This is a genomic window from Psychrobacter okhotskensis (assembly GCF_013248965.1).
Taxonomy (GTDB): Bacteria; Pseudomonadota; Gammaproteobacteria; order Pseudomonadales; family Moraxellaceae; genus Psychrobacter; species Psychrobacter okhotskensis.
The window spans coordinates 57672-115342 of record NZ_JABRVQ010000004.1 but is presented as its reverse complement, the minus strand read 5'-3'; the positions used below and the strand labels follow the sequence as shown (position 1 = coordinate 115342).

Below are 57671 nucleotides of genomic sequence, written 5' to 3'. Positions count from 1 at the left end.
AATCATTAGCCAGAGTTGCTGACCGTCAAAATCCCCAAGCATACTGCCATAGGCGTTACCGATAGGTGTTGGCTTTTGCGATAAAAACTTGCCGGTCGTTTCGATCATAGGCCACACTTCTTCAACGCCATAACCTACCGTTGCGAGTACTTGATTGTCCTGATTAATAATAGCAATACGCTGGACATGCTGCTCAGACTGTATACGCCCAAGCCTCTCTTGGATACCACCGAGCGTAGTGGCAGCTCTTTGCGATGCTTGATCTGCATTGCCAGCATTGACCTTACTGGCTGCTTGTTGGCGCTGCTCCAATAATTCAGGAATACGCTCAGCAATCGTGGGTGTATAGCGGATGAGCACCGCCTCTGCCAATGCTTCTTGCTCTGAGTTGCTGGCACGCATCGTCTCATAAAATACCAGAGTACCGCCAACCGCTGCTAATAAACAGATCGGTAAAAACACCAATATAATCAGCTGGCCATAGGCGCTACTGGTATCAAAACGTTTTTTGTATGCCATGCTGGGTTGACTCTCCACTGATATTTTTACAATAAATACGTATGCTGTTTTCACTTATTACGCCGCAGCCTATCACTGACGCTCGAGATTATCTTAACAGGATTTTATGAATGGCTGTTAAACATTCATAGCGCTTATCTTAACCTTTATAACGCTTATAAGAGAAACATCGCTCATTGATAACACTGACGTCTGCAAGGTTTAAACGATTCATTTTGTTAGCAAGACATTTACCAATAATATCTGATGTCATCAGCGCGGCTGAAAACAAAATGATATAATGACGCAACTTTTTATCTGTCACCATCAATACCTTGTCATAGGACAAGATTTATCATGACGGTTTCAGAATTTACGCTGATGGTCTCAAGCTTTTATTAAATGATAAAAATAGTGTATTAATTAGGGCCTGTCTTCAATTAACTCGATAGTCATCTAAATGGGCTAAAAAGCACATATTATTAAATAAATTGTCCTCTAAAAAACCAATAAGGATACCTTATGTCCACTACGGCCATGGCAAACGCCAACTTTATCACTCAAGTAACAGATCTTGCCGACTGCGTAGGTCAGACGCCTTTAGTCAAATTGCATCGTCTGCCTGAGCAAGAACATATTACTAACGGTGCCGTACTGCTCGCCAAACTTGAGGGCAATAACCCTGCTGGTTCTGTCAAAGACCGTCCGGCCTTTAATATGATTTATCAGGCAGAACAGCGCGGTGATATCAAGCCTGGTGATATGCTGATTGAAGCAACCAGCGGCAATACTGGCATTGCCTTGGCTATGGTCGCAGCGATGCGTGGTTATCCAATGACGCTATTGATGCCAACCAACTCGACCCAAGAGCGCAAAGACGCCATGATGGCTTATGGCGCGACGTTGATCGAAGTGGACGAAGGTATGGAAGCGGCACGTGATTTGGCATTGCAGATGCAAGCCGATGGCAAAGGTATCGTCTTAGATCAGTTTAATAATCCTGATAACAGACAAGCGCATTATCTAACGACTGGGCCTGAGCTATGGGCGCAAACTGACGGTAAAATTACCCACTTTATTAGCTCGATGGGTACGACTGGTACTATTACCGGTGTCTCACAATACTTAAAAGAGCAAAACCCAGCGATTAAAATTATCGGATTGCAGCCTGACGAGGAAGCTTCTATTGCGGGTATCCGCCGTTGGCCTGCCGCTTATATGCCGGGTATTTTTGATGCAAATTTGGTCGATGAAGTGATGGATATTGACCAACATATCGCTGAAGTATATATGCGCAAACTGGCCAAAACCGAAGGTATTTTCGCGGGCGTATCTTCAGGTGCCGCTGCATGGGCTGCCGTACAAGTGGCTAAAGAAAACCCTGATGCCGTTATCGCCTTTATTGTCTGCGATCGTGGTGATCGCTATCTATCGACAGGCTTATATAACGTTGATGACAGCATAGACCATGCAGCACCATAATTTCAAAATTAATTAGGTTTATCTATGTCACATGCCCTACCCTCTGACCCTATATTGGTCTTTGATATTGAAACCGTTGCGGATACAGCGGCGGCTCGCCGTATTTATCCACAATTGGCGGATCTCAATGATGCGGATGCCCTGAGCGCATTGACGGCGTTACGTATACAAGAAGCTGGGCATGATTTTATGCGCTTACCGTTGCAACGTATTGTTTGTATTTCGGCGTTATATATTAAAGATGGTAAGTTATCGTTGTTTTCGTTGACCGCAGATAAGTTTAGCGAAAAAGACATTCTCGTTAAATTCTTTCGAGCCTTTAGTGACATTGAAAAATTACCACAGCTCATCAGCTGGAATGGCTCAGGTTTCGATATTCCGGTATTGATTTACCGCGCCATGCAATATGATCTGTCAGCGCCTTGGCTGTTTGAAGAAGGCGCACGCATCAAAAACATGCGCTTCGATAATTATGTCAATCGTTTTCATACTCGTCACCTTGATTTGATGGACAGATTTAGCCAATACGGTGCCAGTCGCCGTGAAGCGATGGATATCGTCGCCAGCCTCTACGGACTGCCGGGCAAAACCAGTGTCGACGGCAGTATGGTTGGCGATCTCGTGAGCAATGATGACTGGCAGACACTGTCTATTTACTGCGAGTCTGATGTGATGAATACCTGGCTAATCTATCTACGCTGGCTGCGTTTGACTGGTCAATTGTCTTCACAAGATTTTGATACTTGGCAGCAGCAAAGCCATGATTATCTAACCAATTACACGCAAGCCGATGGTAGTGCCCGTCATCAAGAATTCATCGCTGATTGGTCATTTACGCCGCCCGTATAAAAATTATTCTTTGTACTAATATCTGTACTCACCTTTTAGTTATTTATTATTTATTTAAGGCAGGTTTATGCAACCCACCGATTCAAAAACATCTACCGCAGCTGATGCGACGCCGCAAGTGAACGACACCAAGACCATTACTATTCCACCAAACAAGAAAAAATCCAAACCGTCGTCAAAGACTCGTCGCCGTCTGAAAGAGGCTGAACCCTTACCGTTTACTATTGACGGGCTGTCGCATGATGGTCGCGGAGTGGCAGTATATGGCAATGGCTTCAGTGAAGAAGACGGTCATGCCGTAGACAAACATGGCAAAAAAGTCTTTGTTAGCTTTGCTTTACCGGGTGAAAGCGCTGTGGTCAAACTCACTAATAGTCGAACCAGCTTTGAAGAAGGTGACGCGATCAGCATCACTGCCAACCCAAATCCTGAGCGCGTGGTACCGCCCTGCCCGCACTTCGGTGTCTGCGGTGGTTGTAACTTACAGCATTGGCAGCCAGATGCTCAGATTAACTTTAAACAATCTGTCCTTGCTGAAATGCTGATGCACCAAGCCAATGCTGAGCCTGAGCATTGGCTTGCCCCTGTGGTCGGCGATCGCCTTGGTTATCGTACCAAAGCACGAATGGGTGTGCGTTATGTGGTCAAAAAAGAAACGGCTTTGGTGGGCTTTCGTGAGCGCTCAAGTAACTTTTTGGCTGAGCTAAATGAGTGTCATATCCTAGATCCCCGTATTGGCTTTGAGATCGAGAACTTAAAAACCCTTATAAGTACTTTAGAGAGCCGTGACAAGATTGCCCAGCTTGAGTTGGCGATGGGTGAAGCGATGCCAGAGCTACCAGATGGTAATCAACCAGTTGCTCTTATTGTGCGCAACTTAGCGCCGTTATCAGACGCTGATGTAGAGAAGCTAAAGGTGTTTTTTGCCGCGCGCAATTGGCAATTGTACTTACAGTCGAAAGGTGTTGACAGCATTCAGCGTATTGCTTTGACAGAGGCTGATGACCTGAGTGAGCAGTTTGGTCGTTTATATTACCAACTTCCAGAATATGACCTTACTTTTGAATTTATCCCAACAGATTTTACCCAAGTCAATCTGTCGGTGAACCGTCAGATGACCAAGCTTGCTTGTGATTTATTAGACCTAAAAGCGGGTGAACGGGTACTCGATTTGTTCAGTGGTTTAGGTAACTTTAGCTTGCCACTAGCACGCTTAGTTGGTGAAACGGGTTCTGTCGTCGGGGTTGAAGGTAGTGAGGCAATGACCGCACGCGCCGCCGATAATGCACGTCGTAATGGTATCAATAACACCGAATTCTATAGCCAAGACTTGACTCAAGATTGCACTGACAAGCCTTGGGCCAATCAGGGCTTTGATGCATTACTTATCGACCCACCTCGCTCTGGTGCGTGGGAGATTATGCAGTATTTGCCGAAATTTAATGCCGAGCGTATTGTATATGTCTCTTGCAATCCGGCAACGCTAGCCCGTGATACAAAGGCATTATTGGAACAAGGCTATCGCCTGACTCATGCTGGCGTGATGGATATGTTTTGTCATACTGGGCACGTCGAGTCCATTGCGCGCTTTGAAAAGACACCTGCTTAGCAATGATTTTGCTTATGTATTTCCATATATAATGGCGTTAGCTTTACTATTGACACTTAACACCTATTTATAAATGAGAGTAGATTCATCCTATTGAAATGACCGCTATGTTAACCTGACTGAAATCAGCATTACAGAGCCTCTCTTGATTTGTCATATTAAAGTGAGATAATAACGGGTGATCTTCTTATGCCTGTTTAATCGGCATATAGCGGATATTAGTACTCATAATCTTAGACATTTTTTGTACAACTCTATGGCTGCTAAAAATGGACTTTTAGCAGCTGTATTGATTTTGAGCTACCTACTTATGCGTTGTATAAGTTTGAGTTCCGTACGCAGTCAATAAGATTATAATCAATTCAAAATAGCTAAGAGGAGTCGGCTATGGTAAAAATTCGTGAAGGGTTACCGTTGGTAGATGGACAGACCACACAAGCCGATAGTGCGACATTAGCGGCACAACTGGTAGCGAGCCAACGCTCTCACCAGTCTGCCAACAGCTATGCTCAAATTCCACTCGATATCAAATACCAACTGGCCACCCATAAGCTGCACACGACTTTTGATCGCTCTGCACAACACGCTTACCACAGTCATGACCCAAATCTCAAAAACGAATATTTGGACAATCAGCTTTTAGACGATGCTCATATTCTCTCAGAAGAGGAGCTTGAAGAGATTGATCTAAATAATGCCAATATTGATGTGCCGGCATGGTTAGATAATGTGGCCAAGCGTATCGGGCAAGAGTCTGTCCCCAACCTTAGCGCTGCCTGTAATTTTATCCGTAGTCATATGAATACTAGCGAATCTGAACGCTCTGGTGCCTATGTTACTGGTATTGGCATGACCGATATTTTAACCTATCTTTATCAAGACGAAGATGCACTCGTGGCTGCGATGCTCTATCGCAGTGCCCGAAAATCAATCATCAGTCTGGGTGAAATTGAGCAAAAATTTGGCAAGGATATCTCCACCTTGGTCAAAGATACCTTGGCGATGGGGAAACTGTCGGAAATCATCGAAAGTAACAAACGCTTAGAAGACCACTTCGTCAACAATCAGCGTGATCAGCTATCGAATATTTATAGCATGCTCATCTCCGTCACCAATGACGTGCGTGTGGTGCTGATTAAGCTGGCTGAACGTACCTTTGCCATGCGCGAATTGACCTTTTCTCATCTAGAGCGGCAAAACCGGGTGGCGCGTGAGGTCATGACGATTTATGCCCCACTGGCCCATAGATTAGGGATTGCCCAACTTAAATGGGAGCTTGAAGACCTCGCCTTTCGTTATCTCGCTCCTGAGCGTTATAAAGAGATTGCCAAGCTATTGTCTGAAAAACGCAGTGAGCGTGAGTCTTATATCGAGCGCGTACAAGATAAGCTCAATGAGGCGCTGGCAGAAGCTGATATCGCTGGTGAAGTGTCGGGGCGCGTCAAGCACATCTATTCTATCTATCGAAAAATGAAGCTCAAAGGCTTATCGTTTGACCAGCTTTATGATATCCGTGCGCTGCGCGTTTTGGTGACCAATCCTTCCGACTGTTACCATGTTCTTGGACTGGTACACGGTCTGTGGCGCTATATTCCTGAGCAGTTTGATGACTATATTACCAATCCTAAATCTAACGGCTATCGCTCGCTACATACGGCGGTCATTGCCGAAAACAAATCGCTCGAAGTACAGATTCGTACCCATGAAATGCACTTTGAGGCTGAGCTTGGCATGTGCGCTCATGTCAATTACAAAGAAGGACTAAAGAATAAAAAAGACAATTATCTCAATCAAAAAATCAGCTCGCTGCGTCAACTGCTTTCTATTAATAATGAAACACGCAATCAACCACGTTCGGCGATATTGGACGGCGATGAGCTAGACGAAATTGAGTTTGACGAAGAAGAACAACTGGTTGATTTTGATGAGCTCGAGCGTATTTATATCTTTAGTCGTGATGGTGACATTACCGAACTTCCAAAAGGCGCCACCGTCCTTGATTTTGCTTATTACGTGCATACGCAAGTCGGTAACCGTGCCCAAGCTGCACGTGTCAATCAACGCTATGTACCACTCACTTATCAGCTAAAAACTGGCGAACAAGTGGAGATTATTACCAAAGCGTCCCGCGAGCCTAATCGTGATTGGCTGGTTGCCTCACTCGGTTATATTCATACCAATCGGGCGCGCTCAAAACTGCGTCAATGGTTTAATAAACAAGACCGTGACAAAAACATTGAGATTGGTCGGCACATGCTTAGTAAAGAGCTTGAGCGTTTATCCGTCCACCCCAACAGTATTGATCTTAACGATTACACGCAGTTTTTTCACGTTAATAATACGGACGATATCGTTGTCGGTTTGGTCACAGGTGAGATTGGCTTAAACCAGCTAACCAGCCATATTTCTCGTCAGCTACACTTAGAGCCAGAGAGACCAGAGGAAGACTTCACACCCAGCGTCGATGCCAGAGACGCGGGCAAGCTTGATGCGTATAAAATCCATATCGATGGTCTAGACAATATTGAGATCAACTTAGCAGGCTGCTGCCACCCAGTACATGGTGAGCCTATTGCCGGTTATATCACTTTGTCACGCGGCGTTAGCGTGCATAATCGGGGCTGCCCAGAATATTTGCGCCTCATTGAACGTGACCCTGAGCGTCAAATCGATGCCGCTTGGCGCGTAAAATCAGGTCGCTATCAACCTGTCGATATTCATGTGGAAGCTTATGACAGACGTGGATTGTTGCGCGACTTAACCCAAATTATCGACAAAGAAAATGTCAATATTCGTCAAGTTGAGACTCTTAGCAATGACGATAATATTGCCTTTTTAAAGTTTCATATTGAAGTGTCAGGATTGGCACATTTATCCAAGCTCTTAGCCAAGCTTGAGCAGCAGCATGGCATTTTACATGCTCGACGTGCGGTTGCCTGATTATTAAGCTAGCACAATTTCCCGAGAATATATTTAATCCATAATAGAGTTTTCATAAGAAATACTATGCCTGAGTTACCCGAAGTAGAAACCACCAAAACCAGCCTTGCGCCGCTATTAGGTCAGCAAGTAACCAATGTTAAAGTCTTCCAACCAAAACTACGTTGGTCGATGCCTGATGACTTGACTCAATTGATTGATTGCACTTTGGATAGTGTCGAGCGCCGAGCAAAGTATTTGATATTGAATTTTTTACCACCCTTACCTAACAGTAGCATCACGACTGGATATACCACATTAGCACCGCGCCAACTTCTCATTCATTTAGGCATGTCGGGTAGCTTGCAACAGCATAGCGCTGGCACTGAGAAGCGTAAACATGACCATTTAGTGATAGGGTTTAACAATGCTGATAATGTGCCAACACAATTACACTATCATGACCCTAGACGCTTTGGCTCGGTATTGTGGTATGAAGACTATGGTCCTAAGCTCCTAGACCATTTGGGTCCTGAGCCATTATCAAAGTCCTTCACTGCAGATTACTTATATCAGCTAATCCAACGCATGGATCTATCTGATAAAACAACGCTCAAAACCACAGCTGGTAAAACAATAGCGAGTAAAGCAAAACCTAAAAAACAGCCAATGACCCGAGCCATCAAGTCCGTCATTATGGAGCAGCAAGTCGTGGTTGGCGTTGGCAATATTTATGCGACTGAAAGTCTGTATCTATCCAAAATACATCCAGCTACCCTCGCTCACCTATTATCGTATGATGATATTGTAATTTTGGTCGAACATATTAAAATGATTCTACAAAAAGCGATAGAACTGGGCGGATCGACCTTACGAGACTTCACGGTCGCTAGCGGACAAACCGGATATTTCCAACAGACATTAAATGTCTACGGTCGACAAGGTGAAGCTTGTCCATACTGTCATACAGCACTCGAGAATATTAAGCTGAATGGACGAGCTAGCGTATACTGCCCCGATTGCCAGCCACTAAAATAAGTCTACTGCTATGGTTAGGCTTTATGATATCAATTCTGTATATCTATGCTGTAAGCCAGCACCGATATAGCGATAATCTGCCCGTCGTTTGATGATAGTAAGGTTTGTCGCTAAGGCGATTATATCGCACGCATTTTTGTTGCTTATTGACGCACATCTTGCTTTAATAGTAAAAGAGCTTACATAAATAGTGCAAAGCATTTATTTATCTGTAATAATCAATCTATTTATCGTTGCCGCATTGCTTATATAGGGAAATTGTCTCTGTGTGAAAATAGCAGCAGCCATTCATCATACTGCTTACGAGTTTTAGGATATCACCATGACTGTTAAGGCCAATACACAACGCACCGTTAAGCGCAAAATTTTCACCATGATTGCCAGCCTAAGCTTAATTGTGGCCAGTATGCAGCCTGCTTTGGCAGCGATAGAAATTGATGAAAATGATTTTGGGCCTTCTTATGGCACAATGGCAGCCGATACCATCGTTGGTAAACCTTTGGGTTTAGTAACTGCCATTGCAGGTACGGCAGCGTATATTGTCAGCCTACCCTTCTCTCTTATCGGTGGTAACGCCGATCAAGCGCAGCAGAAGTTATTTGTAGAGCCGTGGGATGCGATGGGACGTTGCTTGGGCTGTACCGTTGCCGAAGACAACTATTATAAGTCGCAAGTCACTGATAACAATGTCGTGCGTATCATCGTCGATCAGCCATCAGAGATTTTAATCAATACCAATGACTACGTGATAGTAAGACCGTAAAATATACAAATCTTTTTAAATACGGTCTAACTATTAAGTCATCCCCTCATACTAACGAATTTATGAACTAACAATAAAAAAGGCTAACATCGCGTTAGCCTTTTTTGTATTCTACTAGGGTGCGTCTTCATTTCAAAAATGGTGATAAAAATAAGATAAATTGCCGTCAGACAAGAAAAATAGCGTAGATAATATCGGGATATTGACCAGCTATTTGACGATGTTTGGCAAGATTTAGCCATTTTTAGCCCATTTAGATGACTATAGAGTGAATTGAAGACATACCCTAGCCAAATGATATGCGTTTATTTAACAATATTGGTATTGCTAAGCTTTGCACTAATTTCACGAAGCAATTGCACTTCTTCTGAAGGCTCCTCTACCGCCACTTCTTCTACTTCGTCAGCACGACGCATGTTATTGACCATTTTAACCATCATAAAAATGATAAAGGCCAAAATTAAAAAGTTGATAAGCACTGTAATAAAGCTACCGTACGCTAATACAGGGACGCCAGCTTTTTTAAGGGCATCATAAGTCATCGCGATACCTTCAGGGGCATCACCCAAGATGAGAAACATATTTTTAAAGTTAATCTCACCGCCAAAGATAAAGGCGACGATCGGCATAATAATGTCTTCAACCAACGAGGTGGTAATGGTTGCGAAAGCACCACCGATGATGACACCGACCGCTAAATCCATCACATTACCTTTTAAAGCAAACTCTTTAAACTCAGATACCATACTCATAATGTGTCCTCCTAAAAAATATTTTTGGATTATACTATAGCCCATTTAGTATACGACGAAGTATCAGACAATAGGCATTATTTGGGTATTATTTGGGTATTATAAGGAAAATTTCATGCATTTATTATGGGTATAATAGCAAAATGCAAAAAAGGCTAACATAGTGTTAGCCTTTTCTTAAATATTTATTGGTATTAATATAAGCTATTAAGCACCTTTCTTGCTACGACCATGACGCTTACGTTCACTTTCAGTTAAGTAGCGCTTACGGATACGTATCGCTTTTGGTGTTACTTCAACCAATTCATCATCTTGAATAAATTCAAGCGCTTGCTCAAGAGTAAACTTGACAGCTGGTGTTAACGTCAACGCTTCATCCGTACCACTAGCACGAACGTTAGTCAACTGCTTGCCAGTTGTTGGGTTCACCGCCATATCATCGTTACGTGAATTAAGTCCAACGATCATACCTTCATAAACTTCAAGCTGTGGCTCAGCAAATAGTTTGCCACGCTTTTGTAGATTAAACAGAGCAAAGCCTAGACAAACACCTTTGGTCATAGAGACCAATACACCATTAGAGCGACCACCCACATCACCAATTTTTTGTGGTCCATAATGTGAGAAGCTTGACGTCATGATACCAGTACCTGAAGTCAATGTTAAAAACTCAGAACGGAAACCAATCAAGCCACGCGCTGGCATAGTCGCTTCAATACGCATACGACCTTTACCATCAAGCTCCATGTTAGTCATCTCGCCTTTACGTAAGCCGATTTGCTCCATGATTGGACCCTGATGCTCTTCTTCAATATCAAAGACAACATTTTCATACGGCTCTTGTAGCTTGCCATCAACTTCTTTAACGATAACTTCTGGGCCAGATACACCCATCTCAAAACCTTCACGGCGCATGTTTTCGATCAACACCGATAAATGTAGCTCACCACGACCTGATACTTTGAATTTATCAGGGGACTCAGTGTCTTCTACACGCAAAGCCACGTTATGAATCAACTCACGCTCAAGACGCTCACGAATATTACGTGAGGTCACAAACTTACCTTCACGACCTGCGAATGGTGAGTTGTTTACTTGGAAGTTCATTGATACCGTTGGTTCATCAACCGTCAATGCTGGTAAGGCTTCAACGTTGTTCGGATCACAAATAGTATCTGAGATATTAAGCGCGTCAATACCAGTGATACAAACGATATCACCTGCTTGTGCATCTTCTACTTCGATACGATCAAGGCCATGATAGCCCATGATTTTTAAGATACGACCATTACGCGTGTTACCGTGCTTATCAATGATCGTTACTTGAGTATTTGTTTTAATCTTACCGCGTTGAATACGACCAATACCAATAACACCAACAAAGCTATTAAAATCAAGGCTTGAGATTTGCATACGGAAAGGCGCATCTGCATCCACTTGTGGTGGCTGCACAACGTCAACGATAGTTTTGAAAAGTGGTGTCATGTCATCAGCCAAGCTATCGGCTTCTAGACCAGCAACACCGTTCAATGCCGAAGCATAAACCACTGGAAAATCTAACTGCTCATCTGTGGCACCAAGGTTATCAAACAAATCAAAGATTTGATCCATAACCCAATCAGGGCGCGAACCAGGACGGTCAATTTTATTGATAACGACAATTGGTTTCAAACCTTGTTCAAAGGCTTTTTGTGTCACAAAACGAGTCTGTGGCATTGGTCCATCAACAGCATCAACGACCAAAAGCACGCAGTCTACCATCGACATAACACGCTCAACTTCTCCACCAAAGTCGGCGTGACCTGGGGTATCAACGATGTTGATACGATATTCGGTATCGTCAGTGCTGTCTGTCCATCGGATGGCTGTATTTTTAGCCAAAATAGTAATGCCACGCTCTTGCTCAATATCACCTGAATCCATTGCACGTTCAGCAATGTTTGCACGGTCGCCAAAAGTGCCAGATTGATGTAATAGTTTATCAACCAAAGTTGTCTTACCGTGATCAACGTGGGCAATAATTGCGATGTTACGCAGGTGTTTGATATCGTTCGCCATATAGAATGCTCTTTTCGTCTTAAAAAAATGCAGTAGCAGTAAGCACCGCTGGATAAACTTTTACCATCAACCAGAAAGATATGATTATTTGACTCTTAAATGATTACACAATTGGTAGAATCATTTAATTAATAGTAATAAAATCAAATACCTATGCTGGAAAATCCATCGTACAGATAGCTATGCTAATGTACACTTTGTTAATCTACAAAGTGTTTGGGTCGCTAGTATAACATTATTGCACGATAAATTTATGTAATAACTTACTTTTCTCAGTACATAAATAAAAAAAAGCCACCCATTGGGCGGCTTTTTTTGTAACGATATAACTTAGAAGTTAGCTATCTAACTATTATTTACTGAACAACCATATCTTTAGTTTGTTCAACAGTCATAGTTTTGTCACCAGTGATGATGGCATAAACACGACGGTTCATAGCACGACCTTCTTCAGTATCGTTTGGTGCGATTGGTACATCGTAGCCATAACCAACAGTTGATAGACGGTTTGGAGCAATACCAAATTCGTTGGTCAACATAGATTTAACAGCAACGGCACGAGCTTCAGATAGACGTTGGTTGTAACGTGCTGATGGGCCAGTTTTAGATGCATGACCTTCTACACGTGCTGTAGAGTTAGGATACTCACGCATCTTCTCTGCTACTTTAGCGATTTCAGGCTTGTATTGGTTTTTGATAGCTGATTTATCGTTATCAAAGAATACACGCAATTCCATTTTCAGCTCATCACTAACGACGACTTCAACTGGGCAACCACGCTCATCAACAACCTTGTTCATTGGAGTGCCTGGGCATGCATCGATGCTATCAGGTACACCATCACCGTCAGAGTCAAGATCAGACTCAACGAGTATTACTGGAGCAGTATCAACTAATGGCTCTTTCATTGGCGGTACAGCAACAGTAGGAGCTAAGTGACCACCTAGTACGACTTCTAGACCAGCTAGAGCCATACCTTCCCACCAGTTGTTATCAAAGTTATGAATCGCACGAGCTTCACCACGTAGGCTTAGCGCGTCATTGATGCGATACATAGCACCTAGACCTAGGTTACCGATAGTGTCTTTAGAGTTTGATACTTCAGTACCAGCTGCTACAGTTTCGCCTGTTTCATAACCGGCTACGTCTGAAGTAGCTGTATAAGCTTCTTGGTTCTCAACTTCAATCTTAGATTGACCAGCACCAATTAGAACATATGGTTTGAACGGGCTATCAGTGTAACCAGTAAATTCTTCAGTACCGATTAAGAAGTTACCAGAAATCATAGTTTGTTCAACATCAAAACGGTTAACGCCTGAATCAGCAGAAGCTTCAGAAGCTTCACCATTAGCATTAGACACACCATACTCTACTTGGAACTGAGTAGAAGGAGTTAGCTCGATACCTAGTGCAGCACCAGTATATAGGCTGCTTTCTTTAGCTACGCCACCGTTAGGATTACCTACACGATCAGTGTTGTTTTGTAAATTCTTACCAGTAGTAAGCACTTCACGCTGTTTGTCAGCTGTGTCACTGATATCCTCAGTTACATGATAACCAAGTAACAATGGGCTAATAGTAACACCAGCGTTAGCTGCCAAAGGTGCAGCCGCTACAGCTACCAGAGCTAGAGCAATTTTATTCAATTTCATGGACTTCCTCCAAAGGATAATTTTAGTGATGCGTTAAGCAAAACTACTTCTCAAGATGCTACGAAATAGACATCTTTTACGAATTTTAAATTACAAAGCAAAACTAATTTAGAAGTAGCTTAGCGATTATCAGTTCAGTTTACAACTTTTTTCGTTAACGAGCTACACATTATTACACGATAATGTCGTAACTAAAACACAATGACCAGCTTAAGTTACTGAGGACTAACACACCTTACGATTTTTACCTTTTGTGTATGAGTCCGCAATAGATTCTAAACCGAAGCGTATCTGTTGGTTGAGGGTATTTTAATACAACTAGTATTTTTTCTCTATTGTTAAAACTATCTATTCACTAATTGAAACATTTTTTGACAGTAGACATATATTCTGTTTATATTGTAATAACCAACATTAATCCATTATGAATATCTGATCGATAATGATACGTGTATAGAGTGATGATTATCTCAAAAACTTAAATGTTATTAACTTGCATGTTTACGGACAAGAATGAGTGATAGTGATCATAGGCATATCAATATAGCATCAAATACATAATTTGTTACAGGTAATACTCGTATGGCTATATTACATATAATATCGTCAAATTGCCAACAACTATCTGTATTTATTTTACTTAAGTTGCTCTTAGCTAAGAATAAGCTTGCCCGTACAATCATATTTATTTATACGTCTCAAATCTCTTCTATAAATCATAAACAAACGATTCTAAATCAGAATGCCACCGACGATAAATACGCTTATAAGTTTTCAAGTCAAAATGGTTTTACGCTGGTAGAGCTGATTGTCACCGTTGCAATACTCGCGATTATCACAACGATTGCTGCGCCAGCTATTTTGACGCAATTAGCAAGCATGGAAGCCAAACGTATCAGGCATGGCTTAACAGATACGCTAAAGCTCGCGAAAGTAGAGAGTCTTATTCGCCGTCAAAATATATTGGTATGTTTGTCAGATAGCAATGGTCGCTGCGATAAGAACAGCAATAAAACCTTGTTGCTATTCGTAGATAACAACGATAATCAGCATTTCGATAGCGACACAGATGACTTATTACAAGAACAAACCCTAAACCCTAAATATGGCACCCTACATCTGCGTGCAGGAAGACGTCGTTACGTCAGATTCTATGGCGATAGCGGTATGCCACGCGGACATTTTGGCCACTTTAAGTATTGTCCAAGCTCAGTATACAGTCAGGCGATGTATCAAATATCATTCAGTCAAGGCGCTAATATTAGTTTTAAACCTAATGACAGTCATCCTACTGATTGTGGTGACTAACATGCTTTGAGGTTAAAGCTTTTAAATTTTTTCATGCCTTAGCTATAACTGATAACGCTGTTGCTGTTGCCAAAGCAAGCGACTTTGAAGCGGCTGATAATCTAAGAGATGGTCAATCAGTTGCCGATGTAAACGCGACCAAGCATTAAGTGTGACATCACTTATTCCCTGCTCTACCATCAGCACTATCTCGTTGCCCTCAAAAACCGTTCGCCCTAGGCTAGCACTGTCTAAAAACTCAGCTTGTACAATGGGGACCAAACCGACATCAGGTAAGAACCGATAGACACTGTGAGGCTCAATGCTATCTTGAACATTGTCATGCGTTAACGTCAGGGCAAAACCCAACTCGTTAAATAGATACTGTTCAAATTGCCGCAAACACAAGCGCAGCTCATTAGCAGACAAGGGCTGTTTAAGCCTATCTAAACTGTCTTGATAATGCTGCCATAAGATTGGCATCGGATCTTCAGTGGGCAATAAGCGCCAGAGTATCTCATTTAGATACAAGGCAGCGTATTGCTGTTGACCAGTGATGTTTTCGTAAGGAATGGCTGTGAGTGTTTTCGCGGTAGCGTCTTCTAGAAGCACATCTGTTTGTACGACGTACTGAGGTGCGATATTAATCTGGCTGAATGTCTTTAAATCCCGCTTACCCGTAGCAAACAATTGCAAGGGCATAAATAAGGGCGCGCCTTTTTTACCAATACCATGTATGACCCCATGCTGCTGAGAGAATAGGTAATATAAAGCGCGTTTTTCTTGGTAAGGGCGCTGGTGTAACAAATAACCAATCAATGCTTCATTACGCATTTATCATTACCTCAGCGCTGATCATAAAATGCACTCAAAGATGCTATTCTTAAATCACTGTTAATAGCCCAAGCTGGTCAATGCACGTTCGTCATCAGACCAACCACGTTTCACTTTTACCCAAAGCGTTAGCATGATTTTTTTATCAAACAGCTGCTCCATATCCTTACGTGCATCCATACCCACTTGTTTAATACGTTGACCTTTATCACCGATGACAATTGCCTTTTGACCACTACGCTCGACGTAGATCGTCGCATCGATAAAGGTACAAGCTTTACGTGGGCGGCCCGTCTTTGGATCGGTATGCGCAGGTTCGTCTTTGAAGCCATCAATCTGTACCGTTAAGTCATAGGGTACTTCATCACCCGCGCTGCGCATGATTTTTTCACGGATAATTTCACTGGCTAAGAAACGCTCTGAACGATCGGTAATTTGCTCAGTGTCATAGATAGGCGCAGCAATAGGCAGATGCGAAGCAATAACTTCTTGCAGACGATCTAAGTTTTGATTTTTTAATGCAGAAACTGGAACGATATCAGCGAAATCAAAGCTATCACTAAAGGTTTCGATTAATGGTAAAACGCTGCCTTTGTCTTTTAAGGTATCCGCTTTATTAATCACTAAAACTACTGTTAGATTAGTATCGCCAAGCTTTTGTAAAACCAGTAAATCATCGTCACGCCACTGATCTGAGTCGACGACAAACAGAACTAAATCGACATCAACCAGTGCCGATACGGCAGCCTTATTCATACGCTCATTGATAGCTCGCACTTCATTACGATGAATACCTGGCGTATCAACGAACACCGCTTGCATTTCATGATTGGACAAAATACCGTGGATACGATGACGGGTCGTTTGCGGTTTACGTGACGTAATAGATAACTTCTGACCCAATAAATGGTTCATCAAGGTTGACTTACCCACGTTTGGACGTCCAACGATTGCCACATAACCTGCTTTAAAATCCTCAGCCATACGCGCATTATTATTTGGCGAAAAAAACTCTTCGATGGCTATATCATTTTCTGCATCGTTGTTTTCTGAGTGCTCGGAATTTAATTCAGCACTTTTTGATTCAGCGATTTCTGGCGTTGGTTTTACGTCTGTTTTTTGGGTCATAGCGTCGGTATTATCTTCATTATTTGATGGCAAGTCAGTACGATTGCTCATAGATTTATCCTGTGGGGTTTATCATTAGCTCAGCAGTTCTACTGCTATCTACAATAAAGTAGTAGTAAATAAGATAGCAGCACCATGCTTGGCTTGAGATATTTGCGGTTTTAAAATAAGTATTATTTAGAAATAACCCTTACTTAAAAAAATGTAAATTTATTGTTTTATAAAATATGGCTTTAAGATTTAGATTATGAGCGAGTTTTTGGCAAGCTTGGCAGTTTATGTAACTGGTTAATCATTAGCTCTGCTGCTTTTTGCTCAGCAATACGGCGACTCTCACCCGATTCAGTAATATCAGGACAATTACTAATATTTACCTGACAGCGCACCACAAAAATTTGGTGTGGTGCATTGCCACGCGTTTCCATCAGCTCATAATGTGGCAAATCGAATTGTTTAGATTGCAGCCATTCTTGCAAGCGGCTCTTAGCATCTTTTAGGGCTTTTTGGTCGTTGACATTATCGATCAGATCGCCATACCATGAGAGCACGCAATCACGAGTAATAGTCATATCCTGACTGTCTAGATAGATAGCGCCAATCAGCGACTCTACAGCATCGGCTAGTATAGAGGCGCGATTACGACCGCCACCCTTGCGCTCACCTACCCCTAATATGAGGTGGTTGGAAAGCTCTAAGTTTTGAGCAATGATGACCAGTGACTCTTGACGTACTAAGGTGGCACGCATACGCGTCAATCGCCCTTCGTTTTGACTGGGATAACGATGGTATAAAGCCTCACCCACAATCATACCCAATAGCGCATCGCCCAAAAACTCTAAACGCTCGTAGTTTTTTTTGCTATCGAACGAGCGATGAGTCAGTGCCAGCTTGGGAAGCGTAAGGTTATTAAACACATAACCCAGTTTGCGCGTTAATATCGCTAGGCGTTGGATGAATTCTGAGCTAACAATAAGCGTGTCAACAGACGGGTCATTTGTTTGGGAGGTAGGAAGCGCCTGAGAGTGCTGCGAAGTTGGTTTCATGCGAGGCTTGTGGTTATCCCTTTTGTTTTACTGAAGTAATTGGTCAATAATGACTGGTTAATAGTGATTAGTTAATAACTAATCGCTATTAAAAAATATAAAAGTAAATAATTTTTGCTAAATAAATAACAGATAAGCACTCTGCCTATTCAGGTTACTCTGTCACGGTTGCGTCAATGTCACCTTCAAAGCGATTGACAATATCGACGTTACCGAAAAGGTTGTTGGTTTCTTCATATTTCTTATAAATAGCCAACTGACCGGTTTTTTTGTTGGTGAAAGTAAACACCTCTTCTGCATTGGTATCATAATCAGCATTGATAGATAGCTGCCGATTCACACGCTCGACGAATTGCTTGGCCGTCTCACCTTTGTCATTGGCTTCTTTAAGCTCCATTCCTAAAAGCTTGGTCAGCTGATAATCACCAATCTGTGCCGGTACAATAGCAATTATCAATTTGACGGCAATACCGAGAACAATGATGAATAAAACAATGCTAGTCACACTAGCTCCGCGCTGGGTTGACAAACCAGATAACTGCTGCACCATAACACCTCTCAACGGGTAAATTATTATATTATTATTGAGCACTTAACTACAGCATGCCCTCAATTCAATCGATAGTCATAATATTAGCACGAAACTATTATTGATAAGTCAGCCTACGACCGACGCATCAAGCCGCTATTGCTTTATAAATTTAATCACTTTATAAATTTAATCGCTTCAGAACTTTAATCAATAGCGCCGTTACGTGCAAAGGTGGGCAAATTGAGACCTGGTGGCTTATGCATCCAAATATAAACAGCCTTGCCTGCTAGGTTTTCATCAGGGACAAAGCCCCAAAAACGGCCGTCGGCACTGCGATCACGGTTATCACCCATCACAAAATAATTACCTTCAGGAACTTTAATACGCCACTCGTTACCCTCTGAGCTAACCACTTCTGGTGCTTGTTGCTGCAAAAAGGGCGCATACTGTGAGCTATTCATGCCTTTCAAGTAACGAACGAGATGCTCATGCTCACCCTGCGTTTCTTGAAAATACTGCGCTTCACCCTCTTCTTGCTGACCCATTGCTGCCGCATTTTCTTCCGTCAGCACTTGTCCTGGGGCAACTTGTCCGGCAGGGTACAGCTGTGCAGTTAGCTCAGCATTGGCATCAAAATCAATAGATTTGGTTGTTACAGGCACATTATTGATAGCAAGCGTACCTTGATCATAGCTGACTGTGTCACCCGGCAAGCCAATGACACGTTTGATATAATAAATACTAGGGTTTTCAGGGTAGCGAAAGACCGCCACATCGCCATGTTCCGGCTCGCCAGTATCCAATACCTTATTGTAAGTCAGCGGCAGGCGCACTCCATAAGCATATTTATTGACGGCAATAAAATCGCCAGTATATAAAGTTGGTACCATGGATGAGGACGGAATATTAAAAGGCTCAATTAAAAATGAGCGAACTATTAATACTACTGCCAATACGGGGAAAAAATCATAGGCCCAACGTACCAGTAAGCTCTCTTGGCCGCGGCCACGTGTTTTACGCTGTTTTAGCGCCAGCTTATCCAATAGCCAAATAATACCCAAGCCAATAGTTAATGGCACTAAAATCAAATTAAAATCAAAATCCATACTTAATTGCCTATTAGCGAGCTACTTATCCAACGATGATATCGGTAAAACCAGCCATGATATTCGTCTATTAATAATCTAATCTACCTGTAGTACCGCTAAGAAGGCTTCTTGTGGAATCTCGACATTACCCACTTGCTTCATGCGTTTTTTACCGGCTTTCTGTTTTGAGAGCAGCTTTTTCTTACGCGACACATCACCGCCATAACATTTAGCCAAGACGTCTTTACGCATGGCTTTTACGGTACTACGTCCAATAATTTGGCTACCAATTGCCGCTTGAATAGCGACATCAAACATCTGACGTGGGATCAGCTCTTTCATCTTACCAACGAGCGCATTACCACGGTAACGCGATTGGGTTTCGTGCACAATCATGGCAAGTGCATCGACTTTCTCACCATTGATTAATACATCTACCTTAACCAATTTATCCACTTGATAACGCTCAAAATTATAATCAAGTGACGCAAAACCACGCGATACTGATTTTAGACGGTCAAAGAAGTCCATGACCACCTCCCCCATCGGAATATCAAAGATTAGCTGTACTTGACGACCCATAAAGCGCATATCTACCTGTACGCCGCGGCGCTCAATACAAAGCGTCATCACGTTACCGAGATAATCCTGCGGTACTAAAATCTGACAGCGGGCAATCGGCTCACGGAACTCTTCGATATTATTCGGTTCGGGCAATCTTGATGGGTTATCAACGTAAATAATACTGCCATCTTTTTTTACAATCTCGTAGATAACTGACGGCGCAGTGGTAATCAAATCCAAGTCATATTCGCGCTCTAAACGCTCTTGGATAATCTCCATATGCAGCATGCCGAGGAAGCCACAACGGAAACCAAAACCTAGTGCATCAGAAGTGTCTGGCTCAAAAAACAATGACGCATCATTAATTTGCAATTTTTGCAGCGCTTCACGGAACTTTTCAAAATCCGTCGATTCAACAGGGAACATACCGGCATATACTTGCGGGGTAATCTGTTTAAATCCAGGAATACGATCAACATCTGGCGTACTGGCATGCGTAATCGTATCACCCACTGGCGCGCCAGCAATATCCTTGATACCCGCAATAATAAAGCCAACTTCACCCGCTTGTAAGATACCTGTATCTAATGGTTTTGGGGTAAATACACCAATGGATCCGACCAAATGCGCATCTTTGGTCGATTTAATATAAAGTTTGTCACCTTTTTTTATGGTGCCTTGGCGGACACGTACTAGTGATACGACGCCCAAATAATTATCAAACCATGAATCGATAATTAACGCTTGTAGCGGTGCGTCACGGTCACCCGTTGGCGCAGGAATAAACTCAACCAATGCCTCAAGTAACTTATCAACGCCAAGACCTGATTTCGCCGACACGCGCGGCGCATCAACGGCATCGATGCCAATGATATCTTCAATCTCTTGAATGACGCGCTCAGGCTCAACTTGTGGTAGATCAATCTTATTTAAGACTGCCATCACCTCTAAACCTTGATCCACTGCGGTATAACAGTTGGCGACCGATTGTGCCTCCACGCCCTGAGCCGCATCTACAACCAATAGTGCGCCTTCACAAGCCGCTAGTGAGCGTGAGACTTCATAAGAGAAATCGACGTGACCCGGGGTATCAATAAAGTTTAGCTGATAGCGCTCACCGTTTGGATGATCATAATACAGCGTCACCGACTGTGCTTTAATCGTGATACCGCGCTCACGCTCAATATCCATGGAATCAAGGACTTGCGCCTGCATCTCGCGATCTTGCAGCGCGCCACACATCTGAATAAAACGATCGGCAAGGGTCGATTTGCCATGATCAATGTGGGCAATAATAGAAAAGTTACGAATATTGGCTAATGCAGTCACAAAGCGCCTACTAAATAATGGATGTTGGAGTAATGATCGGTTCGCACAATGGTAATAATAGCCATTGCTAAAGCGTACCGATGTATGCAGGTATTCTAGCAGTTTTCCACTGTAAAGTAAGGCGATTTTATTAGCAGGGATTGGAATGGCTACTGACATTAACGACTGAGTAGTGTTAACGATTAAATAAGTGCTTAGATTAACATTTTACAACGCAATATTAATGGCTTTAATTTAACCAAGACATCATTGGCTGGCTCTGTCTGATAAGTTATTTAGCGGTATCAGAACTTATGCTAGTGGCATCCGTTGGCTTTAAATACTTATACATCCAGGGTGATTTGCCATAAAAAGCGCCATTGATTTGCGTCTGTTCAATCAGATATTCACGAAACCTTAAATAAAACTCATTATCTGGGCTTTTGGGATGCCGCCAAAAATCATCAAGCGGCTTTGGGTCTGTCAGTTTTGGGGTGTCGTAAATCGCGCGACCTATAACCTTGGTAGGTTTTTTGTGATATACCGACTGTAGCCCTGTCGTACTATTAATCGTCACCATACCAATACTATGCTTCATCAAGGTTGGCAGATGCATATCGCAGCCATAAAAAACGCGATGACTGACCTGATAGCGCGCAGCCAAACTGCAGACCAATTCTCGATAATCTCGATGACCGCGATCTAACGGATGGTGCTTAAATACCAATAAATGCGCCTCATGAGCATGACCTGCAAAGCTTGCGATGGCTTCGTCAATGAACTGCACCACATCACGATAATCACTGTGATGAGTAATCTGCGAGTCATTGTGTACTTGTAGGCTAATCAAGAAGTAATTATCACTTTCTTGTTTGGTCAGTCTCTTTTGTAGTTGTTTGTCAGGTACATAGCCGCGCAGCTTACGCCATGGCGCTTTTAACCATGCTATTGCCTCTTGCCACGCTGTCATACCTCGGTAATGCGAATAATGTGGATAGCGACTCTTGTATAGCCAAGCAATAATGTAGTAAACGATGGCGGCGATACTCAAGCGATAAAAGCGATTGTGCGTATATAACGGCTTATCATTGGCTTTATTCAACGCTTTAATATCGGCAATTTTTAACCGCGAATTACCATTAATACCGTACTCCTGCAAGGTAATATAATCGGGTCGCAAATAGCCTTCTTCGAACACAAAAAATGAAATGCCTAACTTTTCACTGATGCACGACGCTTGTGTATGATGCGGGCGGCAGTCACCAAAACACACAATCGCATCAATATTATGCTCGCTAATAAAGGCCTGCAGCCAAGACGAAAACTGCGCCAAAGTACCTGTGTACTCATGTGTATTAGGATGGCTATAAAAAAACGCATCACCGGCATTAAAGTTGATTTTACTTACTTGAATATTTTGAGTCTGCAAAAATGTAGAAAAGCGATTGAAAAAGCCGCCCATCTTTCCCTGTAACAGCAAGACGTGTCGATGAGTAAGCAAATGAGACATCGAAGCTGCCATAGTATTAGATTACCATTGATTGAAGAATAGACAGACAAAAGAGAGGCAAAGGGATTGAGTAAATAACCCTAAATGACAAACAATTATACCGAAAAAACCCTTGCTTGTCGCAATGGATTTATAAGAGGTACTTGGCGTTTATTAACGAGATAATTTACGTAAGCGCTGCTGCCATTGATGACGCTGTTGCATAAAATGCGTGGCAGCACGACGCTTAAATTGGCTAGGTATCTGGCTGATTATGGCTAAAGGTTTTTTTGACGTGGCACTTGTCTTCACCGAAGCATTATTTATCTGGTTTTGCTTTGCGGCAAGATCGTTATTTTTCGGTGGATACAAATAGTCAATCACTTGCTCGACTTGCGCCAGTCCATAACCATTGGGAAGGCGATACAAAGGGTAGTCTATTAACGTACAGTGTAGCAGTTGTTCAAGCGTCAACGACGTCTGTCGTTTTCGTCTCTCTAAATAGTCAGCTTTCGGTGATAATTGGGCATCCATATCTGTCGTTAAACCCCAGCCGGCGTAAAACGGTAAGCCGTAACAAGTAACGTCTAAACCACGAAGCAAGGCTTCAAAACCTGTCAATGAGCTAATAGTATGCACCTCATCAACACTCTCTAAACAGTCCGGCACTGCGGTATCATAAGCGACCGCTTGTACCTGTTTTAGATGCGCGGCGGTTACCTTCCCTGCACGTAATCCCGCCTCAACATCTGGATGCGGCTTATAAATCAGATAAGCATCAGGATTGTCTTGGCGTACACGCTCAATCAAACCACTGTTGGTTTTAATCGTTGAACCACAATACTGTACCGATAAGTCGTCTTCTACTTGCCCGATAATAAGAACACGGGATTTCCCAGATAGCTTAGCGTCTTGCATCCAAGAGATCTGTTGATCATCAGCGCCATCTACATTCATGCCAACATTGTACTTGCTGACCCGCTGAGTCAGCAGCTTGCCTCGCAGTGACTCTACTCGTGCACACTGCTTTGGCGTCAAGGCCTCACAGTGACGTAATAGCGCTTCCAAATCTGACGGCCGCGTTGCATCATAATAAATGCCTTGCTTGTCTATAACGACAGACAACGGTGCTAATAAGGTAGCCCCCAAACCATTTGAGCGAATAAACCCATCTTCCATACAGTAAATAGCTGGAATATCTGAACGTTGCTCAGCCAATTTACTTTGTCGTTTCTTTTGTACTTGCTGGCGCTTGGCTAGGCCCCATACCAGTAGCGGCTGCTGATAATTAACACGCAAGTGATTAGGATGCAGTAAATTTTTGAGGCGTGGCTTGGGTTTTACAAATAAAGTGGTACGAGGTAGATGGACAAAAGCTTTCACAAAGGGCAGTTTCCAACGGCTAAACTCATATACCGTTAAATTACCCTCAAGACGTCCTTGCCAATAACGATTGGTGATTAACCACTCAATGGCGGTATCAATCTCGCAGGCTTGCTTGGTGGCTGGATCTACATAGGCACTATAATCGATATAAGCACTATAAAATAAGCTTTCTAACGTAACCGTAAGGCTATTAGAGGATTGTTTGTTTCGCTGGTTAGGCAGGCGTTCAGGTATTTTCCATGGTTTTGCCAATAACTTAGAAAGTCGCCCTGATTCTGTTAATTTTTCAGGCGGCAGCATGGCAGCAGCAAACGCTTGACGGCGCTTCTTTACTACTTTAAGCAAGCGCTTTGGTGCACCGCTGTCATCGGTCAGGCCCCAACCACTATACCAATTAACGCCAAAACAATGCACTGTCTTGCCGAGCATTAGTGCCTCAAAACCCATGTGCGAGCTGACGGTATAAACATCGCTAACTTGCGCCAACAACTCGATAGGATTAAGCGCTTGGGTTAATAGTCGAACGTTTTTAGGTCGTTTTAAGCTGGTCAGGTATCCTGATTTTGCCGCAGGATGGGCTTTGATCCAAATATGAGCATGAGGGTGATTACGGCAAGCAGCTTTTAACATGCGCTTGAACTGCTTACCATCAGCGCCCGCCCCTTTGATAGAGGCATCACCAACGACTTGATCAATTAGCAACACATGTGTTTTTGGAGCAGTGGACGCTGTATTACCCTCTTCCTCCATTACTAAATGATCCAGTGATGGGCTTACAATCACTGCGTTGTATTTGCTTAATTTAGCGTTGCAAATACGCGCCATTAAGGCTTGCGCGCGCTTGTTGTCTGACAATAGATCGTGCGCATTTGAATAATCATGAGCACGTTGAATAATCAACTGTTCAAGGCGTGAGCGCTGCGTTGAATCAAAGTAGATACCGATATCATCAATAACGACGCTTAATCCATAGCGGCTATTGAGCCCCGAATCTAGCGAACGTAAGAAGCCATCTTCAATACTCAATGTCGGAAGCCCTTGCCGGTTGGCGGCGCTCTTTGCTCGTTGATAGCTTTTTTTGTGACCCCAACCGATAAAAGCATCCGGGGTTTCAGACCCTACGTTAAAGCGCTGTTGTAAAGCTGACCAAGGATACCAACGCTGTAGGTCTGCTCGTAAGACGTCTGAAAGTAAAAGGTTGTTACGGCGCATCCCTTTGCCGACTACCGCCAGACGTTTGGGTGCGTTAGATTCCAACCATTCAGGTTTTAATAAATTAGATGGCAATAAATTAGATTTCATTGATGGCAAAAATAGTGCGTCAATAAAGGGTGACGCCAGCGGCATCTTATCCTTATTTATCACACTTTTTGCCATTTTCGATACCTTATTCAAGTTATATAGGAGTGACTATAAATCTAGTACAACTTTGGCTGCAATGGCTAACTGATAAAGTATTTGCGATAAACCACGGGCGATTTCTACACGTTTGGTTTTGACTTTCGGTAATACCATGATCTCATCACCCTGTTGAATACGGTAAGCGGTATTAACCACTTCACTGGCCCCATTTTGATGAACAACTAAGATCTCTTTAACATCAGCATTGTCAGAGAAACCGCCTGAATTGGCAACATAATCACCAACCGTATAATCTGGGTTAAAGGTTAGCGCCCCTTGTGCTCGTACTTGACCGTTAACCGTAATAACGGAAGTTTGCGCCGGTATCTCAATAATATCACCTTGCTGCAGAATAATATCCTGCCACGAATTCGGTACGACGACGATTTGACCAGTGGTTTTAACATTACGGGCTTTGGCGACAAACTGCTTAACCAAATTGGCATCGTCTTGACGCAATGCCGCCTCTTCACGCGTCGTCGATTGACTGGCAAGCGTCAATTCTTCCAAACGATCCAGCGATTCGTTAATCATGCGTTTTTGCTGTTCAGCAACAGACTCACGATAAATCGTTAAATGCGTCAGCTTCGCCAATGGGCTTGGTTGCAGCTGGGGGACGATGTCTTTTAGACGAGCACCATAAGGCACAACCATGGCACCATTACCCGTATGTGCGCCTTTAACTTGTACGGCGATGGTGCCGGCATAACGATCTGAGGTAACCACCATCTGATCGCCATTATAGACAGGAACATTCTGCGCTTCTGCAAGGGAGTAATATTCTGCGGTTTGCGCGCGTCCTGCACTGCGAGTGATGCTAACGTTGGTAGCTTTAGCTGCGGGACTAGCCACTTGCAGTACATCACCGATGGTTAGGTCGTTTACATCAAACTCAAAGGTGTATTCGTTCTGAACTTCCCCGCCCACTTGAAAGGTTTTTTTCTGTGGGGCAACAGTAATGACGTCACCATCACGGAATGCAAATGACTGTAATTTACCCGCCAATAAAAAATCATATAAATTGACTTGCTGCAACATCTGACCATTACGTTTGATTTGGATATCAATATAACTGCCGCGGGTTGGATCAACGCCGCCCGCACGGTCTAAATAGGACAATACTGAATCTGCTGCAAGCCCACCATAATAACCGGGTTGTTTGACAAAGCCAGTCACGAAAACTTTCACTGGCTGTGCTTGCTCTAATGACGCATAAACGCCGACGTTCGAGCGATAAATACGACTGACCGCACTTTTGACCACGTTTTGTAGACTGCCATTTTGCACACCAGAGATACGGACTGGACCAACATTCGGTAAGAAAATATTACCTTGCGGATCTACAGTCGTGGTCGCGGCATATTGATAGGCGCCCCACATTCGTACTTGTACATTATCACCAGGATTAATCACATAGCTGTCGTTAAAGGTAGAACCAGAAGTCGTCGAAAACGCACCGCGAAATAGCTGCTCACCAAACATTAAATCTTGAGTATCGATATCTTGATAAGGACGCGTGGTATTAATCACTGACTGACTGGGTAAGCTTGCGGCATTGACAGCTTCTTGAGTCGTTGCTTGACCCGGAACCCCACCAGCGAAAGCTTGCGTTGAGACATTAATGTTACTGCGGTTTTGGTCTTGACTCATGCTATTGCTACTAGTACCAAAGCTAGACCCTGCTATTTGATCCGCATAACTGGTCGCTGCTATTGCCGAGATGCTGGTCGCAGCCATCGTCAAGCTGATTACCTTAATCATGGTCACGATAGGACGTGGTTTCATGTTCATGCGTTGTATTCCTTTGCAGATCTATCGATCATTACTGGTATTTGGTTTGGCAAATCGTTCGCGATTGCCAAGCGCATCAAATCTTTAGCTTTTTACAGGGTAAAAATTTTAAAACTTACCCTGTAAGACAATCCAAAGTTAGCTGCGATGGTCACGAACCACTGCCATTACTAGACGTACAAAGCCATAAAGCATCAAAAGCAATGCCAGCGATGTCCAAATAATATAAATGTGACGCGGATAGGATGCTTCTTCAGCTTCATAAGGAGTTGAGATTACAATCAAATTTTTCATCTTCTTAAAGGCTTCTAAACGGGCCTTTTCAAGCGATGATAGTGACAACTTATATAACTCAGTGGCAAACTCAACATCGGCTTTAATCGTCTCAAACTGTACGGCTTGACGGTTCAATTTGGTGGTATTTGGTGAGGTTAGTTTGGTTTGTTCCTGAGCAATTTGCTCTTCAACTGCCTTAATCTGACTTCTTAACGACACCACTTGCGGCGCATCTGGATTTAGATAACTGAGTAACTGACGCTCTTCGGTACGCAACGAGCTTAATTGCGCTTGCAAGCTGCCAATCAACTGATTGACGATTTGCGCATTGGCTTGTGGGTCATAGATTTCGTTTTCATTCTGATAGTTTAATAACTGCTCTTTGGCATCATTTAAACGCTCTTCTGACTCGTCTAACTGAGTTTCTGCAAACGCCAATTGATCACGAGCCACTTCCTGTGAAATGCGGTTCACAAAACGCTCAGACTCACCTAAGATAGCTTTGTTCAGCTCAAAAGCATACTTTGAGTCAAAGCCTTCTGTTGATACCGAAAGCACATAGCTCTGCTCATCAAGATCAATGTGAACCCGTTTTTTGAAGTATTCAAGCAAATCTTCTTGGGTTGCATCAGGATCGATTTCATAAATAGGATCAGAACCATCAACATAGTAAGCGTCTCGGAACTTAAACTTACTATCGAGTCGCTTCACCATATCATTGGACAATATATATTCAGTCAGATAGGTTGCATCTTCTTTACTGGTGCTATTCACACCTAACAAGGCCGATAGACCGCCACCAGAAGGTACGCTAGATTCGCTCACTTGTTTCACGACCACATCAGCTGTCGAAATAAAGCGCGGATGTGCAAGGGTCATGACATAAAAGATCACCAACACCCAAGGGAGGATCACCAAGCCAATGAACAGCGAGAAGTCAATTATCTTATTTTTTCGCTTTGTGGACATGCTTTTCATAAACCTCAATCGCTTCTGTTGTGTCATCAAAGACGTGTGCTGTTTGATCCATTAGCACAATACCAATATCGCAATTACGCTTAATATCACCGATGTTATGCGATACAATTAAAAACCCGGCTTGCTGACGGCGCGCTGCTAAAATCTCTTCACTACGCTTACGAAAAGCGGCATCACCAACGGCACCGGCTTCATCTAACATATAATAATCAAAATCAAATGCCAAGCTTAAGCCGAAGGTTAAGCGCGCGCGCATACCTGAAGAATAGCTTTTAACTGGCATATCAAAATAGTTTCCGATATCTGCAAACTCTTCGACGAAACGAATTTTCTCATCAATATAAGGACCGCTTGAATAAAGCCGACAAACAAAACGGACGTTTTGACGACCCGTCAAGCTACCTTGGAATCCACCTGCTACACCAACGGGCCATGAAATAGTGGAATCAGTAATAATCTCTCCATGATCGGGCTTGTCTAGTCCACAGATAATGCGCAATAGTGTTGATTTGCCCGCACCATTACGGCCAAGTAGACCGACGCTTTGCTTATCACCAATGGTCAGATTCAAATCTTTAAATAGATAATGCCTACCCTGTTTGGTCATAAATGACTTAGAAACATTTTTAATTTCAATCATTTGTTTGCCCTAAGTTGAAACTGGTATCACACTTTATGAGTTATTTAGAACGTATTAAGTCTCTTTCTACTGCTTTATACATGAGAAGACCTAAGAAATTTACTGCAACCGTCCACTTCAGAAAATACGTTATATCTATATGATAAGCAGGATAAGCAGGTGCAAAAGCGTGACGTATTAACTCAATATTATGGATAAAAGGATTATAGAGTAAATAACTAAAGTATGGCTCTGGAATAATATGAATGGGATAAATAATACCCGAGGTGAAGTAAAGTATAGTAAATAGTATGGCAATAATTTTACTGATTTCACCACCATAAAAACCGACAACCATCATGATTAAAGCAACACCAAAACTAAATAAAAACAAAGTAATCCAACAAAATAGTACGACATGTAGATTTGCTAAACTGGCATAATCACCGAAAAAAGCAAGTCCGGTTAATAAGATAACTAAAGTAACAAAGTAAATAATGAACTCTAAAGCTGAGCGAGCAATTATGACATCAATATGACGAATTGATCTATACATCAACAGTCCTTGATTTGCTTCAACCGCTCCTAATGCTCTAGTCGCAATAGTCTGAAACATACGAAAGGGAACCATTCCTGCCACTAGAAACAGTGGGAAACTCATTCCTGGTACAGCTCGCTCTATAACCACACCAAAGATCACTAAAAATATAAGCATTTGAAAAATGATTTCTAGCGGTGCCCATAGATAGCCCAAGCGATAACCACCAAAACGCGTTTGCAACTCACGCATGAGCAATGCATGGAATGCCGCACCCATGACTTTCAGTCCACTACGGTGCTTAATAGGACGATAAGGAGGTAATTGTACAGACATAGCGTTACAGGACTTTACCGAAAACAGCCCCTATGATAAGTAAGCGGGACATAAGTTACAAGAATTAATCTGTGTCTAAACAGATAAACCTATGATTTAGCAAGAAAACAGCAAGTAAATATAAGCGGTTATTTATCTAACTGACTTTAGAATATTGTCTTCATTGGGTTTTTTAGCCAAAAAAAAACCAATCACAAAGGATTGGCTTCTTTCGTACTGCTATTCTTACTATAAATGGTGGCGATGAAGAGACTTGAACTCTTGACCTCACGATTATGAGTCATGCGCTCTAACCAGCTGAGCTACATCGCCATTTAAGGCTCGGTATAATACCGATAGAGACGACTGTCGTCAACCCCTAATTATCGTTTATCTGCAAAAAATAGGAATTTAATTCAAATTAATAGCAAATATGTATAGCACTAACGATAAAAACGAACAATAAAAAATTGGTAAACCGATAAGCCGGGTTCTGTCGTGGACAATCATTCCTCTAGGCGTATCATCGCTAATACGCTCAAGCAACCTACCCGCATCGAACGCGGGCCGCGCCATGCCGATGCCTATTTGGTCTTGCTACGCGTGGAGTTTACCATGCCGTGAGATGTTGCCATTCACGCGGTGCGCTCTTACCGCACCCTTTCACCCTTACCTCGCTTGCGCGGGGCGGTCTACTCTCTGCTGCACTGGTCGTCAAGTTACCCTGCCCAGCCGTTAGCTGGCACGCTGCCCTATGTAGCCCGGACTTTCCTCCCCTGCTCATCTGTTGCCAGTGTGCAGCGGCGATTGCCTAGTCTACCAAGCGCGCTAGTATAGCAAAACTAATGGCTGTCTAGGAATATCTTTTGCGTTTATTTCACTTTTTTACCAAATGACTTGAATCAGGATCTAAAGAAAGTTCAGCGGTAATATTAAATCATTGTCATTCTTCTGGTCTTTATCTTGGCGTGACAGCTGTAGCCAATGTGTGTTTGGATAATTTTGCGCTAAGTAGTTTTTTAAATAATCAATCGTGCTATCAGCTATTTGCTTATCCGTCTGGGCAGCACTGTCATGAATATGGTTATAAATGACGCTATGTACCGTCAAACCACGCGCTTTAATCGCCTCTAAACTCAGCAAAGTATGATTAATACTACCAAGCCGCCCTGATGTGACTAAAGTGACCGGATAACCTTGAGTGGCAATATAATCCAAGGTTAATAATTGCTCAGTGATCGGTACAAGCAATCCGCCTGCGCCTTCTAATAGCACTATATCGTAGCTTTGTTGCAATTGCTGCGTAAACTTGGTGATGATTTCAGGGTCTAGAACGGCATTAGCAAGCGCAGCAGATAAATGCGGTGACGCAGGTTTCTCATAGCGAAACGGACACGTGGTAAAGTCAACATCACACGGCTGCAACGGCATATTCATCAATTGACGATGAGTGACAATATCATCGGCAACATTCATCTCACCAGTATCACAATTGACGCTAACGCCTGTTTGTACCAACTTTTGAGTGATGACGTTAGCACCTTGATGCATCAGCGCCTTTGCTATCATGCCGGTAGCGTAAGTCTTGCCAATATCGGTATCGATACCAGAGATAAATAGCACGCTCATAGTTGACCTTGCTTTGTTAAATAAACACGAACCACCGTTAACAATGACTGACATAACGTTACTAATTCAGTGTCAGTAGTCATATAGGGCGGCATGATATAAACCAACTTACCAAAAGGTCGTACCCAGATGCCGTGTTCAATAAGTAAAGATTGAAATACTGGCATATTAACCGCGTCATTAAGCTCAATGACGGCTACCGCCCCCAAACAACGTACTTCTTCAACGCCAGCTAACGTCGCTGCAGGCGCGAGTTGTTGTTCCATTACGGTTTGCATATTTGCCGTACGAGCTTCGATATCATAGGACAAAATTAAATCAATCGATGCAGAAGCGACCGCACAAGCCAGCGGATTTCCCATAAAGGTCGGGCCATGCATCAGGGCTGGATAATCACTTTGGCTGATGGTGTCAGCAATATGGCGCGTACATAAAGTCGCGGCAAAGGTCATATAACCGCCCGTCAGTGCTTTGCCAATGGTCATAATATCAGGACTAATATAGGCATGCTCGCAAGCAAACAGCTTGCCACTACGCCCAAAGCCTGTGGCGATTTCATCAGCAATGAGCAGCACGTTATGCTCATCACATAGCTGACGCAGTAGTTGTAAATACTCAGGGCTATAAAAGCGCATACCGCCTGCGCCTTGAATAATAGGCTCAATGATAAATCCGGCAAGTTGATCGCTATTTTTAGCAAAAAACACTATTAATTCATCACGTGTATTTTGATTTAGCTCGCGCTCAAATCCTAAAGGCGGCGCAGACACAAAGTGCTGCATCGGTAATTGTTTACCATACAGGCTGTGCATGCCATTAACAGGATCACAAACACTCATCGCATGCCACGTGTCGCCATAATAGCCAGAGTGCGTTGAGGCAAACTGGCACTTTTGCGGACGCGCAGTGGCAATTTGATATTGCAATGCCATTTTTAGCGCTACTTCTACCGCGATACTGCCGCTATCGGCATAAAATATCGCATCGAGTCCAGCAGGTACAATAGCTAGCAGCTTTTTGCCTAAATCTATCGCTGGCTGATGGGTCAAGCCGCCAAACATCACATGCGCCATTTTGCCCAATTGTTCAATCATCGCGGCATTGAGCGTTGGATGATTATAACCATGGACACTCGCCCACCAAGATGACATGCCGTCAATCAGACGCGTACCATCTTGCGTGACAATATAAATGCCTTCTGCATGATCAATAACGATATTTGGATAGGTGGGCGGCAGGCTGGCGTAGGGATGCCAAAGGTGCTGTTGATCAAAATCACTGGTAGCAGCATCGACACTCATAGTACGCTCTCAAACGACAAGCATTTATTTTTAAAAAAGCGTACTACCATTTGAATATCCGTATTCGTCATATTATTCCTAGTTTTTAGCATTTCTATATAGTGGATTTACTTTAAAAAAATACAGTGCGACTGGGATGAGTTTTTCGTAGCCTCTGTGATAACAGCAAGCAAAGGAAGTTTATACCAATCGCACCTATCTATTAATGTATCGATTTTTAACGTATCGATTTTATTTTAAAATAACTATTAACTCAAAGGCACGATTGGCAACGCATTACTGACCAGTGATACGTTTGTATTTTGACATCAAATCGCTTTCGGTTTCGACATGATCAGGATCATGGGGGATACAGTCGACCGGACAAATGACCACGCATTGCGGTTCATCAAAATGGCCAACGCATTCGGTACATAGGTCGGGGTTGATAACATAGATGTCATCGCCTTCTGAGATGGCCTCATTCGGGCAGGCAGGCTCGCAGACGTCACAGTTGATGCATTCATCAGTGATTAATAGCGCCATAAACTGCTCCTTATATTTTACGGATAACAATCAAGACTGGCCGTTTTGACGGTTCCAGCGAATAGTCGTCAATAAATACTATGTCTATTTAAGATTGAGTTTCTCAGCAAAGCCTTGCGACACACACTGAGGAACAAATTTAGTCACATCGCCGCCAAGCTTGGCAATTTCGCGAATCATGGTAGACGAGATAAACGAATAGTTCTGAGATGGGGTCAAAAATACTGCTTCAAAGTTCTCATCAAGTTCACGGTTCATATTGGCCAGCTGAAACTCATATTCAAAATCCGACATCGCCCGTAGACCACGCAAGACGGCAGTGGCATTTTTTTCACGCATAAAATCGACCAGCAGACCTTCAAAACCAATCACCGATACTTGCGGTAAATCAGCAAATACGGTTTCGACCAAGGTAACGCGCTCTTCAAAACTAAATAGCGGTTTTTTATGATGGCCTGAAGCAACGGCAATGACGACCTCGTCGAACAGCTTGGTTGCTCGCTTGACTAAGTCGACATGACCATTAGTAATGGGGTCAAAGGTACCAGGATATAAAATTTTGGTATGTAGCTTTGAGGAATTGGCAGCAGTAGGATGGCTCATAACGTGGCTAATGTAGTCGGTAATATTACGCTATATGCTAGCAAATTTTGCCCAAACTTAATACTCATCTGCTACATTTGTCCTAACAGCCGACTTACATTTTTGTGAACTGCTTTGCTACAATAGGCGGTTCGACTCATCCCTCTTATTATTTATAATAAAAGACAATCCATATTAAAGGGTTCGGATGAGGACTGTTAGACAAGGGCAATATATTTTGCAGCCCTTATGGAGAAATTATGTCAAAAAAATCAAGAAAACCGGACAATCAAATTTGTGCCAACAAAAAGGCGCGCCACGAGTACTTCATCGAAGAAACCTTTGAAGCAGGTCTGGCGCTACAAGGCTGGGAAGTCAAAGCCATTCGTGCAGGTAAAATGACGATTACTGAAGCCTATGTCATCTTCCGCAATAATGAAGCCTTCTTATTTGGCGCGCATATCCAGCCATTGTTATCTAGCTCAACGCATGTGAGTCCTGATAGCATTCGTACCCGTAAGCTACTCCTCAATCGCCGCGAGATTGAAAAGCTGTTTGGCGCTGTCAATCAAAAGGGCTATGCTTGCGTACCGTTGTCTTGTTATTGGAAAAACTCGCTGGTTAAATGTCAAATTGGCTTGGCACTGGGTAAAAAGCAACATGATAAACGCAAAACGCTAAAAGACCGTGATTGGGAACGTGATAAGCAGCGCGGCTTTAAACAGCATTTAGATTAATAGATGGATGAAACCATTCACTTTACTCTAACGTAAAAAGGACGATTCAGCATACTGTTGAATCGTCCTTTTTTATTTGAAAAAATAGCGTCTTGATAAGACTGAGCTGCATTGTTAAAAATCAGATTGCTTGAGCTATTTTATTGATCTTCGACTCTTTTTGAGCGCGGCGTAATTGACGGATACCATGCACAATTAAGCAAGCTATACCCAGCCATATCAAACCATAGCTATAAATCATCGCTGATTCAAAAGGATTGCCCAATATCGTAATGGCCAAGATAAATAATAAAGCTGGCTCTATATAGCTCATCATACCGTAGACATTGACGGGTAGCATTTGACTGGCATCGACGTTGGTTTTCATAGCCAGCACACTAAGTACACCCAACCCTACCAGCATCATGATAAAGAAACCAGAACCACTTACCACGCTCAAACTGCTCGGCGCGAATAAAAATAAATAAACCAAGGCAAATGGCGCGAATATCGTTAAATCAACCAATAGTCCAGTCACCGCGCCAATCCCTTGCAGACGACGCAAAATATAATAAATAGGATACGTGCCACAGACCCAAAGCGTGGCCCAAGAAACACTGTGCGTACGTACAATTTCACTACCGACGCCGACAGCGGCAAAGGCAACCGCCAACCATTGCAGACGGCTTAACTTTTCGCCAAAAAAGACGCAGCCAAATATAACCATCATTAGTGGGAATAAGAAATAACCCATTGCGGTTTGAACGCCCTGCCCATTGACCGGTGCCCACATAAATAACCAAAACTGACTGAGAAATATCGGTGTGGGTAATAACAACCACACCCACTGCTTCACAGTACCTAGCGCTTTTAACTTATCAATATGGATACCTATGCGTCCACTAATCAGCAAATAGCCTACCAGTGCCGCCCACATCGCTAGCATACGCCAAATAAAGATTTGCGTACCTGACAATGGTGCTAAAAAGCTGCTGTAGGCATAAAGTACGCCAAACAACAAATTCGACAATACTGCTAAGGCCACGCCCATGATTAACGTACGTTGCTGTGTGCTGCCTGCTGTCCAGATTGTAGCCAGTGGCAAGCGCGAGACAGTCGTTGCGAGTGTATTAGCGAATACGTTAGATAGCATTAAGATAGACATAAAGACACCGTACATGTAAATAGATTTTAGAAAACCTGCTATTAGCCTGTATTTATTATGGCTAAGCTTTGATTACTAGGCTTTGTTTGCCAAGCTTTGATTAGTGGTGTCTATTTTACTGAACGGTATTGATAAATTATCTCCAAATAAAGCTATTCATAAATAAATTTATCTTTTATGACGCTCAAAACCAAATATTTTCTTAAATTTTGACTTATAGTGATAATAATTATAAAAATCTTTAACAAAAGTACTTTTTAGAAGAGAGCATACAATGAGCCAAATTTTAGATGATATCGATAAAGCGATTTTAAATTTGCTACAAGATGATGCGACCTTGCCATTAAAAACGGTGGCAGAACAAGTGCATGTGTCTATCGCTACTGCCCAACGCCGCATCCAAGCATTAATAAGCAATGGCGTCATTACTAAGCAAGTCGCTATCGTGGATCCAAATAAGGTTGGCTACGGCCTGACTGCCGTGGTAATGATAGAGATGGCGCGCTCAAATACCTCGATGCAACATCGATTTGAGCGCTTGATGAATGCGCAGCCACAAGTGATGAGCTGCTATGAAGTGTCCGGTGATGCGGATTTTATGTTGATGGTCAATGCCAGAAATATGAGCGATTATCATCGATTCACGACTGGTCTGCTCACCTATGAGAACAATGTACGCAACTTTAAAAGCCAATTTGTGATGAATTTTACTAAAAGTGGGACAAAGATTTTGCTTGATTAGCAATCTCAACAAGCATTGGTTTATTGAGTTAATTAAAAGTAGATAAGTTACTACTAAAAAAGGTACGATATCAACGAAAGTCTGGCAGTAAACAATAATTGCCACCTCAATAGTCCATTGACAGTAGACAAGGAAGTCGTAGTATGACTAAAAGTACCCGTGCCCTTAAAAAAGAAGAAAGTGATAATCCAGCACTAAAAGCATTAAGTTTTAAAACAGTGATAACAGGGGCGTCGCTCGCGGCATTGCTCGCCAGCTCAGGCTGTGCCACCAGTTCATTGTTAGAAGACAATAACCGTGTCAGCACAACCACGACTAAGAGTGTGTTGTCTGAAGACCAAATCGTGGCTTTTGGTCGTCCTGCGCAAGCATTGCCAAAAACGCCAAATGCGACCATGGTGATCGTCGGTGAAAAGAACAGCTACGTGCTGACCCAAGGCGGGACAGAAATGGTCAATTTGCTCACCAATCTGACGCCAAAGAACATCCAAGTCGATAATGACATGAGCTTTGCTGTGCCCAATAATGATGGGTATTTTCAGGGAGAGATGAAGCTGTCTTACGCCAAATTAAAGGATGAATTTAAGCGTTCTGACTATCAGTTCTTTTTACAAAATAGTGGCCGCGAATGCACCTCCGCCAGCGATCTGCGTATCAATGCTCAGCGCTTTTGTTTTAGTATCCCTGTCAAAGGCGCTATCTATCCACAAGTCAGCAATTTAAGCCTAATTCAGTCGAATTATCGCGCCTTGAGCAAACCTTATACGGTCAGTTTTTATACACAAAGCCAGCAAAATCAAGTGTCTCGTCGTGGCGCAAATACGGCGCAAAAATTGGTCTTATTGCCCTTTGCCTTAGCTTTTGACGTGGTTACTTTCCCATTTCAATTATTAGATAATTAAAAGCTATCAGACAGCGCACTGACTCACCTGAAACCATAAGGTACGTTACGAGGCGATATCCGTACTTGCTCGTAACGTGCTCACTTGATAGGTTAAAATAATTTTTCGACGACGGCTTTTGGATAACTTTGCTTGGCCGTTTGTGCTGCTTGAAACAGTATCTCATCTGCCTCTACAGGACCAGTAATATCGCACAAGCACACGTAGGCAAGTTGCATCAGATTGTTTAACAGGTGCTCATTGTCCGGTACAGGTGGACGATTACCTTCCAAAAACTGATTGATATTGATGTGATGCCCTTTGAAGGTGCGTTCTTGCGAAACAGTTTGGTGCATACTATGAAAAAAGCTGCGACTGTCTGCTGCCGTTAGCTGACTGCGCAGCGCTTCTATCACGGTATAAAATGCGAGAACGGGCTCAGAGATAGGTACGGGTGCATTGATTGTCTCGTTATGGCCATTGTGACTGTCAGACTCCACTGTCTGCTGACTATCCACTTGCAACGTAGCCCAAAAGCCTTTACGAATTTCAGATTTGTGATCTTGTAGTTCAGGATAGCGCCTTGTCGCATCCAAGATGCATTGCTGCATCATCCTGACAGAGACCGCCGAGTACTGTAGCCATTGGGTCTTGAGCAGTCGTACTTCCTCAGGATGTAAGTATTTTGCCAGTACCTCTGCCATCGCGGATACCGTTTGGTCTACGGATTGAGTATCAGTATTCATCAGCTCTCTCCTATAAGTGACGCTCTGTTAGACTTTTAGCATCGAACATTTGCTTTTGAAACTCAGGGTAACCCAGCTCTGCATGCTCGGTATAGTCAAGGCCACGCTGCTCGTGTAACCGGCTCGCCTTTAACCCAAAGCTCAGATCAATCAGCTTATACATAATAAGACCCAGACCTAGTGCCCATACCAAAGCTACACCGACGCCCAGCGCCTGCACGCCCAGCCGTGATAAATTAAATAAATCCCCTGTATAAAATAGCCCAGCCGCAAGTGTACCCCACACACCACCAAAGCCATGTACGGCCACTGCTGAAACCACGTCGTCTATTTTGAGCTTTAGTAGCGCCTGCGTAGACAATATATAGACCACGGCAGCAACCCCACCGATAATAATAGAAAATAAAGGCGTCGTTGTGGCACAGCCTGCCGTGATAGACACGAGTCCGATCAAACTGGCATTGACACTATCACTGAGCAAGATTGCTTTGTTCATTGTCCGAGCAATCAGCATGTAGCTCACCACCGCACTGACCGCAGCGATAAAAGTATTGACGGCAATCAAGCCAATATTTCCAGTGATAGATAATGTCGATCCAGCATTGAAGCCAAACCAACCAAACCATAAGATAAACCCGCCAAGCGCCAATAGCGTCATGTTGTGACCTGCGATGAGTCTTGGCGTCCCATCGGGTGCAAAGCGGCCCAGTCTCGGTCCGATAACTAAAACACCTGCCAGTGCCAACCAGCCCCCGATAGAATGCACGACGGTCGAACCAGCAAAATCAATAAAACCAAGCTCGGTCAGCCACCCTGTTCCGCCGAAATACCCACCCCACACCCAACTGGCAAACACAGGATAGATAAATAGACAGATCAAACAGGCGGCGACTGCATAGCCGATAAACGAGACACGCTCTGCCATGGCACCACTCGCGATGGTCACCGCTGTCGCCGCAAACATCATCTGAAAGAACATCAGTGCCCAGTCCATATTGGATAGATTGACTGGCATAAAATGATCGGTACCGACAAACCCCGAATGATTAGTACCCATCATCAACCCAAAACCCACCAAATAAAACGCCAGACCACCGATACACATATCGGTATAGTTTTTCATCATCACATTGACGGCGTTCTTTGCGCGTACCGATCCGCTCTCAAGTAGCGCAAAACCTGCCTGCATAAAGAACACCAGAACCCCGCCCCAGATAATCCAAGCGATATTTTGATATTCGAGTAGCTGCGCCACCGTCAATGTGTCAGCCGCGGCCGCTTGTGCACTAGCTATCGTGCCAAACAGTAGCGTCCCCAGCATAAGTATCTTGTGCAGTAATGTTCTTAGTAGCCCTTTTATCGCATCCAGCCCAACAGATGATGTTCTCATTTTATCTCCAAACACTTATCTATCCGTTCAATTTTTATCGGTGCACCATTTTCACTCATGAATGCACACAAATAAGCCCTAACGGGGTTGGAGCAAAAGCTATGCCAAAAGTTATGGATGAAAATCAGAACGGCTAACAAAACATGAGAAAACAAATGATTAGTACTGACCAAACCCATACTTTGATAACTGTACTTTAACAACCATGTTTGCGAAGATAGACGGTTCTGCTTAAACCATTTTTGCCATTATTTTGCTAGGCTAGTCGCTCACTTTGCATAAGCAGTTTATCTCGCGCTATCAATAACTTATCATTAATCGCCCATCATAGAATAGGTCGCATCATGAGTGCGATTCATGTTAAAATGAGCGCTTTTAAATGAGCCGTTGTTAATGAATAACAATAACGGCTTATTTTTAGTGCCACTTTTTAATTAACAGGTCTGCCCATGTCTGCCGATACCATCGCCCGCACCGCCTTTAAACAAGGCACCAAGCCACTTTACGACTACGACAAACACTGGGCGAGCTGCTACGAGCCTGCGCCTTATCTGCCGATGAGCCGTAAAGAAATGGATGATTTGGGCTGGGACGCTTGTGACGTCATCATCATCTCAGGCGATGCCTATGTCGACCATCCAAGCTTTGGCATGGCGATTATCGGCCGCTTATTAGAAGCACAAGGCTTCCGCGTCGGTATCATTGCCCAGCCAGACTGGAAGAGCAAAGATGCCTTTATGGAACTGGGCAAACCTGTCTATGCTTATGGTGTGACGGCGGGCAATATGGACAGCATGATTAACCGTTATACCGCTGATCGCAAGATTCGTAGCGATGATGCGTACTCTCCAGGCAACGTCGCCAATAAACGCCCTGACCGCGCTGCTATCGTCTATAGCCAGCGCTGCCGCGAAGCGTATCCTGATGTGCCGATTATCTTAGGCGGTATCGAAGGTAGCTTACGCCGTATCGCCCACTATGACTATTGGTCAGATAAAGTTCGCCGCAGCATATTGCTCGATGCCCGTGCCGATGTCTTATTGTATGGTAATGCTGAGCGTGCCATCGTCGATGTGGTACATGGTCTGTCGAAAGGCTATAGCTTTGAGCAAATGAGCAAATTGCGTGGTACGTCCTATCTGTTGACCCCGACGCGCCGCCATTGGCAAGCGGATATGACCGAGGTTGCCAGTAATGATGTCGATACTGTCGGCCGTGTTGATCCGATTATCAACCCATACGTCATGACCGAAGACGTGGATCAATGCTCAATCGAGCAAGAAAAGCCGAGCGACTCGCCCGTTGGGCAAGCGCTGTCAGGAATGGCTTCACAGTATCCCGGCTTTGTGTCTGAACCAGTTACCAATAAAATTATCAATGCGCATCAAGTCGATGAAGAAACGCAAGTCGTGCAAATGCGTGGCTTTAATAAGCCGATGACAGCACGCAAGCATAAACTTAAAATGCCGCCGCGTGAGCAAACCGTGATTCGTCTGCCTGATTATGAGCACGTCAAATCTGACCCTGTGCTCTATGCTCATGCGAGTCGTATCTTACATTTGGAGACCAATCCGGGCAACGCGCGCGCACTGGTGCAGCGTCATAGTAGCGGCGCTGGCAACTCACACACCTCTATTGACGTTTGGCTCAATCCACCACCGATTCCGCTCTCAACCGAAGAGATGGATTACGTATTTGACTTGCCATATGCACGCCTACCACATCCGAGCTATGGCGACGCGCGCATTCCTGCTTATGACATGATTAAGTTTTCGGTCAATATCATGCGTGGCTGCTTTGGTGGTTGTACCTTCTGCTCGATCACTGAGCACGAAGGCCGCATTATCCAAAACCGCTCAGAAGAGTCTATCTTGCGTGAAGTGGAAGCGATTCGTGATACCGCACCCAACTTCACTGGGGTGATATCGGATCTTGGTGGACCCACGGCTAATATGTATCGTCTAAACTGTAAAGACGAGACCATTGAAAAGAACTGCCGCAAGCCGTCTTGTGTCTATCCTGACGTCTGCGAAAACCTGATCACCGATCACAGTAATTTGACCAAGCTATACCGTAAAGCGCGTGATATCAAAGGCGTGAAAAAAATCCTTATCGCTTCTGGCTTGCGTTATGACTTGGCAGTAAAAGACCCTGAATATGTCAAAGAATTGGTCAGTCATCATGTCGGTGGTTATCTAAAAATCGCGCCTGAGCACTCAGAAGAAGGCGTGCTATCAAAGATGATGAAGCCGGGCATGGGTAGCTATGATAAATTCAAAGCCATGTTTGAGCAGTACAGCCAAGAGGCAGGCAAAGAGCAATATCTGATTCCTTACTTCATCGCCGCCCATCCGGGCACCAAAGATGAAGACATGATGAATCTTGCGCTTTGGCTAAAAAGTCATGGCTATCGCGCTGACCAAGTGCAGGCGTTCTATCCGAGTCCGATGGCAACGGCGACCACCATGTATCATACGCATAAAGATCCGCTGCATAAGATTAGCCGCAGTGAAGGTGACATGGATATCGTCAAGTCGGGCAAGCAGCGAAAATTGCACAAAGCGTTCTTGCGCTTTCATGATCCAAAGAACTGGGTATTATTGCGTAAAGCACTGCAAGACATGGGACGTAGTGACTTGATTGGCAAAAACCGTGGCTGCTTGATTCCGCCCTTTAACGCCAGCTTAGAAGGTCGTGATGCGGCACAAGACAGCTATCAATCAGCGCGTAAAAAGAACAGCCGCCTAGGTAATGATTCGGTGAAGCGCACCAACAATAGCTCGAGCGCTGTAAAAAACACCAAGAAGCAAGTGAGCAAAGGCAACTTCCAAACGCAGCATACGGGTCTGCCACCGCGCAAAACAAAATAATTATATTAGCAAACCAAGGTTATAAACTAAGCTTGGTTGGCAACAGCTCAACGCTCGTTATTAATAAAAATCGCCCATCAGCTTAATCGTTGATGGGCGATTTTTATTGGCTAGGTTACTCAATTATCTAAATAACGGACGACTCAGATTATAAATTACATTAGTCATCGGTTAAGTAAGAAAGCTAACAGGTAACAAACAATTTCTAACACCGCTCTGACCACGTTTTCGCTACCATGACGTCATATGCTTAACGCATTATTAAGAACAAATAAATAACCCTAGACAAATTATCATAATAGCTACTTTTGGAGAGAACCATGCACACTTTAACTAAATTCGCGACTGCCCTACCTGCCCTTGCTTTATTAAGCGCTTGTGCCACCACCGCGCCTACTACGCCAGAGTCATCAAATACGCCTGCTTCAGAAAGCGTCACTAACGCCGCTTATGACCGTATGGCACCAGCACCTTATACCTGTACTGACGACAGCACCATCATGGCAAAACAGTCAATCAATAAAAAACAAGTGATGCTAAATGCGACCTTACCTAAAGTAAACTGGGCCGACCAACCTATCATCTTAAATGGCGGCGTCCAAGGTGATACGGCAAGCTATGTCAATGAGTCAAATCCAGAAGTGGTCTATGCATGGCATATGAAAGGCGATAAAGGTATCCTTGCCATGAAGTGGGCTGACGGTAAAGAATATCAAGTAAACTGTCAGATAGGCCGATAATAATTTTGGTTTAATCGTTCATTAATAATGATAAACCTACAATTATTAAACTGAGCAATACTATAAACAGTCATCATATGGTGGCTGTTTTTTTGTGTTCATTTTTTAAGAATATGCCAGTTGCTTCGATATTTTCATATTCAATATTTTTACAACAGGCGCTTGTTTCCTCCATTTCGCTAGAGAACCGTAAAGAAAGCTGTCAAACTAGAGCATATTAATCATGACCAATAATAAAAAGGATAACTCGATGGCTAAGCGTCTAATAAGTATGATGGCAATTGCAAGTATATGGGCGCTGACAGGCTGCAATAACGCTGCCGATTCTGTTGATGCTACTGACCAAACCCCTGAGGCAGCGGCGACAGCAGCAGATTCATCGACGCCAAAAGGCGAATCAGCAGTCGGTACGATAGACTGGTCATTGGTAGACAGTGGTGAAAAGCCTGCTGACCCCACCAACTATCAGTATCCGTTTGCACTGGATAGTCAAAACGTCCGTGATTATGCGGATTATTTCAAGGTGGACGCTGCGACCGCACAGCACAATCTAACCATCAGCATGGCCAGTAACGAGGCACTATCGAAAGCCTTGGATCAGTTGAGTGAGACCTATGTCTCACATGAGGTAACCGATGGCAATGAAATGACGCTTATCATTCATACCACGCCTGATGTCGCTGCCAGTCGCTATGATTATGTGCTGTCTGATGACTTTGCCAAAGGGCTGGTACTACCTATCGTGATTCAGCCAGATGGTAAGAAAGGTGATGTGAAGGCACATGGAGAGATGGCGGAGTAGGAATTAATAGCGTGGAAGTTACTGAAGTAGTTCGTAGAATATGACCTATTATCTATGCTCAGTTTTAAGCGAGTAATATAGTTGTACTGATATACTTATAACTCGTCCCCACCTAGTAAGTTTAATGCTAAAATTCATCTTTATTTTAACTAAGAATATACCCTTATATGCAAACTGTTGATGAACTCGCTAAAGATGCATGCAATTACTGGCCATCAGATTTAGTAAAAGAGGCGGCTGATAAAAGCACTCTAATTCCTCTTCTTGAGACACAAGATACTTTTTTAAATCTTTTGAAAGTGGCTGATGCTAGTCCTTATGCGTGGAAAGAGGCGCTTATTCAAAACAAAGCATTATCAGCCAATCTTTTTCTAAAGCACCTCATGGTACTTACAGATATTGGTGGAGAACGTTTACAACGTTACTCAAAAGATTTTTTCCAGCTCTTTCCCAAACAGAAGTTAGAATTTGCATTTGATAACGTTGTCCATACCTACAAATTCAGTAAAACTGAAAAACGTATTTGGAATAATAAGAAACTAAGGGTTGAAAAGTCTCTATTACTTGAAAACCGTCAAACGTTTAACAATGATATGCTCGATGTTTGCATGTTATTGATTTGGGGAGCAAACACTACAGACCCTTCTAAATTACCAGATGAGATTTTGGAAAAAGCTATTATTGGTAGTATGATCGGAAGTCCTGAGAAATTAGAAAAATATGTTAAAGAGCGCTATCTGTTTGTTAGCCGTCAGATTGGTGGTTCTACAGCTAATGATCTTGGTTATATTTGCGAAGCTTATGTTAAAAGAAGACTCGAGGAAATGCTGCCTGATTACTATAGTTTTAATGGACATACCTTAGTAAATGTTACCTTAAATGATACAGAGCTAACTAAATTTGATCTAGTAGTTTCTAATCCAAGAACTAATCGTTCTATCGGTATAGAAGTTAGCTTCCAAGTTACTACTAACTCTGTAATTGAGAGAAAAGCACAGAATGCTAATAACAGACAGCAAATTGCACATCAGCACAATCATAAAGTTGGTTATATAATAGATGGTTCAGGTAACTTTCAAAGGAAGAGTGCTATACAAAACATATTAAATTATAGTGATTGTACTGTAAATTTTTCTGATACTGGATTACTGCAAATGGTTAATTACATAAAAGATAATATTTAATGATTAGATTTATTGATTTATTCGCTGGAACAGGTGGCATCCGACTTGGTTTCGAACAAGCTTTAGATGAGTTAAATATAAAATCCGAATGCGTGCTCAGTGCTGAAATAGACAAAGAAGCATGTAAAACTTATGAAGAAAATTTTGGTGAGAATCCATACTGTGATATTACGCAGCTATATAATGTAAAAGAATTCGATGTATTATTAGCAGGATTTCCGTGTCAAGCTTTTTCTTCTGCTGGCAAAAGATTAGGTTTTGAAGATACGAGAGGTACTCTGTTCTTCGATGTAGCGCGTTTAATCGAAAGCAATCAGCCTGCCTTATGTATACTTGAGAACGTTCGAGGATTGGTAAATCACAATAAAGGTCAAACATTTACTACTATTAAAAATGTCTTAAATGATTTGGGTTACCAGCTTGAATATAGATTACTTAACTCAAGCAACTATAACGTAGCGCAGAATCGTGTGCGGATTTATATAGTGGCAGTCAAAAACCCTACTCTTAAAGTTACGTTGCCAAATGATGTTGGGGCTGTAGATTCTCATGCATTCAAAGAAAATTTGATGAATAATGATTTATTTGACGAAAAGCAATCAGCACTAGTTAAAGACATTTTAGAATCAAATCCCAGTGCACATTATGACTGCTCTGAAGATTTTACAGCTCAATTAAAAAAAGTATTGAAAGGAGATTTAGATAAGTTACATGGTATACGTCTTATAGATAGTCGTGGGGGAAATTCTATACACTCGTGGGATCTAGGATTACGAGGTGAATGTACCAAACATGAAATTGAATTTATGGATCTGTTAATTGCTAATCGTCGAAAAAATATTTTCGGTACACATCAGGATGGAAAAGCATTGAGTAAAGCTCAGATTGCAACTTTCTATCCATATGATGACATTGATTTGGTTATCAAATCGCTACTACAAAAGCGTTATATTAAAGAAAAAGATGGTTTGTACAATTTGGTCGCAGGAAACATGTCGTTCGAAGTATTCAAATTCCTTGATCCAGATAGTATCTCAATAACTTTAACAGCGTCTGATTCCAACAGATTAGGAGTTTATCATAATGGACGTGTACGTCGTCTAACTCCTAGAGAGTGTGCAAGACTACAAGGTTTTCCCGATTCATATGTATTGCATCCTAAAGATAACTTTGCTTACAAACAGCTAGGTAATGCAGTTAGTGTACCAGTAGTAAAAGCAATCGCTAAAGATGTTTTAATTAACAACCCTAATCTTTTTAAATAAATTCTAGGATTGTTTAATAATCTTGTCAAGATACAAAGGTGCGGCTGGCTAGCATACCAAAGTATAATACATAAAGAACGAATTAAAACCACTTCATCATATAGATGATTTTATGTTTTAGGTATTTCTCAAATAATACACATAAATTTAAAATCCGTTTCTTAAAGGTGCGCGGGGCGCACCCTACACTTTTATATCCAAAGTTTTATCTTGCGCGAGTGAATAACAAAATGTCAATACGAAGCTCGAACATAACAGGAAGACTGTGCGCAAGGGACGAGCGCCGAGTAAATCATTAAAGAAAGACGGCTCATGACCCGCATATTTGCCCACTATTAAAGCCAGCGGAGCCCATCCCAGATTCTGTGTAACTGCCATTTAGATTAAATGCTTACTGATACGGTCATCAAACATAATCATAAAACGATTCAGAGCAGACGTCCAGTTACGGATTGGCATCGACCACTTTTTAGACGCCTGCTGGGTGGCTAAGTACACCACTTTGAATGCTGCCTGATCAGATGGGAACACCTTACGCTTATTCACTGCCGTCCGAATCACACTGTTTAGCGACTCTATCGCATTGGTGGTATAAATCACTTTTCTGATGTCTTTCGGATACTCAAAGAACACCGTTAAGCCCTCCCAGTTATTGCGCCAAGACTTGATGACATGCGGGTACTCTGTGCCCCAAGTCTCATCAAAGTGTTCAAGGTTAGCCTCTGCTATCTCAAGGGTATCAGCACCGTAGATGGCCTTTAAATCAGCCGCTACGGCCTTCTTATCCGTCCACGGCACAAACTTCATTGAATAGCGCACCATGTGTACGATACACAGCTGAACCTGTGCCTTTGGATAGACGGTGTTAATGGCATCAGGGAAGCCCTTTAGACCGTCAACACAAGCGATTAAGATGTCTTGTACGCCACGGTTTTGAAGCTCGGTAAGAACACCTAGCCAGAACTTAGCGCCCTCATTCTCTGATAACCACATACCAAGCAGCTCTTTTTTACCGTTAAGAGCAACACCTAGCGCTAGATAGATAGCCTTGTTGATGATCTGCTTGTCTTGACGTACTTTGACGACAATGCAGTCTAGGTAGACAATAGGATAGATGCTGCTCAGCGGTCTGTTCTGCCAAGCGGTGATGTCCTCTAATATGTTATCGGTGACTCTTGAGACAAGAGAGCTTGAGATGTCGACATCGTAGAGCTCTTTAATGCTCTCTACGATCTCAGTGGTGGTTTGACCCTTGGCGTAAAGGAATATGATTTTATCATCGAGACCTGAGATACGGGTTTGATGCTTACTAACGAGTACAGGCTCAAAGCTGCTATCACGGTCTCTTGGGGTAGAGATTTCAAGATCGCCTGTGTCACTGCGGACGGTCTTTTTAGTGTGCCCGTTACGCTTATTAGGTTTATCCGCCTTCTCATGTTTAGGGTAGCCAAGATGGTCTTCCATCTCAGCTTCTAAGGCAGTATCAATAAAGGATTGCATGAGCTGCTTTTGGAAGTCTTTGATGTCATCAAAGCTTTTCATGCTACCAGCCATTTGCTCGGCTAGTTTTTTAATGTCAGATTGAGTAGTCATTGCTTATTCTCCAGTTAGTGGATTATAAGCAGTTACACAGTTTTTAGGAAAGGCTCAGCCAGCGATGCTGAGGCCATGCTTTTTCTTTTCTGTCTTTTTGCTCTTTTAATGGCAAGGACTTGCCTTACTCCGCAACCAACGCCAAAAACTCTTCTTCACCCACCACTTTCACGTCTAGCTTTTCAGCTTTAGCCATCTTCGATCCAGCTTTATCACCTGCCAGCAACGCAGTGGTTTTCGCCGAGATGCTTCCCGAGACTTTTGCGCCGAGCGCTTGCAGTTTGGCTTTGGCTTCATCACGCGCCATGCTATCGAGGGCACCCGTAATCACCCACGTTTGCCCATCAAGTGGCAAGTCTCCAGTAGCTTTTTGCTCCACCTTATCCCAATAGACACCTGCTTCAAGCAACGAATTAATCACTTCGATATTATGCGGTGCTCGGAAAAACTCGTAAGCCAGCTCGGCAGTGATAGTACCAACATCAGGAGTTTTAATCAGGGTTTCGATATTGGCTGCCATTAGGCTATCGAGGTCACCAAATTGCTGAGCAAAGTTCTGTGCCGTGCCCTCACCCACACCGCGGATACCAAGCGCATAAATAAAACGTGCGAGCGTAGTATGCTTACTGGCTTCAATAGCATTGATGATGTTTTGTACGGACTTTTCGCCTAATTTTTCTAGCGTGACCATCTCATCTGTGTGAGTGTGCAATTGGTAAATATCTGCCACAGTTTTGACTAAACCATGCTCAAAGAAGCTAATGAGCCAGCTTGCGCCAAGCCCATCGATATCCATCGCTCGACGTGAGACAAAATGAATCAGTGCTTCTTGCTGCTGCGCAGGACAAAATAGGCCACCAGTACAGCGTGCCAATGCTTCATCTTCAGGCAGCACCACAGGAGAGTCACATACTGGACAAGTAGCAGGTAGCGTGACTGGCGCGCTATCGGCTGAGCGTTGGTCGTGCCAGACACGGGTGACTTTTGGGATGACATCGCCTGCACGGTGGACGCTGACCATATCGCCTGCGCGCACATCCAATCGCTGAATCTCACCAAAGTTATGTAGAGTGACATTACTAACCGTGACACCGCCGACTTTGACAGGTTCAAGCTTACCGACTGGCGTGATTTGACCGGTACGCCCGACTTGCCATTCGATATCGTTTAGACGGGTCATGACGGTTTCGGCAGGGAATTTATAGGCAGTCGCCCAACGCGGTTCACGCGATAAGAACCCAAGCTGCTGCTGTAGCGCAAGGCTATTGACCTTGATGACCATACCATCGATTTCAAACGGCAGATCGCTACGCCCTTCTATCACTGATTCATAGTAGGCCTGGGCGGCGCGTGGATTTGCGACTACTTCTACGGCGCTGACTGTAAATCCAAGCTCGGTAAGCCATGCCAACGCTCCTGATTGGGTGTCGATAGTGTCTGGTAAACCCTGATTGACTGAATAACCGTAGAATGCGAGTGGACGACTGGCAGCGACGGCAGGATCTAACTGACGTAAGCTACCAGCGGCGGCATTACGAGGATTGGCAAAGGTTTTATCATCGTTCTCTTCAGCCAGACGATTGAGACGCTCAAAGCCTGCTTTGGGCATGAGCACTTCACCACGTACTTCTAATAGCTCAATCTCAGCGGCATCCGCAAGCCAAAGCGGCAGATTGCGAATGGTCTTGGCATTTTGGGTGATATCCTCGCCCGTTTGCCCATCACCGCGCGTCACCGCTTGGGTAAATTGTCCATAAGCGTATTTGAGTGACACCGCCAAGCCATCAAGCTTTAGCTCCATCTCATACTCAGGATTTTTCTGCGCGTCATTAAGTCGATCATTGACGCGGCGCATAAAGTCACGCAGATCATCGTATTCAAAGACGTTGCCCAGTGATAGCATGGGGATGTCATGAGTGACTTGAGTAAAAGCAGACAGCGGCGTATCGCCAACCTGATTAATCGGACTGTCAGGCTGTACCAAATCTGGATATTGTTCTTCAATCTCAAGCAACGAGCGACGTAACTGATCGTATTCACTGTCTTCTAATATCGGATTATCGAGCACATAATAGGCATAGTTATGCGTCTTAATCGCTTCAATAAGCGCACGCATTTTTGAGACAATCTCTGCACTATTATTGGTACTACTGTCAGTCGAACTAGATACATTAGATTTGGCAGGTGCTTGGTTTTCTACTTGAGCAGATGGATTTTTAGAATTATTTGATGAGGTAGAGTCAGTCATAGTCGGCGTCTTTTTCGCAATTCAAGATGTTGATATGATAACAAGTTTGTAGGAAGCTCGGTATAGTCAATCCTATATAAATCAGATACTGTGTTAGGCTCGCTCAGTCTACTATGGTTAGCACTTTTCGGAAACTATAGCCCATTAAAAAAGGCAAATAACGTCAAGCGCTATTTGCCTTTTATACTGCTACTAATATTATCAGCCTGTATTAATTAGCTTATATTAATCAGTTAAAACTAACCTTCATAATCGCGAACTTGGTTACGCAATTGCTGCTTGTATTCAGGGGTGATTGGTTCGTTCTCTTCATCGAGCATAACGGCGTCCAAATCACTTGCCATCATATAGGCGATGCTCATCATACTATCGAAACTACGCAGCGCTTGTGGATGTGGCAAGGATAAGAAAACCACCACGCCGTTATAAGTATTGGTCGCGACGCTATGCGGGTCAAAAGGCGCGATACCACTATCAGTAATGCCCATCATACTAAACCACAGCATGCCAGTGCCGTCTTTTTGCTCGTAGCGATGGAACATATTCATCGCCCCATAGCGTAAGCCATATTTATCGATTAACGCCAATAAATCGCGACCACGTATCACTGCTGTTGGACGGTCACGGTATTGATGCGGCAAAATAGTGATATTGATATTGTCTTTGGCATTAATCAATGGACCGTTTTGCGCTTCATCAACAGGCTCTGACAGATGCTGATCCAATATCGGACTATTATTATCAAAGCTTGGCTCTTCTGCCGTATCAATCGACGGCATCAAATTGTCAGTCGCCGACATCAGGCTAGAAAAGGCATCAGGCTCTTGCTCGATTTGCATCTGCTGCGCCGTTTCTGCAAACTCGCTATTATCGCTACGCTGTTGTTCGTCCTGCCAGCGCGCATAATCGGTATCAGCCATCACGTCATGATTAACGTCATTAGTCTCACCACGCCCAACGGTCAACTGCGTATCGACAGTGGTATGCGTCTGGGTCAAAGGTTCTTCTTCGACGACGGCATCCAAATAACTGCGATCAGGACCGATGCTAGTCTCGCCAGCGACGGTATCTTCTAAGTCTGGCTCATCGACGATATTACGCTCGTGGCGCGGTATGATAGGAATACCGTTTTTATCATAATTGACCGCGGCAGCCTCAGCCGTTTTGCGGCGCTTAAAGCTGCGAATGACCATAAACAGCCCTGCGAGCACGATAAACGCGGCAATGGCAATCAATATAAACTGAATAGCGGTCATGAGAAATATATCCTAATAACTATGATAAAAGGGAATACATAAGAAGGCATAAATGGCAATATTCTAGCATGGCTGACCCATGTCGTCACCACATTGTGTATTTTATAGTCAGCAAGCTTTATTTGAGTCGTTTGCAACGATTGTGGCGTGCAATTTTATTATAGCCAATCAGTAACACTGCTATCAGTGACCATGCTAATAGTAGCGTCAACATCATTTTGTTCAATGTTAACTTGTTTAGTCTTAACTTTCTACATAACGCACCGCTTCATCAAGTGAAACACTGACTAAAGTCGAAATACCTGCGTTTGGCATGGTAATACCTTTTAGCTCATCAGCAATCTGCATCGTCAGCTTATTATGGCTGATAAAAATAAACTGCAAATCGTCTGCCAACTCATGAATCAGACTGGTAAAGCGAGCAACGTTGGCATCATCAAGTGGCGCATCAACTTCATCAAGCACGCAGAACGGCGCTGGATGCTGCTTAAATATCGCAAAAATTAAGCTTAGCGCGGTCAAGGTTTTTTCACCACCTGACAGCACAGCAAGGCGACTATTGCGCTTGCCCTTTGGTTGCGCCATTAAGGTTAGCCCTGCCCGCCACTGCTCTGACTTTGGCGCATTAGCAGGCATATCGTCAGTATTTAGCGTTAAGCTTGCTTGCCCGCCACCAAAGACTTTGGCAAATAAGTTGGCAAGCTCGCTATTGACCGCCTCAAGTGTCTGCATAAATAGCGTCTTGGTGGTTTCATCAATCGAGGCAATCGCCTCCGTTAACGTCTCCATACTAGCAGCAATGTCTGCTGTCTGCTGCGCCAGTGGCTCTAAGCGCTCATTAACTTCTGCCAATTCTGCTACTGCAGCGAGATTGACCGCGCCAATTTTACTGAGCTGCTGCTCAAGCTTTGCGCGCTCAGATTCTAATTCTGCGATTTTATCTGGACGTATACGGCGATCATGGGCTATAAAATCCGCTAATAAATTTGAGACACTAATCGGTTGCTGTGGTAACTCTTCATCAGTTTTATATCTATGCCTAATGCCATAGTAAGCTTCTAAAGCCTCTTGCGTATGAGTACTGGCATCTTCTAGACGTGCCGCGCTTAATGCCAGCTCGGTGGCAAGACGTGCAAGCTCACTTTGTTGTGTTTGCAGAGTATTTTGCAGCGTATCTAATTCATTCTGCTGCTGACTATATTCCCCTTTAAGCGCCGTTAATGCTGCCTCGCGTGTTGTTAATACTACTTGCTGCTCATCGCGTGCTTTCTGTGCTGTTTGCAATGCTGCTTGTAGTGCGGGCAGTTTACTTTGCTGCTGCTCATGACGCGCCTTTAGACTTTGCTCGCTTTGTAGCGATTTTTCATGCTGCGCAGTTGCCCGTGCAAGACTACTAGCGCTATGCTCTAAGCGCATCTCACCTTGCTGAATACGAAGCTGTAGTGCTTGCCAAGCGTCATCATCTGCCTGACGTGTGCGGGCGAGCTCACTACGCTCGGACTGTAATTGCTGACTGGTCGCACGGGCATCAGATATTTGCGGCGTCAGCGCGGCTATCTCGCTTTGGATATGCTGCTGCTCATGATTGAGGGTTTGCAATTCTTGCTCAAGCTCTTGTTGCTCTTGCTCAAGGGCTTCTTTGTCAGCATTTAGACGCTGGCTGTCTGCTTGTAGACGTTCAGCGTTGGCGCGCTGAGTGGTAAGCTGCTGCTGGTATTGATGCTTATCGCGGGTTAATTGCTCCGCTTGCGCGCGAGTTTCTTCTAAGCTGATCGTTAACGAATCATAATTGCGCTGATTATTAGCGATAGTCTTTTGCTGCTCTTGTATTTTGGTTTCAAACTCATCAAGCAGATCTTCTAATGCTTGCAAACGGCTACGTTGCTGTAAACGCTGGCTTAAGAATTGACTATTGCTCTCATTTTGACCATCTTGCGCCCCAATAAATTTACTGAGACTTATCGTACCCTGACGACTGATAAGCCAGCCGTCCGAGGTTAGCAGAATTGCTGATGATGGTAATATTTTCAGAATATCAGCGAGCGCGTCAAGAGTCTGATTATTAGTGACCTCAGATTGTGCGACATATAAATAACATTGCTGCCAAAGCGCTAAGTTAGGTGCAGTAATCAGCTGTGATAAAGGCAGTATTGTATCAGTCAAACCGTCAGGCAATTCGCTAACAATTGGCTTTGCGTTTACATCACTTTGCTTAGCAGATAGCCACAGGCTATGACCATTTTCTATTGAAAAATTGTCCTGTTTATTAATCTGTTCGTTTTGCGCAGTCTGATAAGTAAATAAAGCTGTTAAATCATACTCAAGCGCTTGCCATAAGCTATTCTCTTTTTCAACGTCGCTGTTAACTTTTTCATTACTTGATTGTTTAGATATCAGCACATGACTATCGAGCCATAACGCCATTACGCTATCAAGTAACTCTGCATGCTGCTGACCTTTTGCGCTTAGTTCAATCTGCTCACGTAAGGTGGTGATAGCTAAGTCGTTATAGTCGTTGGCTATTTCATTTTCTAAAACAGTTTTTAAATTGTCAGTTCCTGAAATAGATGCTTGCTGTTGCGACTTTGGTGTGGGCTTAGGATGTAATATCTGATGTAGAGTATCGTACTCACCTGCTAAGACTGCGTGACGTTTTTCATCCTCGCTCAACTCGCGTTGCTGAGTTATCAAGCGTTGTTGTAAATCATGCGCTTGCGGTTGTAACTCAGACAGGCGTTCATCAACGCTATCTTGCTGGCGTTCAATCTGCTGCAACTGTTTATTTAGCTCAGTCACTTGCGTCTCTAATGTGCGCTGCAAATTGTTCGCATCAACCTGCTCTTGTCCATTACCATCAGCCTTGTCAGTATTGACAGCTGGTGCTAGTGACTGTTGTAGTTGCTGCCATAAATTCTGCCAGTTTTGCTGGCGACGCTGCCATTTCTCATGGTTTTGCTGATGACGTTTTTGCGCTTGGCTATTAATCGCTTGCTGCTGCTCAAGCGTACGCGCATTATCTTGCAGGCGTGACAGCTTGTTTTGCGCTTCATGCCATGCGCGCTGCAACGGTTGCTCATTGCGTTTATACGTGTCACGTTTATTTGTCAGTTCAATTAGCTGCGGACGCAATTCTTCTAGCACGTTTTGCTGCTCAGCTTGCTCAGCTTTTAAACGCTCAATCTCATCGACTGCTTGCCCACGCTGCTGATCCAAGCTGGTAAGTTGCTGTGCGATAACGTTTAATTGTGATTTGGCATCGCTAAGCTCATGCTCAGCTTGTTGATAGCTTAGCTGCTGCTGATAATGGCTGCTTTGGGCGTCGTCTTTTAGCCACTGTTCTTGATTGATATGCGCTGCAAGCTTATCTTGCTTAGCTTTTAGAGTCTCATAGCTGGCTTGTAGTGTGGCGACCTCATTAGCACTACGTTCATGGGCGATTTTTTGCTGCTGCTGATTATGCTTGGCTTGATATAGCTGCTGAATGGCAAATTGTTGTTTAATATCAGCAAGTGTTAACGCTAACTCTTCGTAACGCTCAGCACTGGCGGCTTGCTTAGATAAGCGTTTTTGTTGGCTCACCAGCTCGCTTTGCATATCATGCAGACGTGCTAAATTATCCTGCGTCTTCTCAAGCTTCTTTTGCGTCTCTTCACGACGCGCTTGATAGCGTGAAACTCCCGCTGCCTCTTCGATAAATTCACGCAGCTGCAACGGGCTAGATTCAACAATACGCCCAATCATGCCCTGCTCGATGACCGCATAACTGCGCGCGCCAAGCCCAGTTCCCAAGAATACATCGACCACATCACGGCGACGACAGCGCGTACCATTGATGAAATAGTCCGAGCGACCCTCTAAATTTACCTGACGGCGGACGGACAGCTCTTGATAGAGATTAAACTCATGGCGAATACCCGTCTGCTCGTCTTGCGTATGCTCAAAAGTCAGCTCAACACTGGCAACACTTTTGGCGGATTTATCTTGCGTGCCGGCAAAGATGACATCACTCATTGCCCCGCCACGTAACTGCTTGGCAGAGGTCTCACCAAGCACCCAGCGAATGGCATCAATGACGTTGGATTTGCCACAGCCATTCGGCCCGACAATGGCGGTGATTCCATGACGGAAGGTAAAAGTCGTTGGATTGGCAAAGGATTTAAAGCCTGCCAGCTTGAGAGATTTTAGGCGCATGAAGGATCAGTAAATATGGCGAAAACAGGCGGCTATTCTACCTGAAATTGTGACGGATTTTTAGGGTTTGTGAAGGATGCTATAATAGGGCTGAAATAATAATCATTCATATAACTATCAAAAAATAAGAGTATAAAAATGCCTAACTATAATCCGCAAGAATTACAACAAAAATATGAAGAATGGTGTGAGCTGCATCGTAAGCAGCTTGAAGCGCAGCAGCAGTTCTTAAAAGCTGAAGCATTGCAAAACGAGTTGAAAGATTATTATCTCAATCCGCAATGGATGACAGACCGTGAAGCGAACCTGCCTATTGAGCACTCGGGTAAAGCGCACTCAATCTTTAGTGAAGATGCGCTATGGAGCATGCTCAGCGACCATGATGATTTAGCAAGAAAGTGGATGCGTCTAGGGCTTGATGCGATTGATAAGAAATAGGATTTCTTTAAAATTAATAAAAGATAGTAAATAAATAAAGATACTTCTAAGGAGTGGCTATTTGTGTATATTCATTAGCATATTGTTTGATAACCTTTAATAGTTTGTCAGCCTCTCTATCAAATGCCTGTTTAATGATCTCACATTGCTCAAAACTACCAGCATATAGTTCAGTGTATAAGTCGATAAGTTGCTTAGAGAACTTTTTATAGTCCTCCTCTAATAATGGGAAGTGCAACATAATCAATGTTTCTACTTCTGTCATCAACATCATAAACGTCTCTATGGGAACGATTAAACTTTCACCTCTAGAGCGAAAGTAGATACCCTCGTGAACCATATAGGTTAATTTATATAATTTGATAATCAACTGCTCATATTTCTCTCGTTTAAATACTTGTATTTCTTTTTTATATTCTAGTCCTAACTTTAGAAGATCACGCTTGTGGTTTTGCCAATTTAATATAGAACTCGTTGCAAATGAAATTGCTCCCCCTAAAGCAACACTTAGAAGACTCACTAATACTACATCCATTCATCACCTTCCTAAAAACACTGCCTAAGTTAGAGTTTAAATTTCTAGAGAATTCCAATCCCGCTTAACAAAAGCTGCCCGCCAGCAAATAATAACAATATGCCAAAGGCACGCTTAAGCGTGAGCGCGGGCAGTACGTGGGCAAGCTTGGCACCGACTTTTGCCATCGCAAAGCTAGCGACGGAAATACATAAAAACCCAGTGATATGCACAAAGCCTATCGTACCTTCAGGCAGATTGACCACGTCTTGACCAAACCATGCAAAGCCTGCCGCGCCAGCCAATGCAATCGGTAGCCCGCAAGCGGCTGAAGTGCCGACCGCTTGCTTCATCGGCAGTCCCGCCCAGTTTAAAAACGGTACCGTCAAACTGCCACCACCAATCCCAAAAATAGACGATGCCATACCAATACCTGCTCCTGCGCCAAACTGTACACTAGCAGGCGGTAACGGCTTACCTAACTGCTCTTTGTTAGAGAAGAACAACATCTTTAAAGCGACCAATAACGCCCCGACACCGATGATGGCTTGTAATACCTTACCGTCAATCATATCGGCAATGCCTGCCCCGACCAAACTGCCGATGACCAAGCCCAACGCCATTTTGCGCCATACTTCCCAGCGTACACCGCCGCGCTTATTATGCGCAGTCAATGAGCTAATCGAAGTCACAACG

General features: G+C 43.4%; 45 protein-coding genes, 1 tRNA gene and 1 other RNA gene (2 of these 47 cut by a window edge). 16 read left to right on the top strand and 31 right to left on the bottom strand.

The features are described from left to right. Positions 1–519, bottom strand: partial view of an ATP-binding protein gene (locus tag HQR03_RS03615; protein ID WP_173239174.1) — the beginning only. 2961 nt of this gene lie to the left of the window's left edge; only the first 519 of its 3480 coding nucleotides appear in the window; the start codon lies at positions 517–519; the stop codon falls past the left edge of the window. A 501-nt stretch (positions 520–1020) separates the two neighbouring features. Here HQR03_RS03615 and cysM point away from each other — a divergent pair. The 6 genes from cysM (at position 1021) to HQR03_RS03585 (ending at position 9158) form a co-directional block, all read left to right on the top strand. Then, entirely contained in the window at positions 1021–1980 is a 960-nt protein-coding gene (gene cysM / locus HQR03_RS03610; protein WP_025650917.1) for a cysteine synthase CysM, read from the top strand. A 24-nt stretch (positions 1981–2004) separates the two neighbouring features. Next, on the top strand, positions 2005–2829 hold the full coding sequence (locus HQR03_RS03605; protein WP_173239172.1) for a 3'-5' exonuclease: 825 nt from the start codon (positions 2005–2007) through the stop codon (positions 2827–2829). A gap of 67 nt (positions 2830–2896) precedes the next feature. Next, complete coding sequence (gene rlmD, locus HQR03_RS03600; RefSeq protein WP_173239170.1) at positions 2897–4438, top strand: 23S rRNA (uracil(1939)-C(5))-methyltransferase RlmD; 1542 nt, start codon at positions 2897–2899, stop codon at positions 4436–4438. 387 nt (positions 4439–4825) lie between these two features. Further along, positions 4826–7378 (top strand): RelA/SpoT family protein, encoded by a 2553-nt coding sequence (locus HQR03_RS03595; protein ID WP_173239168.1) that lies wholly within the window; start codon positions 4826–4828, stop codon positions 7376–7378. A 66-nt stretch (positions 7379–7444) separates the two neighbouring features. Further along, positions 7445–8395, top strand: coding sequence for a bifunctional DNA-formamidopyrimidine glycosylase/DNA-(apurinic or apyrimidinic site) lyase (mutM, locus tag HQR03_RS03590; protein ID WP_173239166.1), 951 nt, complete (start codon positions 7445–7447; stop codon positions 8393–8395). A gap of 322 nt (positions 8396–8717) precedes the next feature. Next, entirely contained in the window at positions 8718–9158 is a 441-nt protein-coding gene (locus HQR03_RS03585) for a hypothetical protein (RefSeq protein ID WP_173239164.1), read from the top strand. Between the two features lie 305 nt (positions 9159–9463). Here the strand turns inward: HQR03_RS03585 and mscL are convergent, their stop codons facing one another. From mscL to HQR03_RS03570, 3 genes are all read right to left on the bottom strand, one after another. After that, on the bottom strand, positions 9464–9910 hold the full coding sequence (mscL, locus tag HQR03_RS03580; protein ID WP_173239162.1) for a large conductance mechanosensitive channel protein MscL: 447 nt from the start codon (positions 9908–9910) through the stop codon (positions 9464–9466). A 207-nt stretch (positions 9911–10117) separates the two neighbouring features. After that, entirely contained in the window at positions 10118–11968 is a 1851-nt protein-coding gene (typA, locus tag HQR03_RS03575) for a translational GTPase TypA (protein ID WP_025650910.1), read from the bottom strand. Between the two features lie 356 nt (positions 11969–12324). Beyond that, positions 12325–13620, bottom strand: a complete 1296-nt coding sequence (locus tag HQR03_RS03570; protein WP_173239161.1) for an OmpA family protein — start codon at positions 13618–13620, stop codon at positions 12325–12327. A gap of 582 nt (positions 13621–14202) precedes the next feature. On the opposite strand from HQR03_RS03570, the gene HQR03_RS03565 reads away from it, so the two are divergent. Then, a complete protein-coding gene (locus tag HQR03_RS03565; RefSeq protein ID WP_244951970.1) occupies positions 14203–14928 on the top strand; it encodes a GspH/FimT family pseudopilin in 726 nt (241 codons plus the stop codon). A 42-nt stretch (positions 14929–14970) separates the two neighbouring features. On the opposite strand, the gene recO is transcribed toward HQR03_RS03565, so the two are convergent. The 18 genes from recO to coaD form a co-directional block, all read right to left on the bottom strand. Beyond that, a complete protein-coding gene (gene recO / locus HQR03_RS03560) occupies positions 14971–15741 on the bottom strand; it encodes a DNA repair protein RecO (protein ID WP_025650907.1) in 771 nt (256 codons plus the stop codon). A 60-nt stretch (positions 15742–15801) separates the two neighbouring features. After that, positions 15802–16920 carry a GTPase Era gene (gene era / locus HQR03_RS03555; protein WP_173239160.1) on the bottom strand — a complete coding sequence of 373 codons (1119 nt, stop codon included), beginning with the start codon at positions 16918–16920 and terminating at the stop codon, positions 15802–15804. A gap of 194 nt (positions 16921–17114) precedes the next feature. Continuing rightward, entirely contained in the window at positions 17115–17912 is a 798-nt protein-coding gene (gene rnc / locus HQR03_RS03550) for a ribonuclease III (protein WP_025651614.1), read from the bottom strand. 154 nt (positions 17913–18066) lie between these two features. After that, entirely contained in the window at positions 18067–18417 is a 351-nt protein-coding gene (locus tag HQR03_RS03545) for a DUF4845 domain-containing protein (RefSeq protein ID WP_336217779.1), read from the bottom strand. A 230-nt stretch (positions 18418–18647) separates the two neighbouring features. Next, the gene (gene lepB / locus HQR03_RS03540; RefSeq protein WP_173239159.1) at positions 18648–19550 is read right to left on the bottom strand and encodes a signal peptidase I; all 903 of its coding nucleotides are present in this window, start codon (positions 19548–19550) and stop codon (positions 18648–18650) included. A gap of 78 nt (positions 19551–19628) precedes the next feature. Beyond that, entirely contained in the window at positions 19629–21425 is a 1797-nt protein-coding gene (gene lepA, locus HQR03_RS03535; RefSeq protein WP_025651617.1) for a translation elongation factor 4, read from the bottom strand. A 271-nt stretch (positions 21426–21696) separates the two neighbouring features. Continuing rightward, complete coding sequence (locus HQR03_RS03530; RefSeq protein WP_244951969.1) at positions 21697–22914, bottom strand: capsule biosynthesis protein; 1218 nt, start codon at positions 22912–22914, stop codon at positions 21697–21699. A 153-nt stretch (positions 22915–23067) separates the two neighbouring features. Continuing rightward, positions 23068–25656 (bottom strand): capsular polysaccharide biosynthesis protein, encoded by a 2589-nt coding sequence (locus tag HQR03_RS03525; protein WP_173239155.1) that lies wholly within the window; start codon positions 25654–25656, stop codon positions 23068–23070. 33 nt (positions 25657–25689) lie between these two features. Beyond that, the gene (locus HQR03_RS03520; protein WP_173239153.1) at positions 25690–27471 is read right to left on the bottom strand and encodes a polysaccharide biosynthesis/export family protein; all 1782 of its coding nucleotides are present in this window, start codon (positions 27469–27471) and stop codon (positions 25690–25692) included. A 138-nt stretch (positions 27472–27609) separates the two neighbouring features. Beyond that, a complete protein-coding gene (locus tag HQR03_RS03515; RefSeq protein WP_244951968.1) occupies positions 27610–28716 on the bottom strand; it encodes a KpsE/RkpR family capsule polysaccharide export protein in 1107 nt (368 codons plus the stop codon). Next, on the bottom strand, positions 28694–29365 hold the full coding sequence (locus HQR03_RS03510; protein ID WP_173239149.1) for an ABC transporter ATP-binding protein: 672 nt from the start codon (positions 29363–29365) through the stop codon (positions 28694–28696). The genes HQR03_RS03515 and HQR03_RS03510 overlap by 23 nt, the downstream gene beginning before the upstream one ends. Positions 29366–29405: 40 nt before the next feature. Beyond that, on the bottom strand, positions 29406–30218 hold the full coding sequence (locus HQR03_RS03505; protein WP_173239148.1) for an ABC transporter permease: 813 nt from the start codon (positions 30216–30218) through the stop codon (positions 29406–29408). A 235-nt stretch (positions 30219–30453) separates the two neighbouring features. Continuing rightward, positions 30454–30530, bottom strand: a tRNA-Met gene (locus HQR03_RS03500). A gap of 133 nt (positions 30531–30663) precedes the next feature. Then, positions 30664–31020: RNase P RNA component class A (gene rnpB / locus HQR03_RS03495), an RNA gene on the bottom strand. An 86-nt stretch (positions 31021–31106) separates the two neighbouring features. Then, entirely contained in the window at positions 31107–31826 is a 720-nt protein-coding gene (bioD, locus tag HQR03_RS03490; RefSeq protein ID WP_173239146.1) for a dethiobiotin synthase, read from the bottom strand. Next, positions 31823–33127: an adenosylmethionine--8-amino-7-oxononanoate transaminase gene (gene bioA, locus HQR03_RS03485; RefSeq protein WP_173239145.1), complete on the bottom strand. Its 1305-nt coding sequence runs from the start codon at positions 33125–33127 to the stop codon at positions 31823–31825. The genes bioD and bioA overlap by 4 nt, the downstream gene beginning before the upstream one ends. Before the next feature lie 276 nt (positions 33128–33403). Next, a complete protein-coding gene (locus HQR03_RS03480; RefSeq protein ID WP_101211792.1) occupies positions 33404–33652 on the bottom strand; it encodes a YfhL family 4Fe-4S dicluster ferredoxin in 249 nt (82 codons plus the stop codon). 84 nt (positions 33653–33736) lie between these two features. Continuing rightward, entirely contained in the window at positions 33737–34255 is a 519-nt protein-coding gene (gene coaD / locus HQR03_RS03475) for a pantetheine-phosphate adenylyltransferase (protein WP_101211791.1), read from the bottom strand. 239 nt (positions 34256–34494) lie between these two features. Between coaD and smpB the strand changes: the two genes are divergently transcribed. Then, positions 34495–34971 carry an SsrA-binding protein SmpB gene (gene smpB / locus HQR03_RS03470; RefSeq protein ID WP_025651629.1) on the top strand — a complete coding sequence of 159 codons (477 nt, stop codon included), beginning with the start codon at positions 34495–34497 and terminating at the stop codon, positions 34969–34971. Positions 34972–35092: 121 nt separating this feature from the next. Here smpB and rarD read toward each other — a convergent pair whose 3' ends face one another. Next, a complete protein-coding gene (gene rarD, locus HQR03_RS03465; protein WP_244951967.1) occupies positions 35093–36115 on the bottom strand; it encodes an EamA family transporter RarD in 1023 nt (340 codons plus the stop codon). Positions 36116–36389: 274 nt separating this feature from the next. Here rarD and HQR03_RS03460 point away from each other — a divergent pair, with 274 nt between their 5' ends. Further along, positions 36390–36857, top strand: a complete 468-nt coding sequence (locus HQR03_RS03460) for an Lrp/AsnC family transcriptional regulator (protein WP_025651631.1) — start codon at positions 36390–36392, stop codon at positions 36855–36857. A gap of 143 nt (positions 36858–37000) precedes the next feature. Beyond that, complete coding sequence (locus HQR03_RS03455) at positions 37001–37759, top strand: YidX family protein (protein ID WP_173239144.1); 759 nt, start codon at positions 37001–37003, stop codon at positions 37757–37759. A gap of 92 nt (positions 37760–37851) precedes the next feature. Here HQR03_RS03455 and HQR03_RS03450 read toward each other — a convergent pair whose 3' ends face one another. Together HQR03_RS03450 and HQR03_RS03445 are read right to left on the bottom strand one after the other, a co-directional pair. Beyond that, complete coding sequence (locus tag HQR03_RS03450) at positions 37852–38484, bottom strand: hypothetical protein (protein WP_105244799.1); 633 nt, start codon at positions 38482–38484, stop codon at positions 37852–37854. A 10-nt stretch (positions 38485–38494) separates the two neighbouring features. Next, positions 38495–39805 (bottom strand): ammonium transporter, encoded by a 1311-nt coding sequence (locus HQR03_RS03445; RefSeq protein ID WP_418889563.1) that lies wholly within the window; start codon positions 39803–39805, stop codon positions 38495–38497. 518 nt (positions 39806–40323) lie between these two features. Between HQR03_RS03445 and HQR03_RS03440 the strand changes: the two genes are divergently transcribed. The 5 genes from HQR03_RS03440 (at position 40324) to dcm (ending at position 46735) form a co-directional block, all read left to right on the top strand. Further along, the gene (locus HQR03_RS03440; protein WP_173239143.1) at positions 40324–42744 is read left to right on the top strand and encodes a YgiQ family radical SAM protein; all 2421 of its coding nucleotides are present in this window, start codon (positions 40324–40326) and stop codon (positions 42742–42744) included. A gap of 320 nt (positions 42745–43064) precedes the next feature. Beyond that, positions 43065–43484 carry a hypothetical protein gene (locus HQR03_RS03435; RefSeq protein ID WP_173239142.1) on the top strand — a complete coding sequence of 140 codons (420 nt, stop codon included), beginning with the start codon at positions 43065–43067 and terminating at the stop codon, positions 43482–43484. Positions 43485–43734: 250 nt separating this feature from the next. Further along, on the top strand, positions 43735–44286 hold the full coding sequence (locus tag HQR03_RS03430; protein ID WP_173239141.1) for a hypothetical protein: 552 nt from the start codon (positions 43735–43737) through the stop codon (positions 44284–44286). A 167-nt stretch (positions 44287–44453) separates the two neighbouring features. Continuing rightward, positions 44454–45470 carry a hypothetical protein gene (locus tag HQR03_RS03425; RefSeq protein WP_173239140.1) on the top strand — a complete coding sequence of 339 codons (1017 nt, stop codon included), beginning with the start codon at positions 44454–44456 and terminating at the stop codon, positions 45468–45470. Then, on the top strand, positions 45470–46735 hold the full coding sequence (dcm, locus tag HQR03_RS03420; protein ID WP_173239139.1) for a DNA (cytosine-5-)-methyltransferase: 1266 nt from the start codon (positions 45470–45472) through the stop codon (positions 46733–46735). The genes HQR03_RS03425 and dcm overlap by 1 nt, the downstream gene beginning before the upstream one ends. Before the next feature lie 378 nt (positions 46736–47113). Here the strand turns inward: dcm and HQR03_RS03415 are convergent, their stop codons facing one another. From HQR03_RS03415 to HQR03_RS03400, 4 genes are all read right to left on the bottom strand, one after another. Then, positions 47114–48328 carry an IS256 family transposase gene (locus HQR03_RS03415; RefSeq protein ID WP_173239138.1) on the bottom strand — a complete coding sequence of 405 codons (1215 nt, stop codon included), beginning with the start codon at positions 48326–48328 and terminating at the stop codon, positions 47114–47116. A gap of 124 nt (positions 48329–48452) precedes the next feature. Beyond that, positions 48453–50444, bottom strand: coding sequence for an NAD-dependent DNA ligase LigA (ligA, locus tag HQR03_RS03410; RefSeq protein ID WP_173239203.1), 1992 nt, complete (start codon positions 50442–50444; stop codon positions 48453–48455). A gap of 371 nt (positions 50445–50815) precedes the next feature. Then, positions 50816–51832: a cell division protein ZipA gene (locus HQR03_RS03405; RefSeq protein WP_173239137.1), complete on the bottom strand. Its 1017-nt coding sequence runs from the start codon at positions 51830–51832 to the stop codon at positions 50816–50818. Positions 51833–52075: 243 nt separating this feature from the next. After that, the gene (locus tag HQR03_RS03400; protein ID WP_173239136.1) at positions 52076–56023 is read right to left on the bottom strand and encodes an AAA family ATPase; all 3948 of its coding nucleotides are present in this window, start codon (positions 56021–56023) and stop codon (positions 52076–52078) included. A 138-nt stretch (positions 56024–56161) separates the two neighbouring features. Between HQR03_RS03400 and HQR03_RS03395 the strand changes: the two genes are divergently transcribed. Then, a complete protein-coding gene (locus HQR03_RS03395; protein ID WP_173239135.1) occupies positions 56162–56461 on the top strand; it encodes a DUF4298 domain-containing protein in 300 nt (99 codons plus the stop codon). 46 nt (positions 56462–56507) lie between these two features. Here the strand turns inward: HQR03_RS03395 and HQR03_RS03390 are convergent, their stop codons facing one another. Continuing rightward, positions 56508–56996, bottom strand: a complete 489-nt coding sequence (locus tag HQR03_RS03390) for a hypothetical protein (RefSeq protein WP_173239134.1) — start codon at positions 56994–56996, stop codon at positions 56508–56510. A gap of 44 nt (positions 56997–57040) precedes the next feature. After that, positions 57041–57671 carry the 3' portion of a sulfite exporter TauE/SafE family protein gene (locus tag HQR03_RS03385; RefSeq protein ID WP_173239202.1) on the bottom strand. The gene runs 173 nt beyond the window's last position, so only the last 631 of its 804 coding nucleotides appear in the window; its start codon lies off the right edge, out of view; it ends in the stop codon at positions 57041–57043.

Bases quoted from the DNA above. Each gene is read 5' to 3' on its own strand.
- HQR03_RS03435 (WP_173239142.1), top strand. From the start codon at position 43,065: ATGCACACTTTAACTAAATTCGCGACTGCCCTACCTGCCCTTGCTTTA.
- HQR03_RS03450 (WP_105244799.1), bottom strand. From the start codon at position 38,484: ATGAATACTGATACTCAATCCGTAGACCAAACGGTATCCGCGATGGCA.
- typA (WP_025650910.1), bottom strand. From the start codon at position 11,968: ATGGCGAACGATATCAAACACCTGCGTAACATCGCAATTATTGCCCAC.
- HQR03_RS03455 (WP_173239144.1), top strand. From the start codon at position 37,001: ATGACTAAAAGTACCCGTGCCCTTAAAAAAGAAGAAAGTGATAATCCA.
- HQR03_RS03405 (WP_173239137.1), bottom strand. From the start codon at position 51,832: ATGACCGCTATTCAGTTTATATTGATTGCCATTGCCGCGTTTATCGTG.
- rlmD (WP_173239170.1), top strand. From the start codon at position 2,897: ATGCAACCCACCGATTCAAAAACATCTACCGCAGCTGATGCGACGCCG.
- HQR03_RS03395 (WP_173239135.1), top strand. From the start codon at position 56,162: ATGCCTAACTATAATCCGCAAGAATTACAACAAAAATATGAAGAATGG.
- HQR03_RS03390 (WP_173239134.1), bottom strand. From the start codon at position 56,996: ATGGATGTAGTATTAGTGAGTCTTCTAAGTGTTGCTTTAGGGGGAGCA.
- mscL (WP_173239162.1), bottom strand. From the start codon at position 9,910: ATGAGTATGGTATCTGAGTTTAAAGAGTTTGCTTTAAAAGGTAATGTG.
- recO (WP_025650907.1), bottom strand. From the start codon at position 15,741: ATGCGTAATGAAGCATTGATTGGTTATTTGTTACACCAGCGCCCTTAC.
- rnc (WP_025651614.1), bottom strand. From the start codon at position 17,912: ATGAAACCAACTTCGCAGCACTCTCAGGCGCTTCCTACCTCCCAAACA.
- dcm (WP_173239139.1), top strand. From the start codon at position 45,470: ATGATTAGATTTATTGATTTATTCGCTGGAACAGGTGGCATCCGACTT.
- mutM (WP_173239166.1), top strand. From the start codon at position 7,445: ATGCCTGAGTTACCCGAAGTAGAAACCACCAAAACCAGCCTTGCGCCG.
- bioD (WP_173239146.1), bottom strand. From the start codon at position 31,826: ATGAGCGTGCTATTTATCTCTGGTATCGATACCGATATTGGCAAGACT.
- HQR03_RS03415 (WP_173239138.1), bottom strand. From the start codon at position 48,328: ATGACTACTCAATCTGACATTAAAAAACTAGCCGAGCAAATGGCTGGT.
- HQR03_RS03605 (WP_173239172.1), top strand. From the start codon at position 2,005: ATGTCACATGCCCTACCCTCTGACCCTATATTGGTCTTTGATATTGAA.
- HQR03_RS03480 (WP_101211792.1), bottom strand. From the start codon at position 33,652: ATGGCGCTATTAATCACTGATGAATGCATCAACTGTGACGTCTGCGAG.
- HQR03_RS03430 (WP_173239141.1), top strand. From the start codon at position 43,735: ATGGCTAAGCGTCTAATAAGTATGATGGCAATTGCAAGTATATGGGCG.
- coaD (WP_101211791.1), bottom strand. From the start codon at position 34,255: ATGAGCCATCCTACTGCTGCCAATTCCTCAAAGCTACATACCAAAATT.
- HQR03_RS03595 (WP_173239168.1), top strand. From the start codon at position 4,826: ATGGTAAAAATTCGTGAAGGGTTACCGTTGGTAGATGGACAGACCACA.
- HQR03_RS03510 (WP_173239149.1), bottom strand. From the start codon at position 29,365: ATGATTGAAATTAAAAATGTTTCTAAGTCATTTATGACCAAACAGGGT.
- HQR03_RS03515 (WP_244951968.1), bottom strand. From the start codon at position 28,716: ATGTCCACAAAGCGAAAAAATAAGATAATTGACTTCTCGCTGTTCATT.
- HQR03_RS03425 (WP_173239140.1), top strand. From the start codon at position 44,454: ATGCAAACTGTTGATGAACTCGCTAAAGATGCATGCAATTACTGGCCA.
- era (WP_173239160.1), bottom strand. From the start codon at position 16,920: ATGAGCAATCGTACTGACTTGCCATCAAATAATGAAGATAATACCGAC.
- cysM (WP_025650917.1), top strand. From the start codon at position 1,021: ATGTCCACTACGGCCATGGCAAACGCCAACTTTATCACTCAAGTAACA.
- bioA (WP_173239145.1), bottom strand. From the start codon at position 33,127: ATGAGTGTCGATGCTGCTACCAGTGATTTTGATCAACAGCACCTTTGG.
- ligA (WP_173239203.1), bottom strand. From the start codon at position 50,444: ATGCGTGCGCTTATTGAAGCGATTAAGACGCATAACTATGCCTATTAT.
- HQR03_RS03460 (WP_025651631.1), top strand. From the start codon at position 36,390: ATGAGCCAAATTTTAGATGATATCGATAAAGCGATTTTAAATTTGCTA.
- HQR03_RS03530 (WP_244951969.1), bottom strand. From the start codon at position 22,914: ATGTCTCATTTGCTTACTCATCGACACGTCTTGCTGTTACAGGGAAAG.
- HQR03_RS03445 (WP_418889563.1), bottom strand. From the start codon at position 39,805: ATGCTGGGGACGCTACTGTTTGGCACGATAGCTAGTGCACAAGCGGCC.
- HQR03_RS03505 (WP_173239148.1), bottom strand. From the start codon at position 30,218: ATGTCTGTACAATTACCTCCTTATCGTCCTATTAAGCACCGTAGTGGA.
- rarD (WP_244951967.1), bottom strand. From the start codon at position 36,115: ATGTCTATCTTAATGCTATCTAACGTATTCGCTAATACACTCGCAACG.
- lepB (WP_173239159.1), bottom strand. From the start codon at position 19,550: ATGGATTTTGATTTTAATTTGATTTTAGTGCCATTAACTATTGGCTTG.
- HQR03_RS03525 (WP_173239155.1), bottom strand. From the start codon at position 25,656: ATGGCAAAAAGTGTGATAAATAAGGATAAGATGCCGCTGGCGTCACCC.
- HQR03_RS03440 (WP_173239143.1), top strand. From the start codon at position 40,324: ATGTCTGCCGATACCATCGCCCGCACCGCCTTTAAACAAGGCACCAAG.
- HQR03_RS03565 (WP_244951970.1), top strand. From the start codon at position 14,203: ATGGCTATATTACATATAATATCGTCAAATTGCCAACAACTATCTGTA.
- HQR03_RS03585 (WP_173239164.1), top strand. From the start codon at position 8,718: ATGACTGTTAAGGCCAATACACAACGCACCGTTAAGCGCAAAATTTTC.
- HQR03_RS03400 (WP_173239136.1), bottom strand. From the start codon at position 56,023: ATGCGCCTAAAATCTCTCAAGCTGGCAGGCTTTAAATCCTTTGCCAAT.
- smpB (WP_025651629.1), top strand. From the start codon at position 34,495: ATGTCAAAAAAATCAAGAAAACCGGACAATCAAATTTGTGCCAACAAA.
- HQR03_RS03570 (WP_173239161.1), bottom strand. From the start codon at position 13,620: ATGAAATTGAATAAAATTGCTCTAGCTCTGGTAGCTGTAGCGGCTGCA.
- HQR03_RS03520 (WP_173239153.1), bottom strand. From the start codon at position 27,471: ATGAACATGAAACCACGTCCTATCGTGACCATGATTAAGGTAATCAGC.